The 57,671-nt window shown below is 35.7% G+C and carries 48 protein-coding genes, 1 tRNA gene and 1 pseudogene (2 of these 50 running past the window's edge); 15 read left to right on the top strand and 35 right to left on the bottom strand.

All coding sequences use genetic code 11. The features are described from left to right. Nucleotides 1-1,544: the 3' portion of an alpha,alpha-phosphotrehalase gene (gene treC, locus ERK18_RS03060; protein WP_187154223.1), read on the top strand. The gene continues 109 nt to the left of window position 1, outside the view; 1,544 of the gene's 1,653 nt are visible here — the last part of the coding sequence; the start codon falls outside the window, past its left edge; its stop codon occupies nucleotides 1,542-1,544. Nucleotides 1,545-1,815: 271 nt separating this feature from the next. Here the strand turns inward: treC and ERK18_RS03055 are convergent, their stop codons facing one another. Further along, nucleotides 1,816-2,604, bottom strand: a complete 789-nt coding sequence (locus ERK18_RS03055; RefSeq protein WP_261982415.1) for a LysR family transcriptional regulator — start codon at nucleotides 2,602-2,604, stop codon at nucleotides 1,816-1,818. A 121-nt stretch (nucleotides 2,605-2,725) separates the two neighbouring features. On the opposite strand from ERK18_RS03055, the gene ERK18_RS03050 reads away from it, so the two are divergent. The 8 genes from ERK18_RS03050 to ERK18_RS03015 all read left to right on the top strand — a co-directional run bounded on the left by ERK18_RS03050 (nucleotide 2,726) and on the right by ERK18_RS03015 (nucleotide 12,126). After that, nucleotides 2,726-4,531 (top strand): FAD-dependent oxidoreductase, encoded by a 1,806-nt coding sequence (locus tag ERK18_RS03050; RefSeq protein ID WP_187154222.1) that lies wholly within the window; start codon nucleotides 2,726-2,728, stop codon nucleotides 4,529-4,531. A 13-nt stretch (nucleotides 4,532-4,544) separates the two neighbouring features. After that, nucleotides 4,545-6,356: an FAD-binding protein gene (locus ERK18_RS03045; protein ID WP_187154221.1), complete on the top strand. Its 1,812-nt coding sequence runs from the start codon at nucleotides 4,545-4,547 to the stop codon at nucleotides 6,354-6,356. A 467-nt stretch (nucleotides 6,357-6,823) separates the two neighbouring features. Next, complete coding sequence (locus ERK18_RS03040; protein ID WP_315984343.1) at nucleotides 6,824-7,840, top strand: LacI family DNA-binding transcriptional regulator; 1,017 nt, start codon at nucleotides 6,824-6,826, stop codon at nucleotides 7,838-7,840. A gap of 52 nt (nucleotides 7,841-7,892) precedes the next feature. Next, on the top strand, nucleotides 7,893-8,369 hold the full coding sequence (locus tag ERK18_RS03035) for a PTS sugar transporter subunit IIB (RefSeq protein ID WP_187154220.1): 477 nt from the start codon (nucleotides 7,893-7,895) through the stop codon (nucleotides 8,367-8,369). A gap of 9 nt (nucleotides 8,370-8,378) precedes the next feature. Beyond that, the gene (locus ERK18_RS03030; protein ID WP_187154219.1) at nucleotides 8,379-9,182 is read left to right on the top strand and encodes a PTS mannose/fructose/sorbose/N-acetylgalactosamine transporter subunit IIC; all 804 of its coding nucleotides are present in this window, start codon (nucleotides 8,379-8,381) and stop codon (nucleotides 9,180-9,182) included. Then, nucleotides 9,175-9,999 (top strand): PTS system mannose/fructose/sorbose family transporter subunit IID, encoded by an 825-nt coding sequence (locus tag ERK18_RS03025; protein ID WP_187154218.1) that lies wholly within the window; start codon nucleotides 9,175-9,177, stop codon nucleotides 9,997-9,999. Before ERK18_RS03030 ends, ERK18_RS03025 begins: the two co-directional genes overlap by 8 nt. An 8-nt stretch (nucleotides 10,000-10,007) precedes the next feature. Beyond that, nucleotides 10,008-10,439, top strand: coding sequence for a PTS sugar transporter subunit IIA (locus ERK18_RS03020; RefSeq protein ID WP_187154217.1), 432 nt, complete (start codon nucleotides 10,008-10,010; stop codon nucleotides 10,437-10,439). Then, nucleotides 10,432-12,126: a glycoside hydrolase family 13 protein gene (locus ERK18_RS03015; RefSeq protein WP_187154216.1), complete on the top strand. Its 1,695-nt coding sequence runs from the start codon at nucleotides 10,432-10,434 to the stop codon at nucleotides 12,124-12,126. Before ERK18_RS03020 ends, ERK18_RS03015 begins: the two co-directional genes overlap by 8 nt. 436 nt (nucleotides 12,127-12,562) lie before the next feature. On the opposite strand, the gene ERK18_RS03010 is transcribed toward ERK18_RS03015, so the two are convergent. The 3 genes from ERK18_RS03010 to ERK18_RS03000 form a co-directional block, all read right to left on the bottom strand. Then, nucleotides 12,563-12,700 carry a hypothetical protein gene (locus ERK18_RS03010; RefSeq protein WP_187154215.1) on the bottom strand — a complete coding sequence of 46 codons (138 nt, stop codon included), beginning with the start codon at nucleotides 12,698-12,700 and terminating at the stop codon, nucleotides 12,563-12,565. Between the two features lie 148 nt (nucleotides 12,701-12,848). Continuing rightward, nucleotides 12,849-13,106 (bottom strand): DUF2087 domain-containing protein, encoded by a 258-nt coding sequence (locus tag ERK18_RS03005; protein ID WP_187154214.1) that lies wholly within the window; start codon nucleotides 13,104-13,106, stop codon nucleotides 12,849-12,851. Beyond that, complete coding sequence (locus ERK18_RS03000; protein ID WP_187154213.1) at nucleotides 13,096-14,694, bottom strand: ABC transporter ATP-binding protein; 1,599 nt, start codon at nucleotides 14,692-14,694, stop codon at nucleotides 13,096-13,098. Before ERK18_RS03000 ends, ERK18_RS03005 begins: the two co-directional genes overlap by 11 nt. 141 nt (nucleotides 14,695-14,835) lie before the next feature. Here ERK18_RS03000 and ERK18_RS02995 point away from each other — a divergent pair, with 141 nt between their 5' ends. Then, a complete protein-coding gene (locus ERK18_RS02995; RefSeq protein ID WP_187154212.1) occupies nucleotides 14,836-15,681 on the top strand; it encodes a helix-turn-helix domain-containing protein in 846 nt (281 codons plus the stop codon). Here the strand turns inward: ERK18_RS02995 and ERK18_RS02990 are convergent. Genes ERK18_RS02990 through ERK18_RS02980 form a run of 3 tightly spaced genes read right to left on the bottom strand, consistent with a single transcriptional unit; the run spans nucleotide 15,678 to nucleotide 18,926 of the window. Beyond that, on the bottom strand, nucleotides 15,678-16,547 hold the full coding sequence (locus tag ERK18_RS02990) for an ABC transporter ATP-binding protein (protein ID WP_187154211.1): 870 nt from the start codon (nucleotides 16,545-16,547) through the stop codon (nucleotides 15,678-15,680). The genes ERK18_RS02995 and ERK18_RS02990 overlap by 4 nt on opposite strands. Before the next feature lies 1 nt (nucleotide 16,548). After that, complete coding sequence (locus ERK18_RS02985) at nucleotides 16,549-17,811, bottom strand: tellurium resistance protein TerC (protein WP_187154210.1); 1,263 nt, start codon at nucleotides 17,809-17,811, stop codon at nucleotides 16,549-16,551. Then, a complete protein-coding gene (locus ERK18_RS02980) occupies nucleotides 17,808-18,926 on the bottom strand; it encodes an ABC transporter permease (protein ID WP_187154209.1) in 1,119 nt (372 codons plus the stop codon). The genes ERK18_RS02985 and ERK18_RS02980 overlap by 4 nt, the downstream gene beginning before the upstream one ends. A gap of 652 nt (nucleotides 18,927-19,578) precedes the next feature. Between ERK18_RS02980 and ERK18_RS02975 the strand changes: the two genes are divergently transcribed. Beyond that, entirely contained in the window at nucleotides 19,579-21,813 is a 2,235-nt protein-coding gene (locus tag ERK18_RS02975) for a BspA family leucine-rich repeat surface protein (RefSeq protein ID WP_187154208.1), read from the top strand. Between the two features lie 148 nt (nucleotides 21,814-21,961). Here the strand turns inward: ERK18_RS02975 and ERK18_RS02970 are convergent, their stop codons facing one another. From ERK18_RS02970 to ERK18_RS02950, 5 genes are all read right to left on the bottom strand, one after another. Beyond that, nucleotides 21,962-23,533, bottom strand: coding sequence for an ATP-binding cassette domain-containing protein (locus tag ERK18_RS02970; RefSeq protein ID WP_187154207.1), 1,572 nt, complete (start codon nucleotides 23,531-23,533; stop codon nucleotides 21,962-21,964). Nucleotides 23,534-23,720: 187 nt separating this feature from the next. Beyond that, nucleotides 23,721-24,179, bottom strand: coding sequence for a hypothetical protein (locus ERK18_RS02965; protein ID WP_187154206.1), 459 nt, complete (start codon nucleotides 24,177-24,179; stop codon nucleotides 23,721-23,723). After that, nucleotides 24,166-24,381: a helix-turn-helix transcriptional regulator gene (locus tag ERK18_RS02960; RefSeq protein WP_187154270.1), complete on the bottom strand. Its 216-nt coding sequence runs from the start codon at nucleotides 24,379-24,381 to the stop codon at nucleotides 24,166-24,168. The genes ERK18_RS02965 and ERK18_RS02960 overlap by 14 nt, the downstream gene beginning before the upstream one ends. A gap of 125 nt (nucleotides 24,382-24,506) precedes the next feature. Further along, complete coding sequence (locus tag ERK18_RS02955; protein ID WP_187154205.1) at nucleotides 24,507-25,463, bottom strand: NAD(P)-dependent oxidoreductase; 957 nt, start codon at nucleotides 25,461-25,463, stop codon at nucleotides 24,507-24,509. Between the two features lie 519 nt (nucleotides 25,464-25,982). Beyond that, nucleotides 25,983-31,736 (bottom strand): S8 family serine peptidase, encoded by a 5,754-nt coding sequence (locus ERK18_RS02950; RefSeq protein WP_187154204.1) that lies wholly within the window; start codon nucleotides 31,734-31,736, stop codon nucleotides 25,983-25,985. 294 nt (nucleotides 31,737-32,030) lie between these two features. On the opposite strand from ERK18_RS02950, the gene ERK18_RS02945 reads away from it, so the two are divergent. Continuing rightward, entirely contained in the window at nucleotides 32,031-32,936 is a 906-nt protein-coding gene (locus ERK18_RS02945) for a peptidylprolyl isomerase PrsA (protein WP_187154203.1), read from the top strand. A gap of 557 nt (nucleotides 32,937-33,493) precedes the next feature. Here the strand turns inward: ERK18_RS02945 and ERK18_RS02940 are convergent. Both ERK18_RS02940 and ERK18_RS02935 read right to left on the bottom strand, forming a co-directional pair. After that, nucleotides 33,494-33,703, bottom strand: coding sequence for a hypothetical protein (locus tag ERK18_RS02940; protein ID WP_187154202.1), 210 nt, complete (start codon nucleotides 33,701-33,703; stop codon nucleotides 33,494-33,496). Between the two features lie 383 nt (nucleotides 33,704-34,086). Next, nucleotides 34,087-34,719, bottom strand: coding sequence for a hypothetical protein (locus tag ERK18_RS02935; protein WP_187154201.1), 633 nt, complete (start codon nucleotides 34,717-34,719; stop codon nucleotides 34,087-34,089). 607 nt (nucleotides 34,720-35,326) lie between these two features. Here ERK18_RS02935 and ERK18_RS02930 point away from each other — a divergent pair. After that, a complete protein-coding gene (locus tag ERK18_RS02930) occupies nucleotides 35,327-35,884 on the top strand; it encodes a hypothetical protein (protein ID WP_222710080.1) in 558 nt (185 codons plus the stop codon). Between the two features lie 95 nt (nucleotides 35,885-35,979). Here the strand turns inward: ERK18_RS02930 and ERK18_RS09670 are convergent. The 8 genes and pseudogenes from ERK18_RS09670 to ERK18_RS02895 all read right to left on the bottom strand — a co-directional run. After that, a pseudogene (locus ERK18_RS09670) lies at nucleotides 35,980-36,959 on the bottom strand (ATP-binding cassette domain-containing protein); the annotation flags it as partial. Next, on the bottom strand, nucleotides 36,878-37,360 hold the full coding sequence (locus ERK18_RS02920) for a hypothetical protein (protein WP_187154200.1): 483 nt from the start codon (nucleotides 37,358-37,360) through the stop codon (nucleotides 36,878-36,880). The pseudogene ERK18_RS09670 and the gene ERK18_RS02920, both read right to left, overlap by 82 nt. 675 nt (nucleotides 37,361-38,035) lie before the next feature. After that, nucleotides 38,036-38,689, bottom strand: coding sequence for a hypothetical protein (locus tag ERK18_RS02915; RefSeq protein ID WP_187154199.1), 654 nt, complete (start codon nucleotides 38,687-38,689; stop codon nucleotides 38,036-38,038). A gap of 18 nt (nucleotides 38,690-38,707) precedes the next feature. Next, nucleotides 38,708-38,947, bottom strand: coding sequence for a matrixin family metalloprotease (locus ERK18_RS09620; RefSeq protein ID WP_187154268.1), 240 nt, complete (start codon nucleotides 38,945-38,947; stop codon nucleotides 38,708-38,710). Nucleotides 38,948-39,969: 1,022 nt separating this feature from the next. Then, entirely contained in the window at nucleotides 39,970-40,149 is a 180-nt protein-coding gene (locus ERK18_RS09470; RefSeq protein ID WP_261982412.1) for a hypothetical protein, read from the bottom strand. 30 nt (nucleotides 40,150-40,179) lie between these two features. Then, entirely contained in the window at nucleotides 40,180-40,305 is a 126-nt protein-coding gene (locus tag ERK18_RS09465) for a hypothetical protein (RefSeq protein ID WP_261982411.1), read from the bottom strand. After that, nucleotides 40,305-40,559, bottom strand: a complete 255-nt coding sequence (locus tag ERK18_RS02900; protein WP_261982410.1) for a replication initiation factor domain-containing protein — start codon at nucleotides 40,557-40,559, stop codon at nucleotides 40,305-40,307. The genes ERK18_RS09465 and ERK18_RS02900 overlap by 1 nt, the downstream gene beginning before the upstream one ends. Nucleotides 40,560-41,160: 601 nt before the next feature. Continuing rightward, a tRNA-Thr gene (locus tag ERK18_RS02895) sits at nucleotides 41,161-41,233 on the bottom strand. A 154-nt stretch (nucleotides 41,234-41,387) separates the two neighbouring features. On the opposite strand from ERK18_RS02895, the gene ERK18_RS02890 reads away from it, so the two are divergent. Both ERK18_RS02890 and ERK18_RS02885 read left to right on the top strand, forming a co-directional pair. Beyond that, nucleotides 41,388-42,089, top strand: coding sequence for an MgtC/SapB family protein (locus ERK18_RS02890; RefSeq protein ID WP_045927259.1), 702 nt, complete (start codon nucleotides 41,388-41,390; stop codon nucleotides 42,087-42,089). A 116-nt stretch (nucleotides 42,090-42,205) separates the two neighbouring features. Continuing rightward, nucleotides 42,206-43,405 (top strand): DUF2974 domain-containing protein, encoded by a 1,200-nt coding sequence (locus ERK18_RS02885; RefSeq protein WP_187154198.1) that lies wholly within the window; start codon nucleotides 42,206-42,208, stop codon nucleotides 43,403-43,405. 76 nt (nucleotides 43,406-43,481) lie between these two features. On the opposite strand, the gene ERK18_RS02880 is transcribed toward ERK18_RS02885, so the two are convergent. The 13 genes from ERK18_RS02880 to dnaA form a co-directional block, all read right to left on the bottom strand. Next, the gene (locus ERK18_RS02880) at nucleotides 43,482-43,640 is read right to left on the bottom strand and encodes a CsbD family protein (protein ID WP_109585634.1); all 159 of its coding nucleotides are present in this window, start codon (nucleotides 43,638-43,640) and stop codon (nucleotides 43,482-43,484) included. Between the two features lie 168 nt (nucleotides 43,641-43,808). Next, entirely contained in the window at nucleotides 43,809-45,188 is a 1,380-nt protein-coding gene (gene dnaB / locus ERK18_RS02875) for a replicative DNA helicase (protein WP_034978646.1), read from the bottom strand. Nucleotides 45,189-45,224: 36 nt separating this feature from the next. After that, entirely contained in the window at nucleotides 45,225-45,680 is a 456-nt protein-coding gene (gene rplI, locus ERK18_RS02870) for a 50S ribosomal protein L9 (protein ID WP_187154197.1), read from the bottom strand. A gap of 12 nt (nucleotides 45,681-45,692) precedes the next feature. Continuing rightward, a complete protein-coding gene (locus ERK18_RS02865; RefSeq protein ID WP_187154196.1) occupies nucleotides 45,693-47,714 on the bottom strand; it encodes a DHH family phosphoesterase in 2,022 nt (673 codons plus the stop codon). Nucleotides 47,715-47,965: 251 nt separating this feature from the next. After that, a complete protein-coding gene (gene rpsR, locus ERK18_RS02860) occupies nucleotides 47,966-48,208 on the bottom strand; it encodes a 30S ribosomal protein S18 (protein ID WP_034978630.1) in 243 nt (80 codons plus the stop codon). 22 nt (nucleotides 48,209-48,230) lie between these two features. Continuing rightward, entirely contained in the window at nucleotides 48,231-48,752 is a 522-nt protein-coding gene (gene ssb / locus ERK18_RS02855; RefSeq protein ID WP_187154195.1) for a single-stranded DNA-binding protein, read from the bottom strand. Between the two features lie 54 nt (nucleotides 48,753-48,806). After that, nucleotides 48,807-49,100: a 30S ribosomal protein S6 gene (gene rpsF / locus ERK18_RS02850; RefSeq protein WP_034978626.1), complete on the bottom strand. Its 294-nt coding sequence runs from the start codon at nucleotides 49,098-49,100 to the stop codon at nucleotides 48,807-48,809. A gap of 201 nt (nucleotides 49,101-49,301) precedes the next feature. Beyond that, nucleotides 49,302-51,788, bottom strand: coding sequence for a DNA gyrase subunit A (gene gyrA, locus ERK18_RS02845; RefSeq protein ID WP_187154194.1), 2,487 nt, complete (start codon nucleotides 51,786-51,788; stop codon nucleotides 49,302-49,304). Between the two features lie 9 nt (nucleotides 51,789-51,797). Then, nucleotides 51,798-53,762, bottom strand: coding sequence for a DNA topoisomerase (ATP-hydrolyzing) subunit B (gene gyrB / locus ERK18_RS02840; protein WP_187154193.1), 1,965 nt, complete (start codon nucleotides 53,760-53,762; stop codon nucleotides 51,798-51,800). Continuing rightward, complete coding sequence (gene recF / locus ERK18_RS02835) at nucleotides 53,752-54,891, bottom strand: DNA replication/repair protein RecF (protein WP_187154192.1); 1,140 nt, start codon at nucleotides 54,889-54,891, stop codon at nucleotides 53,752-53,754. The genes gyrB and recF overlap by 11 nt, the downstream gene beginning before the upstream one ends. A 3-nt stretch (nucleotides 54,892-54,894) precedes the next feature. Beyond that, the gene (gene yaaA, locus ERK18_RS02830) at nucleotides 54,895-55,104 is read right to left on the bottom strand and encodes a S4 domain-containing protein YaaA (RefSeq protein WP_046331322.1); all 210 of its coding nucleotides are present in this window, start codon (nucleotides 55,102-55,104) and stop codon (nucleotides 54,895-54,897) included. Between the two features lie 226 nt (nucleotides 55,105-55,330). Further along, nucleotides 55,331-56,461 (bottom strand): DNA polymerase III subunit beta, encoded by a 1,131-nt coding sequence (dnaN, locus tag ERK18_RS02825; protein ID WP_046331321.1) that lies wholly within the window; start codon nucleotides 56,459-56,461, stop codon nucleotides 55,331-55,333. A 172-nt stretch (nucleotides 56,462-56,633) separates the two neighbouring features. Further along, a protein-coding gene (gene dnaA, locus ERK18_RS02820; RefSeq protein WP_187154191.1) for a chromosomal replication initiator protein DnaA crosses the window boundary here: on the bottom strand, nucleotides 56,634-57,671 show its 3' portion. 330 nt of this gene lie beyond the right edge of the window; the window shows 1,038 of its 1,368 coding nt (coding positions 331-1,368); its start codon lies beyond the right edge, outside the window — the gene reads right to left on this strand; the stop codon is at nucleotides 56,634-56,636.

Below are 57,671 nucleotides of genomic sequence, written 5' to 3'. Positions count from 1 at the left end.
TAAAAAAACTAAATATCGATATGATCTGGTTTAATCCCTTTTTTGTGTCTCCTCAAAACGATAATGGCTATGACATCGCAAATTATTACAAAATTGATCCATTATTTGGCACAATGGCCGATTTCGAAGAGTTAGTCGCAAAGCTGGCTCAAAACCATATTGGTGTGATGCTCGACATGGTTTTAAATCATTGTTCCACCGATCACATTTGGTTTAAAAAGGCGTTGGCTGGAGACGAATATTATCAAAAATTTTTCTACATCAGAGAACCTAAGCCAGATGGCAGCTTACCTAACAATTGGACATCTAAGTTTGGTGGGCCAGCCTGGGCCCCATTTGGCAAGACCGGCAAGTATTACCTTCATTTATATGACAAAACTCAAGCTGATCTCGACTGGCATAATCCTGCAGTTAGAAAAGAATTATTTAAGGTTGTTAATTTTTGGCGTGACAAAGGAGTTAAAGGTTTTCGCTTTGACGTGATTAATGTTATTGGCAAAGATGAAAAACTCACTGATGCGCCTAAAAACACTGCTAGCAAGTTAATGTATACAGACCAGCCGATAGTGCACCAATATCTAAAAGAATTAAATCAAAAAACTTTTGGTCAGGAGCCAGATGCGATTACTGTGGGAGAAATGTCCTCAACAACTGTTGCCAATTCCGTTGCTTACACTAGAAAAGATAATCACGAATTATCAATGGTTTTCACATTTCATCATCTAAAAGTTGATTATCAAAATGGTCAGAAATGGACCAAAATACCTTTTGACTTTTCCGCTTTAAAAAATGCTCTTAATAACTGGCAGATTGGAATGAGTCAAGGTGGTGGCTGGAATGCCCTGTTTTGGAATAATCATGACCAGCCCTGGGCACTGAGCCGTTTTGGTGATCCCATTCATTTTCGGGAAAAATCCGCTGAAATGTTGGCTACCGTAATGCACCTATTACGCGGGACCCCTTATATTTATCAGGGCGAAGAAATTGGTATGATCAATCCCAATTACCAAAAGATTAAGGATTATGTCGATATCGAAACACTCAATGCCTATGATGAACTTAAAAAGCAAGGCTTAAGTGACGCCAAAGCGCTGGCAATTATTCAGGCAAAGTCGCGCGATAATAGCAGAACGCCAATGCATTGGGATAACACCGTCAACGCCGGCTTTACTGCTGGAACCCCCTGGCTAAAGCCAAAAGATCAAGAACAAATTAACGTGGCGGCTGAACTTGATCATGGTGAAATTTTCCCCTATTATCAAAAGTTGATTTACTTGAGAAAACATTATCCCATTATCGCTAAGGGGAGCTATGAACCCATCGACTTGAACCACCCACAAATTTTTGCTTATTGCAGGCTTTACCGAGGACAAACCTTACTTGTAATTAACAACTTTTATGGGCAAAAAGTAACTTACGGTTTACCCGTTTCTTATCAAGGGCAAAAAGCACAAACTTTAATTAGCAACTACGATAAAAATTTTCAAGAGGTGCCTAAAACTTTAGCTTTACAGCCCTATGAATCACTGGCTTTATTAATATAGCTTAATGCAAAAAGAAGTGTGTGGGAAAAAAGTGCTCTTTGAAGTTAAATTAAAAAATTTCACAATTTAAAAAGACTGACAAATCAACGTTTTATTGACGTGATTTGTCAGCCTTTTTAGTTAAGTTAGAGTTTTTTCCCAGACTCTTCTTTTTATATTTTCTGTACTAGTTAAAGTCAAATTCGAATTCTTGAATAAACTTGATAAACTGATAAACAACTCTTTTTTCATTATTTTTCTGCGTAATGGCTACTAAATCGACTTGTGGCTCTCAATCAAGCGGAACATAAACAGAATTTTCATTCAAATGTGGAAAAAGGCAGTACAGTCCAAAAGCAATGCCCTGTTCAGCTTTAATTAAAATGTTAAGAGCAGATAAATCATTTACGTATGTAATATGCATTTGATTATTTATATGCATTACTTTATTTTGTAAATTAATTAGATCCTCTGCTGCCCAATTGTTATCAAGAAAAAGCATTTTTTCATTTTGGAAATCCTCTAATTCAAGTTTATTCTTCTGACATAAAGGATTCTTTTCAGGAACAATTGCCTTAAATGCCTCAGTCTCAATATGATAACTTTTTATATTATTTAAATCTGCTGCATCCCGTCCCGTAGTAATAATAACATCTATTTCTCCCGATAAGACTTGTTGCTTCAATTCGTTGTGATTCAAACTAATAATTGAAAACTTAGCTTTGGGATACATTTGCTGAAAATTTTTAATCCAGATTGGAATGTACATATCATTAAAAGGTGTATATGAGTAGCCTATTATTATTTTATAATTATCAGCCAAGTCTTTCTTTTGAATATCTTGTACAGCTGAATAGTAGTTATTAATTAGAGGTCTGATTTTTTGGTAAAAAGCTTTGCCGTCTTGAGTAACATTTACATAACGTTTATTACGATTAAATAGTTTTACACCAATTTCATTTTCAATTGCCTTAATATCATGAGAAACCGTCGGTTGAGTCACATGAAGTGCTTTTGCTGTTCTAGTATAATTGCGAGTTTCAACTAAATTAATAAAAGTTTCTAATTTTTTTATATCCATTTTTTTCTTATAAATAATTTCTATTATTAATAACTGATATTGATTTCACTTATAAGTATAAATAAAATATACTAATTCCGAAAGCGATAACAATAAAATTTAATATTTTAGAGGTAAAACTATGAGTCAATATAGCGCAGAAGAAAAAGGCTTTCACGGCATAATTAAAGCTGTGATTGACGTTGATGAAAATAAAAACAAAATTAAGCAGATTTGGGCTGAAAATGTTACGCCGAATACGGTAGGTGCAGCGGGAATTGCAACTTGGCTGGAAAAAGCCAATGAAGAAAATTCCGTTGAAGTTGACGCAATTTCAGGTGCTTCAATTTCAACCGGTGCTTTAAGAAAGGCTGCTATCAAGGCTGCTAATGAAGCAGGAATAAAGACAAAAGCCGATGTAGATGCTGTATCGGGTGCCTCGCAACCTGATTCTCACACAAAAGAAAACGGTATTCCTGAGATTGCAAATTATCCGTTACTTAAAGAAACAGTTACCGATTATGATGTAGACGAATATGACGGTGAATATGATTTAATTGTCGTAGGCTCCGGTGGTGCCGGTCTAGCCGCTGCTGCTACGGCCGCAGAAAATCACGCTTCTGTGATGGTAATTGAAAAACAAGGCATCGCTGGTGGTACAACTAACTATTCCGGAGGTGTAATTCAAGCAGCGGGTACGGAATTACAAAAAGAATCTACTAAATATCAAAACGATACCCCTGAAAATCATGAGCAGGAATATTTAAAAGCAGGTGAAGGTCGTGTTTACCAAGATTTAGTACATGATTTTACTCAAAATTCTCCAAAAAATATTGAGTGGCTGGCCAATATGGGTATTAAATGGACGAATGTCTACGGACACACTGAGATTCCTTATGCTAAAGATCATTTTGCGGATCGGATTCATGTTTATGAAAATGGCGGTGCCAGTGGCAACGGTATTATTTTAACCCAACATCTCCTCAAATATGCTTTAAAACAAGGAGCAGAAATTACTTATAATACTGCTGTAATAGGATTAATTACGGCTGGAGATGGCAGTGAGCGCAAGGTTATTGGTGTTGTGAGTGAAGGAAAAGACCATCAACTTAAATATTTAAAAGCACGCCGTGGAGTCATTCTGGCCACAGCCTCGATTGATCAAAATGTAGCATTAGCTAAGGACTTGAGTCCTCAACATTATGAAGATGTTAAAGCTCATCATTGCTGGTCTGTCTTAACAGATCAAGGTGACGGCATTGTGATGGGCATGGCAATTGGCGCAGCCGTTACCGGCTTTGGTGGAACAATTGATTTTGATGCCAGAACTGGCAATGGTACTGATGACCGTGTTCCTACAATCCCTTCAATTTTTGTTAATGGCAATGGCTTAAGATTTGTTAACGAAGATGCAACTTATGCTTATGAATTCCTGGCAATTTTCAACCAGGAAAAGCAACTAGACAAACCAACTTATCAGATTTTTGGTGCAGATTCTATTAATGAAAAAACTAGTCCATGGAACCCAGAATCATTAGAGAGCGATGTCAAAAGCGGTTTGGTAGTTAAAGCCGATTCACTCGAAGAATTAGCAGACAAAATTAATGTTCCTAAAGCAAACCTTGTTAACAGCGTTAATACTTGGAATAAAAATGCCGCTAATGGCGCGGATCCAGAATACAATAGAACAAATGGTGTAAGACCATTTTCCGGACCTTATTATGCATACCGCAATACACCAGGCAATTTAGGCGCTTTAGGTGGACTAAAGATTAATAAGAAATGCAACGTACTTGATGTTTATAATCAGCCTATTACGGGTTTGTACGCAGCAGGACTCAATGCCGGTGGCTGGCTTGGCTCATACTACCCTGGTTCTGGGACAGCCATCGGTGGCATCGTTCATCAAGGCCGGCGTGCAGCAAAGTCAGTTTTAGGTTTAGAATAAAGGATTTTAAAAAATGCTAACAACACAAATTAACAATTTTAAATGGCAGGCTGATTTTGATGTTATAGTTATTGGTTTTGGAGGAGCAGGCGCTACTGCCGCAAGGTTTGCTGCTGACAATAATTGCAAAGTACTTTTAACAGATGTTGCACCAGTTGGCCACGAAGGTGGTAATACTCGTTATTGTGGACAAATGATTGCAGGTACTAAAAGCAAATCTTCTTATCAAAAATACTATTCCAAAATGACAGCACCCTTTGATCTTAATCAAAAAATCATAGATACTTTTGTTGATGGCGTAGCTGATATGCCTAATTACTTAAAAAAATACCTTCATGTTGAGCCTTTCAGCTTTTTAGCACATCCAGACAGACCAGCAGTTCAATCGGTCAAAGGAGATTTCCCTGATTATCCTGACTATCCGGGAGCTTCCGACTATGACTTATACACTGTACATGATGGGCAGCAAATTGAAGACGGAGCTTTGTGGAAAGTACTCAGAAATGAGGTCATGAAACGGCTTGATCATATTACTATTTGGTATGAATCTCCGGCTATTCACTTAATGCAAGACTCAACCGGCAAAGTCATAGGAGCAGTAATCAACAGACATGGACAAGAAGTATACGTCCACGCCAAAAAAGGTGTTGTTCTCACAGCCGGCGGCTTTGAAAACGATCCTGAACGAATTCAGGATTACCTAGGCGTTCCTAAAATGGTACCAATGGGTACTCTATATAATAAGGGAGATTCTATCAATTTAAGTATTGAAGCTGGTGCTGATCAGTGGCACACAAGTGTTTACAATGGCGGTGGCTTATATCACGGTTTGACTTATGCAGTTGCAGATGGCCAGCGCGGCATTTTATCATACACTTGGCCAGAACTATACACAGGCAGCATTTTCGTTGTAGGTAATGATGGCACACGTTACTTTGCAGAAGACCAGCATTCTAAAGCCGGCTATCTGTTTATTCATGGCTTTGGTAGACACCCATATCTGACTACACAATCTTGGATTATTTTTGACCAAAAGCAAAAAGCCAAATTGGAACAAATACAGGATAGTGCATTACAATCTGCTTTAAATAAAGCAATTGCAGCATCCTCTGCTAGTGAACTTGCCGCAAAACTTAATTTTGATTCAACCATTTTTAGTAACACAGTTAAGGACTTTAACGAACTTGCTAAATTAGGCAAGGATTATTCATTTAGCAGAAATGGCCAAACAATGACCCCACTTGCTGATGGACAAATATACGCAATTAAGTTGCAGCCTGCAGCTTTAAACACTCAGGGAGGTCCACGCAGAAACGAAAAAGCTGAGGTTTTAAAGCCAGATGGCTCGGCAATTAAGGGCTTATATAGTGCTGGCGAAGCCGGTAGCATAACCACTAATCAATATCAAGCTGGTCAAGATGTTGCAGAGTTGTTGATATTCGGTAAAATTGCTGGAGAAAATGTCGCCCAAGAACCAGTAGAAAAAGCGGATAGTGTTGCTCCACTTGACCCTAAAATTATAGCTAGTGATGAACAAACAGAAAACTACCAGCTTGGTGCCAATCAGTTTCTGGGTAAAAGTGATCAAGGCATGGGAAATGAGTTCGTAGTCAAAGTAACCATGGATAAAAATAACCAAAATATCCAAGATATCAATGTCATCAAACAAAGTGAAACTAAGGAAATTGGTCAAAAAATCATTAAACCTTTGCTTCACAACATTATTGAATCTAATTCAACCAATGTTGACGCAGTTTCTGGTGCTTCGCTGACCTCGAAAGCTGTTAAAAGCGCTGTAGATGACGCATTAGCAAAAATTAAATAATATAATTTCTTTATTAGAATAAAAATATTTTTACTTTGATATCAACTCTATAATTAGGATATTTATTAATTTTAATTGAGGACTAACTTTCTCTATTCGATCGGAGTTAGTCCTTTTAGTTTAGTCTTGATTATTTCTGAGTGAATCTAACAATTATACTCTCTATAGTGACTTGCAATTTACTTTATGTTTTAGTCTACTTCTCAAATCCTTAAAGTAACAGTTTTTGTATACTAGCCAAATTTATTTTGAAAAACTGATAAGTGAGATTGATTATAATTTATATAATAGTTACAGCTGAGAATTTAATCATATGAGTATAGTTAAAATAAGGGTTGATTTACTTATCATATATAGTTTATTCGTAAAATAGCGCTTGCAAAACAAATTCAGCTGTATTATGATAACGATACCATAAAAATTAAATTGTGGTTTAAACTTTAAACAAGGAGGATTGGAAAATAGCAGTGAAGAAAAATGTGACAATTTCAGATGTTGCAAAGCTTTCAAATATATCTGTTTCGACTGTTTCTCGAGTGATCAACAACAGCCCACACGTATCACCACAAAAAAGACAATTAGTTTTAGATGCGATGAAGCAATTGGGATATAAACCATTGGCATCAGCAAGAAGGCTGAGAGGAAGCAAAGCTAATACATTAGTTGTTACTGTTCCTCGAATTACTAATCCATTTTTTGCAAGCTTAGTGAACATAATTGAATTGAACTTAGATGTTAATAATTACAGTACTATTCTTGTTCAAACATTTGGCCGCAAGGATAAAGAACTAGCAGCACTAGAAATGTTAAGAACTCAAGAAGTAGACGGAATAATTCTATGTTCTTTAGAAAATTCATGGTCGACAATTTCATCATATTTAGACTTTGGGGCGATTGTCTTAGTAAATGAATATCTTAAAAGCGATCGAATCCCTATAATTCGAGCAAATCAATATGAAGGATTTAAGTCTACAACAGAAAGTTTAATTAATTCCGGATATCGTAAAATTGCCTACGTAACTGGACATAAAGAGATCATTTTAACTAAAACGATCAATAATGATTTAAATACTGATCGCTTTCTGGGCTTTAGAGATGCTTTAAATAAAGCAAACTTGTCGTTTAATCCAGACTGGTTTTTTCCTCATTGCCAAACTATCAAGGATGGTAGAAAAATCATTGATAAAATAGTAGATCTTAAAAATCGACCTGACGTAATAATAGCTGGTAGCGATGAAGTAGCTATTGGAATGCTTGAGGAAGCAAGAAATTTAGGTATATCAATACCAAAAGAAGTAGCTATTCTGGGTGTCGATGATCAGCCTACCAGCGCTGACTTGTTCATTCCACTTTCAACCATTCGGCAACCTATTGAAGAAATGGGCCAAAAAGCCGCACAAGCAATTTTAGAGTCAATCGCGGATCCCAATTATAATTCAAAGCAAGTTTTTAACTTAGAATTTATTAAAAGAAAATCAACATAATTTTTTATTTTAATTTGGTATCGATACCAAGCAAAAAGAAAGGAAATACAAAATGAGTGTAGTTTTAGCAAGAGTTGATCAAAGATTAATTCATGGAATCGTTGTTACCCAGTGGGCAGGCTTTCTTAAAGCGAAAAGACTGATGGTAATAGATGATGTAATAAGTAAAGATGAGGTACAAAAAGCTGCCATGCGAATGAGTAAGCCTGCAGGTACTGGAATGTCTATAATTGATACTGCTACAGCAATAAAGAATTTTCATGAAGGTAAATATGATAACCACAATGTTTTCTTAATAGTTAAAGAGCCATCAACCATTTTGACCTTGATTAAAAATGATATCAAGATTCCTAAAGTTAATATCGGTATTATGTTTGACGGCCCAGATAAAAAAGAAGTACATAAAATGGTTGCAGTAAATAAGCAGGAAATAGCTGATTTTAAGGCTATTGAAAAATTAGGGGTACCGGTAACTTTTAGGTATGTTCCGTCAGATACAGATCAATCATTGAATATGTATATTAAATAAGGAGGAAATATGTTAGTTCTTCAAGGTTTTTTAACAATTTTACTATCTTTTTGGGCAGTTATTGATCAGCAAGGATTTGTAATTACGACCTGGTTTCCTATAATGATGGCTTTATTTATGGGTCTGATTACTGGGGATATGCAAACAGCGATGATCATTGGCGGAACGTTTCAGTTAATGGCTTTGGGCGTTGCGAATATTGGCGGATCTTCAGTACCTAATTGGGGTTTAGCGACAATAGTTGGAATTTATATTGCTACTAAAACCACGCATAATATTGCTGACGCAAAAGCTATAGCGCTGGCAGTTGGAGTTCCAGTTGGAATGATTGGTATTCAATTGGACGTATTAGCCAAAGTTATTAATACTTACGTTGCTCATGCAGCTCAAAAGGCAATGAATGCAGGTAAATTCAAAAAAATGAACCGTATTTTATGGATTGGACCCTTAGTTTTTGGTTTATCCACTGCCCTTCCCACCGCATTAGTTGTTTGCTTTGGCAGCACATTGGTAAAAAGTGTGTTGCACTTCATTCCTGCTTGGGTAACTAACGGGCTATCAATTGCGGGTTCAATGCTCCCTGTAGTTGGTATTGCAATGCTACTGCAGGTTATGCCAGCAAAAAAATATCTTTCAATGCTTTTAATTGGTTTCTTCTTGTCAGGTTATCTGAATATACCCATGATGGGAGTATCGATTGTTGGACTGGCAATGGCATACTACTTCTATGTAACTACCGTCAAAACAAATACAACAACTAGTACATCAAGCGCACTCTCAGCAGATGAAGAAGGAGACGATTTTGATGAATAATTCAAATAATGAGGCTGAAAAAATGACTTTAACCAAAAAAGATAGAAGAATAGCTGCAACTCGTTATATGTTTATGGCATGTAATGATTTTAACTACGAAACTCAACAAGCACCAGCAGTAGTATATGGCCTAGAGAAAGCTCTGCGGAAAATTTATCCTAATGATGAAGACTATAAAAAGTCTCTCAATAACCACTTCAATTATTTCAATACTACTACATGGATGGCAAATATTTTATTAGGTGCTAGTCTCGCTATGGAAGAAAAAGATGGTGTCAAAGCTATTGACACTGTTCAAAGTTTCAAGACAGGAATGATGGGACCATTAGCTGGAATAGGTGATACTTTAATTTGGGTTTTATACCCAACAATTATTGGCTCAATTTCTGCATACATGGGACTACAAGGGAATCCAGCAGGTGCAATTATTTGGTTATGCTTGAACTGTATGTTTCTCTTCTTTAGATATAAACTTTTTGATTTAGGTTACGATTCCGGCATTAAATTAGTTACAACTTTAGGTGATAAGATTTCAACATTTACTGAAGCCGCTTCGATCATGGGACTAACTGTTATTGGTGCACTGATTCCCTCAGTAGTAAAGATTAACTTGGCACTTAATTTTAAAGTTGGAAAAGTTAATCTAAATATTCAAGAGGGTATTTTGGACAAAATTATGCCTGCGTTATTACCAGCAATATTAACATATTTTGTTTATAAGGCATTGATGAGTAAAAAGGTAACTGTCATTCAAATCATATTCCTAGTAATCATATTCTCATTAGCAATGTCCTTTTTTGGAATTTTAAAAGTGTAGAGGTTATTATGAATCGAAAAATTCTTATCGCTAGTCATCATAGAATGGCATTTGGACTGCTAGATACTTTGAAATATATTAATCCAAATATTGAATCTATTGCTACTTTAAACGCCTATCTATCAAATTTACCTATAGAACAAGAAATTGAAAAAAGCTTAGAAGATGTTAATTTAGGCCACGATGAATTGATAATATTTACGGATTTACCAGGCGGCTCGGTTAATCAAGCTTTTGTTCCTTATCTAAAATATGAGCACGTTCAATTAATTTCTGGAATGAACTTACCTTTAGTTTTAGGAGTTGTTCTTTCGTTGCCATCAGATGATAATTATTTAAAACCTGAAGAATTAAGAAAATTGATCATTGAAGCAAAAGAACAAATTGTCTATGTAAATGATCAATTTAGTAATATGGAGCTTGATGAGGAAGATGAATAAGTTGGAAAAGCAATGGTGGAAAAATAGTGTTGTTTACCAAGTATATCCTAAAAGTTTTAAAGATAGTAATGGGGATGGCATCGGAGACATTCAAGGAATAGTATCTGAGTTACCTTATTTATCTAAATTAGGTGTAGATGTTATTTGGCTAAATCCTATATATAAGTCTCCTATGGTTGATAATGGCTATGATATATCAGACTATTATCAAATTAATCCTCAATTTGGTAATTTAGAAGATTTCAAGCAATTATTACATGCTGCCCATCAATTAAATTTGAAAATAATTTTAGATTTGGTTGTTAATCATACTAGTGATCAGCATAAGTGGTTCAAAGAAAGCAGAAAATCTAAGAATAATCCGTATTCTGATTATTATATCTGGAAAGATCCTAATCCAGACGGTACACCTCCTAATAACTGGGGGTCTAGTTTTGGTGGCCCTGCATGGGAATATGCACCGGAGAGAGGGCAATATTATCTGCATTTGTTTGCCAAGGAACAACCTGACTTAAACTGGGAAAATAAAAATGTTCGTCAGGACGTTTATAGAATAATGAAATATTGGCTAGAACTAGGAATTGATGGCTTTCGGATGGATGTTATCAGCTTGATATCTAAAGATCCAACTTTTCCAGATGGTCCCTTGATTCAAAATAAATCATATGGAAACTACTATATCGGCGCTTCCAATGGTCCTAAGGTTCATCAATATCTTCAAGAAATGTATCGTGAAACTTTAGCTCATTATAATGTTATGACTGTTGGAGAAACAGCCCATACTAACAGTCAACAAGCTGTATTATATACAGCTTCGCAAAGACATGAACTAAATATGGTGTTCCAATTTGACCACATGCATTTGTCATATGGTGTAGACGGAAAATTTTCCAATAAAAGATTTAATTTGGTTGATTTAAAAAGAGTTTTAAGCGAGTGGCAGGAAGTGATGATTAAAAATGATGGTTGGAACAGCTTATATTGGAGTAACCATGATCAACCCCGAGCAGTAACTCGGTTTGGTAATGATCAACCTGAATGGAGTGATAAGTCAGCCAAAATGCTTGGCACTATTTTACATATGCAATGTGGCACACCTTTTATTTATCAAGGTGAGGAGTTAGGCATGACTAATGCTAAATTTAAAGATATTAATGATTATAGAGATATTGAAACTCATAATATCTATGAAGACTTCATTAATAATAAGCATTATTCAAAAGAATATACTTTAAAAACCATTTATTTGAATTCCCGTGATAATGGTAGAACCCCTATTCCGTGGAATGAAAATGGCGGCTTTAGTACAGGAAAGCCTTGGATAGACTATAATCCCAATTATTCACACATTAATGCTGAAGATAATTTAAAAGATCCTGATTCTGTTTTTTATTACTATCAGAAATTAATTCGCTTACGGCATGAAATTCCAATCATTACTGAAGGTGATTATCAATTATTGGATCCCGACAATCCATCTACGTACACGTATTTAAGAGAAACTTCAACACAATACTTATTTGTGACCGGAAACTTTACGGCAGATAAACAAGAAATCAAGGTACCAAGTAAGCTTCATTTTAAAAATAGTCGTTTATTGATCAATAATTATCAATTTGATCAACAATTAGGAAAACAGATTGAACTACCGCCATATGGAGCTGCTGTCTATATTTTAGATAAATAAAATTATGATTGTTCCTACTTAACGTAAAGAAGAAATATATAGATAAAAGGCACTAAGCAATGATGTGAACCCCAAAATTAGGACACTTTATATTAGCTATTAACTGAGGACTAGCTTCCGATATTCAAGCGGAGTTAGTCCTTTTAGTTTGATTTTTATTTGTTTACTTATAAGCTTTTTGACTGCAGTGTCCCGACTAAGTATAAGTTTTGATCCATTATCAAACTTGAACTGTATTTTATATCGGGATTGTCCTTTAGTAATAACAATAATTTCTTTGTTTAAACAAAGCGTGAATGATCGAAAAATTCATAGCCATTTTTTGAAAATTACCTGAACGATATTTACCTACCAAATCGTATATACCGCTAGATATAAATTCACTTATTTTTCATTACACCACGGTCATATAGTGTATCTTTAATTCGGTCACTCATTATTGTTTCCCCCAAATTTCCATAATCTCTTTAACTCCTCTTAGATTATGATACATAGCCTTATCAGAACCGTAAACACCCTGGATAGTTTGTTTTTCACCGTTAATATCAAGTTTATATTCTTTGGATTGTAACATATTTAATAGATCACCTGCTCTTTCATTTAAATAGATTGCAAAAGCATTAAGCACTCTTACTGACTAACTTTCAGGTGGTTTAGCTACAATAATATCCCAAAATTTATCCTTCAATTGCTGACATACATTATTTGCTTTTTAATTTTCTTCATTTTAGCCAGTAAAATCTACCGTCATCCGTTCTCTTTAAAAGATGATTTTCAATTAAATCTCGCCTTCTGGTAACATAATCAGCCACATAACGCATTAAAATTAAATTTACTTCCTGCTCAGAATATTTTTTAGCTGGTTCAAATTTAGTTGCCAAATATTGTAAAATCAACAGCCGGTTTTTAGCCTTACCAGGCCAAACTTTAACAACTCCATCATTATCAACATAGCGCATTAATACTTCTTTATTCTTCATTTTCTCCATTTAAATTAATTATCCGATCAAATAATGATTTTTCAGCGGCAGAAATTTTATGAGCCACTTCAATTACTGCCAAATTAGGCTTTTTTAATAACGTTTTATGAATTGCAAGTGACAGTTCCGGATCGAGGGCACTAGTAGCTTCATCAGCGAGCAATACTGGCCGTTCAGAGAGAAAAGCACGTGCAATTTCAATTCTTTGGATTTGTCCTCCGGATAAATTTGCCCCCTTTTCACCAACCTGATAATCCCAGCCTTTTTCATCCACGAGTTCAGTTAGTCCCGCCGATTCAACTGCTTTAGCCAAACTTTCTGGAGAAGCCTTCCGCCCCAGTAAAATATTAAACTTGATTGTATCATCAAAGATAAACGGCTTTTGGTTAACGTAACTGAAATTATCATGGGCTTTGGTCCAGTTGCCAGTGACATCTTCACCATCAATATAAACATGACCTTCACTAGGTTTAATTTTACCCAACATTAAATTCAACAACGTAGTCTTTCCCCAACCACTTGGTGCCATGAGCAAGATTTTTTCATTAGGTGCTACAGCAAGATTAAGATGAGTGAAAATTTCTCTGCCACCTTGACTGTATGTTGCATCTTCAACTTTCAAACCAGTAAATTTACCAGTTTTTGCATTTTTAGTACTGTCAGCTGAAAAAGACAGAGCCTGCTCTACTTTATCCCACATCGGCTTAGTAGACTTGATGGCATTCAATTGTTCAAAAATATTAACTATCGGATTAATAAATTCATTAGATAGTTGCACTATCATAATTAAAGTACCAACACCAATTTGACCTTGCAGCATTAAGATGGCACCTACTAGAAACGGTAAAATAAAGCTAAAAATATCTGCAAAAGCCATAATGACTTCTCCCGCTGCAGCTTGTGTGAAGTTTAAGTTCTTTAATGCTTCTTCCATTCTTTTGGCACTATTAACCACTTTACTAATAGTCGAACTTTGGGCATCGTATAAGCCGACAGTCTGCGCTCCGTTTAACCCGTCATTTACACTCTGAGTGTATGCGACGTTATTTGTCTCCCAAACTTTTGCTTTTGCTTGAATTGTTTTGGTAAAAGCCCTTTGCACTAGTCCAGGAATTAAAGTAGTCACCATAAAAATTAATGTTAAAATCCAGGAATTGATTAAACCAACTACTACTGATAGCAAAAAAGATACTAATTCTGCAATGATCATTAATTCATTTGTAGTCTTAGACGTCTCAATCTGTTTAAGATCGTTCGTCATCAGACTTAAACCATCCTTTTGTGAGTCACTGCGTTGTTCAATCAGGTAGCTCATCGTTTTGTCTTTAAGATAAACATTGACATCCTGAATAATAGCGTACTTGATATAACGGTACACAAAATTAGACAGCATAATAATTAAGATTGTTGCAGCACCAATGCTGGCAATTCTAATTAAATTGCCACTATCGCCTTGACGATATTGCGCTGCATTTAACATGATCTTAGTGACATATGCAATTACCACATTGCTAAATGCCATTACTATTGCTAAAAGTGTGTAGGCAACGAGTTTCCATTTAGGTGCAAATTTTAATGAAGATTGCATTTTTCTACTCCATCTTTATTATTAAAACGGTTAAGATATTTTTTGATTAAACATATTAAAGCATGAATTATTTTTTAGATTTTTTTACTTCTCATATATGAGAAAAAAGTGCCATAATATCTTAAAAAGGACAAAAACAGCATGCAATCAGGGAATGAATTTAAACAGTTGCGAAAAATGCAGCATATTACTCTTAAAGAAGCTGCCGCAGGCATTTGTTCCATTCAAATGCTTTCTCGCTGGGAAAATAATCAAGGACACATGGATTTTAACCGGGTATTAAAATTGTGTGAAAAACTTAGTTTATCCGCAACTGAATATATTGCACTTGCTAAAGTCGACCCAAAGGATCACATTGCCCAAATTTTAGAAGAGTCTTGGAGTAACCACGACAGAGATTATTTGGAAAAACTGGCTCAAGCGGCATTAAATAAATATCAGTCAAGTCAAGATCCTTTTGACCTTGACTATGCAGCAATAGCCTTTAGTTTGTATTATAAAACTTCACAGCATAATATTTTTCCTGTAGCCCAGCAAAATGAATTAAACCAGCAATTAAGTAAGATAACTGTTTGGGGTCATGAATTTCTCTCACTTTTTGCCAATGTTATCCCTATTATTAGTCCCAGAATCATTTACCAAATCTCTGTTCAGGTTATCAGTAATATTTCTTTTATTAAAAAAGCAGGAGAAGGTACATTTCATTTTGGTATAGCAGCTCTATTTGAAGCTGTAATTGGCTTAATTACAAAAAGTCAGTTTAAATTTGCAGACCAACTACTTACACGAATAAACCAGATTGACTTACCAGATAACGAAATGTTGTTAATTGTTGGGCGCAAATTTTTAAATGCAATTCTTACATTCCACAATACTGCCAATGATGAAGCAGCTGTCTCAATCATTCATTTTTTAACTAATATGGACATGCAAACTACGGCTACTTATTTTCTGCAAATATTAAATCAGGTTAAAGCTTTAAACTAATCATAAAATTTATTAAATAAGTCTTCGATATCAATTCTTTCAACTGCGTATTGAATATCAGCTCTAACTAAGCTGGCTATAAGTTGCGTCAGCTTATCCTGCTCAATTTTTTCTAGAGGAACTAATATCAGGTTATTAGGCAAGGTTTCGTAGTCATAACCGGCTAGCAACTTAGTCGTTTCAGGGGTACTCTGCATCTTTAGATACCGTTTATTTTGCTTTTTATTGTCTAGATCTTCAATAATGTGTCCTTTACCCATAAACAAGACCCTGTCAGCATACTGCTGCAAGTTAGACAAAAGGTGTGAAGCCATAATTATCAACTTGTTTTCATCCTTTAGTTTAAGAAGCATCTGTGAAATTAAAACTACGTTCTGTGGATCAAGTCCATTCATTACTTCATCTAACAACATTACAGGAGAATCAGCTGCTACTACCATTGCAAAACAAAGTCGCTGTTTCATCCCCAAAGAATAAGTCTGCACCTTCTTATCCACATAATTTCCCATTTGCAAGTCATTAATGACCTGCCCGACTGATTTGACAGAATTGTGCCAAAGATCAGCGTATAAATTAAGATGATCTCGTCCAGTCATAAAGGGAAACAGGTCGCTTTGTTCAGGAAACGAGCAAATTTCCTGGTGTAATTTAATCGTGTCTTTTTGTGTTTGATAACGTGTATTTTCATATTCAACAAACCCTTTTTGCGGCGTCAGATTATGCAAAATAACGTTGATCAAGGTCGACTTACCAGTACCATTAGGCGCTACGAGACCAACGATCTCGCCCTGCTTAAATTCCAAGTTAACATCGTCTAAAACAACGTTTTTTCCAAATGCCAATGTGACATCTTTTATTTTTAACATTTTAATCACCTCGTCTAACTAAAGGGATGCTTTTAATTTGCGTGAACAAAAACAGTAAAATTTCAATGACAAGTGCCAGACAAATGAGTGGTCCTAAGCCAGCAGTAAAGCCCCATCCGGGTGCATCCATCAAATAAGCCAAGTTGCCGGTAATACTGTCACCGATAGAAAAGTAAGTCATAGGCCATTTTTCCAAAAACGGGTAAACAAAGCCCATGCCCAACGAGAAGTAAAGCATCTTCGCACTGATAGCAAACAAACTGCTAAGCATGCCGGCAACATATTCGTTACGCAAAACGATTGATAGCAGAATTGTCAACCTGATAAAGATAAACGAAATAATGATTGCAAAAATGATAAACTGCAAATAATACATACCTAGTGTTTCAGTCCTAAAGGTTGCTTTGAAGTTTATTTTGCCTAAATAATCAACAGTATTTAGTCTTAATGATCCCAAACCATATCTAGGTGCTATACAAAGAAGAGCAATTATCCCAGCTACTACAAAGTCAAGCAAAACCCCTACTTCAACAACTCCAGTTTTCAACCATAAAATGGTACGTTTACTTAAAGGAATATTTTCCAAGACCGTATAATATTTCCTGTCATTAGTCTCAATGTCTGCAGCAAAGAAACAAACTATCACTACCATGATTAAGACTGTCCAGCCAGAAAGTGAGTTTTGAATTACTTGTAAGGCTGTGCGTTCTTCCAAAATATTTTTATTCAGCTCTGTTTGCTTATCCTTTTTACCGGCTAAAAGTGCGTTATACAAGTGATACGTCCGTTGATAGCCAAAATGACCATCCTGCTTAAAATTATCATTTTGATTGTACGCAGCTGGATACAAAAAGTTTTGGTTACCTTCTACAAAGATTAACTCGTCAATATATTGATAACGAGCACTGGCGTTTTTAGCATAAGCATCCCAGTCTTTTTTCTTTATAGCAAGCAATATTTTTTTATCATAAGATAAGACCTGTGGGTAAGTACTGACAGCGTCCACTGCCCCTTTGCTAGGAATAGAATAATAACCTGGCTTCTTGGAATAAGCAATCTCTTGCATAGCCACTTTTAAAAAGGCCGTGTCATCAATATATTCCTTTCTGATAGGCTTGGCATCGACCTGTTCAATTACTTGACGGTTAGGCACACTGACCAGACTAAAATATAAAGACATAATCACAGTAGCAATAAACAATCCAATATTTTTGGGATTAACCAAAAAAGCCTTCAACTGAAAGAGGAAATAACGCCATTTCATCGTGCAATACCTCCTTTATTAACCAAGTGTCTGAACCAGATGATCAAAATAAATGACCAAACTAATAGGATACAGCCGCTGGTGACTAAGTTTAGCCCTGCAAATCCTGTTTTACTTGCCACAGTGCCATTAAGCACATCATTAACATTTAAATATGCAGATGGCAGCCAAGCAATAAATTTAAGCATTTTGGCAGGCAAATACGTTAATACATATAGAGCAATACCAATAAAGGTAGTGAGATATACATTTTTAGTCAACTGGTTAAGAAGTAAAGTTAAACTGGTCACAAATACTACCAATACTGCGGTATAAAGTAAAAAGAGCAAACAATCCAACCAGACTGGGATTGCTATTATTTTATTAAAGTAAAAAACATTAGGATAATTTAAACTGCGAAAGCCATTTCGTAAGCCAGCAAAAAGATATGCACCAACTAATCCAATAAGTAAAGGGCCCAAGGTTAAAGCCAAATTGATCATGGTTTTACCTTTAACCTCATCTTCTACACGATAAGGGATATTGCGTAAAACCGTCTTATGATCCAACTTAACCATCCACACATCATTAGAAATAAGCAAAATATAAAAGAAAATAAAAATAGCCACAAAATTGAGAATATAGATTAAATACGTTGCTGATGCCTTTGAATTCATAACTGCAGGTATATGATGACGATAAAGATATTTATACGTAACTAATCTTTGATGCAATTGATATTTGGGTGGAACGTTCAATGTGCTGGCTCCCAGATAATTATTGCGGTAGCCGTCTAACATGGTTTGAAATAACATGATCGACCCGTCTAGATAAGTTTGTGGATCACTTAAAACTTCCCCATTTTGCAAACTGAAAATACAACCTTCCTGGGCGTTTAAATTGTCATAAGTCTCTTTATATTCTTGTTTGAGTAATAGACTGCTGTCAAAATAACTAATATTAACCTCAAGAGAATCATAGTATGACCGCCACTGACGGTAGTTATCTCCCAAGTTTTGAGCTTCAACCACTAATACAAAGAGAACCATGAATAAAACCAAAGCGCCCATTAACAGAATATTTTTCTTTGATTTGCGTGCAATAGTAAAATTTGCCTTAAAATAAGTTCTCTTCATGGAAATGCCTACCTGATTTACTAAAAATGAAAAGTAATTAACAATGATTTTATCATATTTTATTTAGCTCTATTATAGCTAAAAGCAAAGTTAGTTTCTTAAGCACCATTTATAATAAATTCGGCACAATTGCATCAACGGTAATTGGGGTTAAAAAAGTGGTTAGCAACTTCACTTGGTTCAAGAGACAGCAATCCTCAATAGTAAAAGTAAATCATATTGTAAGTCAATACCTGGCTGACCATAAGGCTGCAATTAAAACTCCGGTTTTAAAAAAATTGCTAAAAATACCAATGCTGCTACTGTATTTGTCTAAAACTGTAGAAAAGCAAAAAGAAAGTCTATTTGTTATATTTGCTAGACTATTACTAACAGCTATAGCAATTTTAACTAGTTAGCTTAACCATATGTGCAACGAAAAATGACGAAAAAGTGTTTCATTCAATACTTAAAAATTAAAATAATTGTATTAATATATAATATATATAAATAGTTAGTAATTAAAACCACTCTAACTATTTTGCTTTACTTTAAGCATTCTTACACCTGTTAAAACATATTAGTGCGTTTAATTATTAATTAATATAATAAATATGATAAACTCCATTTAGGTACACGATATACTGTTTTTAATACATGAAGGTTAAGTATAATGAATAAGAACAAGGAAAAATTGCTGCTGGGTGGCCTTGTGGTCAGTCTCGGCTTACTAGGTAACAGTCCACAAATAGTTAAGGCAGACCATCTTGCTGCTTCTCATCTTGTATCTGGAAATGATACAAAATCTAATGTAGATTCACAAAGTCCTATTGCTACAAATGAGGGTAATGACCAAACAAATGCTGCTGATAGTGATTCGAAAGATCAGACAACTTCATTAATTAGTGTGCCGGTAATCTCTACGAAAAATAATGAGAATTCTGATGCAGATGCTAAAGCAGCCAATCAAAAAGACGTGCCTCCTGCAGTTACACATGGTGAAAATGAACAGCAAAAGATTGCTACAAAAGCCAACTTAATATCATCTGATAGTAATGGTGCTCATCTTACATATGATCCTGATCAAGAAGTTGCCACTATTTCTGGTAATATAACAGCTGATAGTAATGATGTACCTAGAACAATTAGCCAATTCTTTCTCACTAATAAACCCAAAAAGATTGTTATCGACGGACCTCTAGCTATCAAGGGATCTGCGGCTGGTCTCTTCAGTGATTTAAACGACTTAGAAGAGTTTGAGGGCTTATCTAACTTTGACACAAGCCAAGTTACGAATATGGCCTCTATGTTCTCTAATGATAAAAATTTAAAAAGTCTAGATTTGAGTGGCTTTAATACGAGTAATGTAACTGATATGAACAAGCTTTTTAAGTCTTGTTCTGCCTTAACAAATCTTGATGTTAGTTCGTTTAATACAGCAAAAGTTAAAGACATGAGTACTATGTTTAATCTTTGCACAAGCTTAACCAACTTAAATCTGAATAATTTTGACACTAAAAATGTTGAAAACATGAATTCTATGTTTTATGCCTGTCGAAACTTGACGGCATTAAACATTAGTAGCTTCAATACAGCAAAAGTAACGGATATGTCTGCTATGTTTGGCATGTGCCTTAAGTTATCAAATTTAAATGTTGCTAGCTTTGATACCAGCAGCGCTGAACAAACTGTAGGCATGTTTTTATACTGTATGAGTCTGAATCAATTAGATGTCAGCCACTTCAACACTAGTAATGTTACTAGCACGAACGGAATGTTTGCCTTTTGCACCAATTTGACAAAGATAGACGTTAGTCACTTTAACACGGACAAGGTAACTGACATGATGGAAATGTTTTCAGGAGATAGTGGCTTAACCAGCCTTGATATCAGTAATTTCAATATGGACTCTGTTACTAGCAGCGATAATATGCTAAACGGACTGGCAGGTTTAAACTACTTAAAACTAGGTGCTAAAAATTCTCTATCAAATACTGGCTTAGATACGCCCGGAGTCTGGGTTAACGTCGGTGATGGGACAACAGAGCATCCTCAAGCGCTTAAAGATAAGCGTTGGACATCTCCACAACTTTTAACTAACTATAATCCTGCTAAAGACGCCGATGCCTATGTTAGATACAATGCGGCTGTTATTACACATTATCAAGACCAAGTGGGCAACCAACTAGCACCTAATGATGTACAAACTGGTGGATTAAACACTCCATATACCACAAAGCCGAAAGATATTACTGGCTACGCTTTAGCAGAAACTCCTGCCAATGCCAGTGGTAGCTTTGCTGATAATACTATAACTGATGTTGTTTATCTCTACAAAAAAGCTCCTACCAAGCTGCCAGTAAATCCTAATGTCCCAAGTAAAGCTGCTGATGTGATTGTTCACTACCAAGATGAAAATGGTAACAAACTTACTTCCGAAATTGTTTTAAGCGGTAACGTTGGTGACGGGTATACTACTGGAGCCAAAGATCTTGCAGGCTATACTTTAAAGTCCAGACCGACGAATGCGACTGGATTCTTTAGTACACAGACTCAAGATGTCACCTATATTTACACCAAAAAAAATAATAATCCGAGTGTTAATAACCCGACTAATTCTTCTACCAAACCAGAAAAACCAAATAAACAGAAAAAGCCAACCAGGCCAAAGCCACAAAAAGCAGTTTCAAAACAGCATCATGTAAAGAAAACGGGTCGGCGATCCCAGATTATTCAGCATTCTACTATTAAAAGCCATAACTTAAGTAGTACTTCTAAGCGCACCAATGTATTGGCCAAGACTGGTGAAAGTAAAGAAAGCAATTTCATGATAATGTTCACTGGCATAATTGTCACAGGAACAGTTGCTGTAATTGGCTGGTTTACACGTAAACGGAAAGAAAAATAAATATATTTAGTCAGTGGCTGTACTACTAAAGCCACTGTATTAAAAATAGCTGGAAATAATTTAGATATATACTTGGTGTCATAAAAAAGCTTACTCCCTTTTTACAAAAAGTAAGCTTTTTATTTACTATATTATTTGAAACCATGTTTTAAATATAATTATTAAAGTCAATTACAGCATCATAACGCTTTAACTCTGCTGGCTCATAGTGGTGAATAACCTCAATGAAAGTAAAGTCTGAGTCAAACAAGTAGTCATGAATTGCTTGAGAAGTAGCCTTATCTAATGAGGCGTTAACTTCGTCCAGTAATAAAATTGGTCGTTTGGCCAAAATTGCCCTTGCTAATTCAATTCGTGCTAACTGACCACCGGATAATTGATCCGCATTATCACCTAATTGGTAGTCAAAACCTTTTTCTTTAACCAGCAGTCCCAGTTCTAAATGATCACAAACTTCCGTAACTTCTTCTAAGGGGAGGTCTGCACCCAAAGTAAGATTAAACCACAATGAGTCGGCAAAGATGACCGCGCTTTGGCTTGAATATGCAAACAAATTAGTAAAAGTACCAGGTTTAACGGCCTTTTGATTAAGCAACTCTTCTTGTGCCTGACCATAATCACCATACATTAAATATTGGAGCATGGTGGATTTACCAGAGCCAGATGGTCCAATTACCGCAACCTTTTGTCCTTTTGCAACTGCAAAATTAATTTGACTAGCTAATTCTTTATCCTGCCGTTTTAAAGTCAGATTTTTCACTTCTAATTGTTTAAAGTCGTCAGTAGCAACACCGTTTTGCGGTTTTTGCTCACCTTTAGCAATAAACTGCTTGATCTTGTTAACAATACCCTTAGTGGTAGATAAATTGTTTCGTTCATTTAAAATTTGCAAGATAGGATTAACAAAAGAATTAGAAAGCTGAGTGATGGCAAATAATGCTCCTAATGTTATTTGACCATTGACTACCAATAATGTCCCAAAAGCAAATGGTAGTAAAAATGCACTGGCAATCGCAATAATATTAAGGTAGGTATTAGTATTATTATTCAGCACATTCATTTTGGCCAGTTTTTCTTCCAGACTTTCAACCGCACGCTTATTTTGTTTAACAGCATTGTCTTGCTTGCCGTATAAATTAAAAGTTCCAGTGCCAGCTAAAATATTTTTGGTTTGGCTGACATACTTGTCGTTAGCCTTAGTCCAATCACCTGAAGCCTTTTGAATTGGTTTTTGGAAAAAGTTGGACACAACTGTAGGGATTGCTGAGCCCACGAAATAAATCAAGGTAACAAACCAGTTTAAATATAAAGCATAACCCAGCGCCAAAATAACGGTATAAGTATAGATCAGAATTTCAATTTCAGCTTCATAACGATTAGTTTCTAATAACTTAAAGTCGTTAGTTAAAAAACCTAAATTAGCACTATCTTCTTCTTTATTTAGCAGCATTCCCTTTAACACTTTAGATCTCAACTTAGTGTTAATTTGCTTAACGGCATCGGTTTTTAAGTAATTAAATAGTAAGCCTGAAATTAAGATTATAGTTAGCGCTACTATGATCTGCGTCACTAAAGAAGGTAAGACTGAAAATTGTCTCTTAGTTGCCATATTAATCAAATTACTAAGCATATAAGCAGCAAAGATATTTAAAGTACTGTATATCAAACCGAAAACATTGAGCCAAAAGAATTTTAAATGTGAATAGTTATGGTAAATCATTATTTTTCTCCCTCAGTTTTGTTAATAATTTTTTCATTCATTAAAGATGATAAATTAATTAAACTTGAGAAGAACCGTGATTACAATACTATTTAACTAAGAGGTCACTATCAGGAAAGCAAGTGGAAAAAATTTTGTACTAAAATGCAAAGTTGCTTGGATATTATTTAGCAATATTTATGTCTCATCAGTTTCTAAGTTCATTGGTAATACCTAAAATCATTTCAATTAATAATAATAAGTTCCATAAGACGCTTAAAGTAGCGGCAATGGTTGTCAATATTATGACCGGTGTCGTAAAGCCTTGAGCTTCATACATGAACGCTGCGCTAGTTATAAAGACCAGGCTCAGAATATAAATTAACCAGTTAGCTATTTTATACATTTGGTGATCGGTTTTCACTACAATAAACTCATCACGCTCGTCTTCATCATCTTTATCTGTACCCACAGTTTTGGCTTTATAATAAAGATAAAAAGCAAAACTAATAGCAAAAACTGCATAAATAATATTTTTCGGTATATCGGTTTGCCTGCGGTGCCGCAGAACCTCTAAACTGATCAGCACCAACTCAAGAAGCGCTAAAAATGTAAAAAAGCATGCTGCGAAATAATATTTGATCTTTCTTTTCTTATTCTTCTTCATTTTCTATATATTCCTGTAAACAAAATAAGGTTTCAATATCGGTCCTAAAAACTTGCGCTAGTTTATACGCCAAGATGAGTGAGGGCTTGTATTTACCCTTTTCTACTGTGATAATCGTTCGTTCGGTGACACCCACTTTGACAGCAAGTTCACGTTGCGTTAAGTGCAGCTTTTTTCTATTTTCCTTAACTAAATTTTTGATAATCTCACCTTCTTAGTAATGTGAAGTATACTTCATGTAGTTAGCTTCATATTATATTTCTGTAAAAGAAAAAAGCCAAGTAAAAACTTGGTTTTTATTCATGATTATTTTTACTAATTAAAAGATCACTTATTAACTTGATTTAATGGCTTATGATCCCGTAAATATGAAATGAGATTTTGTGAAGCCTCAGCAGCAATATTCGTGCGGGCAGACAGTGTTCCTGAGCCTGCATGAGGTGATAAAATTACATTATCTAGTTCACATAAAGCTTGTGGTACTTCAGGTTCAGTTTCATATACGTCTAAACCTGCTCCAGCAATGTCACCGTTTTGCAATGCGGCAATTAAATCATTTTGTTTAATCAGCTTACCTCGAGCAACATTGATAATATAAGCTGTCTTTTTCATCTGCTTAAATATTTGAGCATCGAAAACGCCTGTTGTAGAAGGAGTTGCCGGGGCGTGCAAGGTAATCACATCTGCTGTTTTAACAAAAGTATCAAAATCTACATAATGAACATTCTTTTTTGCTTCTTTTTGAGAACTTAGCTGATGTCTGTTATGGTAGATGACTTTCATGCCAAAGACTTGGGCGTACTTGGCTACTTCAGAACCAATGCGACCCATACCGTAAATACCAAGTGTTTTTCCCTGGAGCCCTGTTCCCATATTTTCCGGTTGAGAAACATCAACCCATTTGTCAGTGCGAATAGTTTTATCATAAAAATGCAAACGTCTCATAGTTGCTAAAATTAAGGCAAATGTCATTTCTGCGGTAGGAATAAGAACGCTTTTAGGACAATTGGCAACAACAATTCCTTTTTGTTTCGCATAGTCAATGTCAATTTTGTCATAGCCAACGCCACTAGCAGAAATAATTTTCAAATTAGTGCCGGCATCAATTAATTCACGGTCAGCCTGTGTCCCCATGAGTATCAAACCTTCATATTCAGATAGGTGTGCTAAAACCCAAGCCCTACCTTCTTTTTCTGGTTTACGGGTCACAGCAAAGTTTTTTCTTAACTCCGTTAAACCAGCTTCTGGCATTCTTCCTGTTACTAAAACTTTTATGTTACTCATATTCAAACCCTCCCTTAGTTTGTAAGCTTTTTTCTCTAGATTGATCATTATCTAAAAAGCTTTAAATTGAATTTTCACGTTAATGTTAATTATACTTTAGTATTTGTCTTTCATCAAAAAAGCCTGACAATATTTAAATCTTGTCAGGTATTTTCTCTTGTATATTTTCTGTTAGATTTATTAATTGCAGTGGCACTTTTTGGGAAATGCGCAAGATTTCTAAAAAAGACTACCAGTTGATTTATTATGCTAATTCAATATTCAATCTGACCTGATATGAATCCCGAAATTAAGACAAAATTTTTTTGGGGGGTTAGTATTATTAGCTTAGTTAAGTCGCCTTTCTCAATACAGTCTGTTATCGAACGCCCAAAAATTATGAGATACATAGCAGATTTTCACGACAAAGAACAAGCAAAAAACGATCAAAATACTCAATTGAGAATTTTGATCGTCTTTTAAAATCTGGAAACTATTTTCTTATATAAGTTTTATATGATAAGACTAGTTATGGATCAACTATTTTACAAGATCAACTTTATAAAAGTTTACGCTCTTGATGTATTTACCTTCGCCAATTCTATAAGCTGTCTTCTTATATTTCTTTAAAGCCTTATATTGATCACCGTAGACAGTCACAGTAGTACCCTTCTTGAGAAGAATACGTGATGTCTTCTTACCATTAGACTTGTAAACGTAAGAGTTTCTCTTCAACTTAGCCTTGGTACCAGTAACATTTCTTACACGAACATATTCATCCTCATCTACTACCTTGTAGAAATGTTGACCATTAAATGTATAAACTTTTAGTTTATCATTTTCAACTACAAAGTTAAGGAAGCTATATGCCTTGGCAGTCTTAGAGGTCTTCTTAAGGTCCTTAGTGTAAAGAACAGACTTGAACATTACCTTAGTTGATTTACCCTCTTCTTTGGCATCCTTCTTTTCCTCATTAGCCTTATTCTTATCTGAAGCAGTTGTATTTGCACTTGCTTGTGAACTAGAATTATTAGAGCTTGGAGTGGCATTAGTTGATGGAGTTGATTCAGTACTCTTAGCAGTTAAACCTTTTTCTGCTTTAGCTAATGCATCAGTTGCAGCTTGGACATCTTCCAGTGTAGCGTCTTTGTTTGCTAAAATATTTTTCGCTTTGTCTAAAGCTTCTTCATAAGCCTTCTTAGAATCATCAGTATAGCCACTCAAATCTTTCTTTTCGCCAGCATCAACATTAGTTTGAAGTTTCTTCTTTGCTTTTAGCAGATTATCATCTGAAGTATCTTTTTCTTTATCAGTCAATGCCTTTTCTGCTTTAGCTAATGCATCGCTAGCAGCTTGTACATCTTTTAATGTAGCATTCTTATCTGCTAAAACATCTTTAGCCTTGTCTAAAGCTTCTTCATAGGCCTTCTTAGAATCATCAGTGTAGCCACTCAAGTCTTTCTTTTCGCCAGCATCAACATTGTCCTGAAGCTTTTCTTTAGCATCGGATAACTTCTCATCATCTGCACTAGGTTTAGTTTTATCATTAAGATCCTTGACCTCTACAGATTTAACATCAGATTCATTGCCATATTTATCAACAGACTTGAATTCAATAGTTCCATTTTCAGTGACTTTGAGTCCGTCATCTGGCACATTCTTGAATGTTTTGCCATCGTCAACACTGTAAACTACCGTTGCATCAGGTTCCTTGGTAGTAGCTTCAATGAGAGCAGACTTGCCATCTTTTGCTACAGTTTGCTTTATATCAGGCTCATCTAAGACCTTTTCTGGTTTATAGTAAACAATTAAAGTTTGAGTAGTTTCATTGCCTTGAGAATCAGTTACTTTAATATTAAAAGTATTCTTACCTTGCTTCAATTCAACTTCATGCTTAAAGTCCTTCTTGAAGCCTTCCTCGCTGTGGAAGTCTACATCACCCCAAGCAGATTCAATGTGGTTATCATTGATTGATAGTTCATAGTAGTTGTAGTCATCAGTGACAGTACCAGAAATTGTATATTTATCTTTGTTAGTGTAGACAGGACCATTATTATCCAAAGCTAAATCAGGTGATTCTGCATCTACATAGAAACTCAGTCTCTCTTGAGTAGTTTCTCTAACAGTTGAGTCACCAATCAAAGCAGATACAATCTTAGCACCGTGAGTACCAACATTTAGAGTTACTTCAAATGTCTGATCAGAATTGATCTTGACGTTTTTACCATCGATTTGCAAAGTAGTAGTTGGTCTCTTTACCTTACCAGTAATAGTCAACTCGCCAGTTTTAGGATCATAATTTTTGGTATCAGCACTAACGTTGTTGGTACCCCACTTGATGCCGCCATCGAATGTAACGTCATTGCTCTCTACAGTTGTTTTACCACGATCACTAGACTTAACCTTTTGCTCAACACTGGATGAATTACCATCTTCATCAGTTGCTACAATATTAAAGTCATTTTCACCAAAGTGTACTGGTAATTCAATAGAGAAGGTATGATCAGCACTCAGATCAACTGATACGTCATCTTTGCCATCTTGCTTAATTACTAATGACTTAGTATCATCACTGACCTTTCCTGAAAGTTTAACAGTATCTTCAGAGGTTTGTGCCAATTCAGCTGTTGAATCCTTGTTTACATCGTAAGTAGCAATATTATCAACAGTTAAGCTTTCAACGTTAGCTGGTACAAGACTAACTGTAATTTCTTTTTCTTTAAGGACGGTCTTATGGTCAACATCAGCATAGAGAGTAACCGTTGTCTTGTAATCATCCTTAGTAAGTGGAAGATTAGCAACAAATGACTTGTCATCTTCACTTTCGATATCTAGGTCGTGAGTCTTGTCATACTTATCAGTATAAGTACCATATACCCTACTTGGATAAGTACCTGTGAATACAAAGAATTTAGTGTCAGGTTCGTATCTGTCAGTTGTTGAAGAGATCTTATCTGGTAACCCACCGCCTTTAAGAACCAAGCCATAGCCGGTTTCACCTGGCTTATTGCTTTCACCTGAAGCAGTTCCTGCATTTGAAGCATTATCAAATAATGCTACAACAAAGTCATTACTACCTGCTTGTAAAGCCTTTACCTGTTCAGGAGATAAGTCGATCTCAACCTTTTGGAAGCCATCCTTATCTGCTTTAGCAGTTGGATCGTATGTTAATTGACTTGAGACACCATTTACAGAAACATTTGCGTCACCACTCAAGCCACTAAGATCATCCTTGGCTTCAGCATACAAGTAGTATCGAGTCTTTTCTTGGTCATTGCTATCCTTTTCTGTACTTGATTCTAACTTAAGGTTCTTTAATACAGGTTTAACACTATCTACCTTAACGGGGATATCATAATGCTGTTCTGTATTTGTGCCATCAACGGTAGCAGAAATTCTGTAAGTATATGTTCCATCAGGCACTTTAACTGTCTTGTTAGCTTGTTGGTCAAAGTATGTACCATCCCACTCAGGGGCTTCATCAAAGTAAGTGTATCTTTGAGCTTGTGCGTAATAGTATGTCTTAGTAGCATTACTCAACGAAGCTAAAGTATTAATTACTTTGCCATCTTTATCCAAAATTTGAGCCTTAACGTTATTAGCATTTCTGTATAAGTAATAAGTTGGTTTAAACCATTGGAATTGAGCATAATCCGCTGTAGAAATTGCAAATTTTGAAGAATCAAATACATAATTACCGTTTTCATCAATGCTTAGACCTGGGTTACCATTAAAAGAGTCATTACCAACAGTTACAATAGTACCCAAGATATTATTGTAAGGTTGGAATACGTCTGGATCATTTAAGCTAGCAAAGATAGGTAGATCTGAACTTGCCCAGTCGCCAAAGAATCCCATGTATGGTAAACGTAATTGTGAACCGTCTGATCCATTAAAGTTCAAGAATCCTTCAACATACTGATTTTCCTTAAAATCAGTCGGCAGTGCTAATGTAATAGTAAGTTCCTTAGTCGAATTTGCAGGTACAACTACGTAATCATCAGTTTGAACTGAAGCATCATCAATTTTCTTGTCATACAAAACTGAACTACTATCAGTAGCAGAAGTATAAACATCTGATTCTTTACCATTATTGTTTAACTTATAAGTTAAATCCTTATTTGTTCTATTGGTAAACTTAACTTGGAATTTAAGATTTTTATCTGTGAAACTCTTAAGCTCAACACCTGGATAGCCGTTGCTACCAACAACGGTTGAAGGATTTTTAGCCAATGCCTGAATAGCAGCTTGTGCATTGATGAATCCAGCACCTTGTCTACGAGGTGAAACAATCACATTATCATGACTAACATCAGGTTGAATACTTGCAGTATTCATTTCCAAAGTTTTGATAAATGCTGTTCTTTCATCTGGACTCATTTTTTGATAAATTTCATAGAAAGAACCCTTTTTATCATTCATTGCTTGACTTACAAGTGCTTGTGTACCAGCAATAAATGGAGAAGCCATAGAAGTACCTGACATGTTAGTATAGCCATTATTATTTTGAGTTGACCAAAGATTTCCACCTGGTGCTGAGATATCTGGCTTAAATGCCAAATTAGAAACAGGACCATAGGAAGTAAAGTTAGACATTAAGTCCGTCTTAAGGGCTGAATTATCTAATGGCTGCACAGCAATGCTTACCTTTAATGCTTCATCAGGATGATTATCAACATATTCTACTAACTTGCTTCCAGCATCCCCTGATAATCCAACAGTAGGGAATCCAGCATTAAGCTGCATGTTAGTTAATGCACCAGCTTGATTATTAACAATGACTAAACCCGCAGCCCCTGCTTCCTGTGCAAATTTTTGTTTATCAGTAAAAGTAAGAGTCCCACGCTTAACGATAGCAATTTTACCCTTAACATCTGATGTATATTGATTTGCAGAGCCTATACCTAATTGTCCATTGTTATCTTTAACAACGTAGAACTGCTTGTCATTAAAGAATGAACGATCAGTACCTCCTGAAAGTTGAGTAGTTTCTGGGCCTAATATTACAGTTTTACCATCCGCTGAAGTAAAAGTTATACCATCAGTGGTAACTTTATTATTCTCTGCTGATGCAACCGTTGTGGCAGTTCTGGCAGTACCCGGACTACCTAAAGTTCCCATATCTGGATTGCCATAATATGCCTTGTTGTTTCCATCAGCTTTTGAGTTTGAGGTCCCGGAGTTACCAGCAGAAATTACAGCGGCAGTACCTGTCTTAGTAGCCCGGTCAACAGCTACAATTTCTGGATCATCATCAGTTTGCTGACCAGAAGTAGAACCTAGGGACATATTCAAAACATCAGCACCAAGTTTAGCTGAATCATCAATTGCTCCAATGATGTTAGTAGAATCAGTAGTAGCAGAACTAGCTGAATTAGAAAAGGCTTTCATTGCTAATAATTGCGCTTCTGGAGCAACACCTACAACCGAGTTAACAGAATCTGAAGTACCATTGGCAGCTACGATACCTGCAACGTGCATACCGTGTTGCTCGCTAGGATTATTATCAGTAATATTGTCATTGTTATCTGAATAGTTATGACCATATGGGACCTTTTCAGTAAAGTAGCGCCCATAACCAGCTTGTTTTGTGAAGTTAGCAACCTTTTCTCTAGTTAATTTCGCTTTAGATTCATCACTCAACCGTAAATCCTTATGATTAGGATCAATACCTGTATCGATGATAGAAACTACAGTACCTTCACCTTTGTATTTATAATTATTCCAAACTGCTGAAACATTAGCCATATCATCAGCTGAAGAGTCATTAGCATAGTAGACTTTTGCCAAAGTTACTGATTTAACGCCTGGAATGGCTCTTAATTTTTGAATATCTTTAACCTTTGCTTTAGTAGCAAAACCGTTAACTACATAACCATAGCTTTTGCCAATTGCTTGGTTGGTAATTGCCTTTACCTTTGCTTTAACTGAACCTTGTTGTGCAATTACTTGTTTTGTAGCCTGTTCAATTTCTGCACTACTTGAATTTGTGCTTACTGAACCATTTGTAGCTGCAGGTGAAGCAGACAATTGAACAATTACATCAACATATACAGTTTGCTTTTCGTCAGAAGTTAAATGCTTAAGATTAACCCCTTTTGCAGCTAATTGTGCTTCAATTGCTTTGTTTGTTATGCCCACTGTAGCTGATTCTGCTGCTTTAGAGCTGTTTGCAACAGTTTTTGTTTGACTGTCAACAGTAGCTTTAACGTGCTGTTCAGCATTAGAGAATACAGATACGACAGATAGTGCAGCAGCACAAACTAGCACTCCCACATACTTATTTCTTTTCATAGCTAGTCCCCCAACTTAATTAACAATAGTGTGTTTGCCTGTTTAAATTAATAACATTATCAATTAATTAAATATTATATAGGATAAAATTAAAAATAACAATTGTTTTAGTAAAAAATATTATTTTTAATTATTTTAATTTCTTATTTTTGTAATTTATGGACTGCTTTGCCCGCTATTCTGGTAATCTCTTGTTTATTGCTTGTTATTTTTTGTGATTTTATTGAATTAAAAGTTGCAATCTGTTTTAATATTTTTAATAATTAGATGAAAATCTTCATTGGAGGAGATAAAATGAACAAATTATTAAAAGGTGTAATAACTGCTGTAACTGGCATTTCCTTACTGAGTTTAGCAGGTTGTTCAAAATCAAATAATACAGAAGTTGCTCAATATGGAAAAGATAAAAAAATTACGCAACAAGAGTTTTATAAGGAACTTAAGTCAGCTCCTTCAAGTAAAAACGTTTTAGCTAATTTGTTGATTTATGACGCTCTAAAGACCCAATATGGGGAAAAATTGAATTCTAAAGAAGTTACTCAAGAATACAATAATTATAAGGAACGCTATGGCTCACAATTTAATGAATTTTTAGCACAAAATTCATACACTAAGTCATCTTTTAAGAGAATGATTCAGATTAACCTACTTAGTGAAATTGCATTGAGGTCTCAAATCAAACCTACAAATAAACAATTAAAAGTAGAATGGAAAACATATCATCCGAAGATTACTGTGCAGCATATTTTAGTAACTAGTCGATCAACAGCTGAAGAAATTATCGAGCAATTAGACCATGGGAAAAAGTTTTCAAATTTAGCAAAAACATATTCTGTAGATAGTTCTACCAGTACTAATAGTGGAAAATTAGCGCCTTTTAATCAAGAAAATAAAAATTGGGATTCCACTTTCAAAAATGCTGCATATAAGCTTAAAAATGGTGAATATACCAGCACTCCAGTGAAAGTTACTAATGGCTATGAGATAATAAAAATGATTAATCATCCAGCTAAAGGGAGTTTTGAAAACAGTAAAGCAGAATTAACAAATAACCTTTATGCCAAATGGGCTGCAAATTCTACTGTTATGAGAAATGTAATCAGCCAAGTTTTGAAAGATCAAAACGTCAAAATTACAGACAGAGATTTAAAATCTGCTTTGGATCAATACAAAGGATCTACAAAATCAGGGTTAAATTAGAGCTTAGTTGCTTATAAAATCTAGTTGAACACATACAAACAATTCAAAGTTTTTAAAATATCTAATTAATCAGTTCACGTAACAGTTAACTGATTTTTCTTTTCTTCAAATAACGGTCTTATTATTAGTCATGTAGCATCTGTAAGTGACAGCAATATCAATCTCAGCCCATTTAACATGTATAATTATAAATATCATTATATTTACAACTATATTTATCGTTTAAATGTAATCTGCAAGAACTAATTAAAGCAATTACAGAATACATTCACTACTATAACGAAGAAAGTTAAAGAGAGCCTAAAAGACTTGACCCCGAAAGAATATCGGGCTCAAGCCTTAAAGAAATGATATTAACTTTTTGTCCAAGCTTTTGGGAGTAGTACACAATACTTAAATCATGGCAGGTATTTTCTCATATTTGTTTTCTGCTATATTTATTTCTGCAGAAGTCTTTCTTAGAAAGTGCGCAAGGTTTTTAAAAAACAAACATGTAGATTATATATTTAATTTGATCAATTTTAGCGGTGCAGTATTCTTTTTTAATTTTATTTATCTTACGTTAACTTAAGAATTGCACTGAAGGCTGATGCTGCAATAGCTGCTACAATCAACCAGCCAAGGGCATTTCGCGGTCTGTTATATGTAATAATCGATCCCATACTCCACAACTGATTTTTAGCGAAGGCAATCGCAAAAATACCAATCACAGTAAGCCACAAGAATAAAATTAACATACCAATAACTTTTAAAATAGTCTTGTACATCAGTTAAATTTTAAATTCCAATGCAGTTCCAGGAAACGTAATTTTATGTGTCTTGCCAGAATAACTATAGTTAAGTTTCCTTATACCATTGATAACAGCAACCTTATCATTTTGTAAATTACTTTTTGATGCTATAACTGGATAATGTCACTAATCAACAATAAAATCGTTGCTCCCAAGTTTGCACTAGACCTCATAAGCTTATTCATATTATTCTACTCTTTTTTATATTTAGAACTTATCATATAATCCCTAAGCCAGGTCTTTATGCTTACCTACATTATGAACTCTTGCTTTTAATTGAAGTTTTGGTGACACAAACCTACCTTAATCGGTGTAATTAATACAATCCAATTAGATATTTTCGATTTTTACCAGATCATTTATTTTATTCTACGATAAACTTCACCTATTTTAAGCTTTGGTAAAGTTAACATTTTGCTTGTCTTCTGACCCCTCTTATGCTGAGTTATTCTTAAATTATCATAATTATGAAAATTTTTGCTTTCCAGAAATATATTGTCCTTAGAAATATCACTTGTCGTGGAATATACAGGTTTCCCATTTTCCCAAATTTTTATAATATTCCCCGGCCTGGTATAGAATTCAATATAGACTGAACTATTATTCCTCTTTACCTTACTCAAAATTGGCTTATTTGTAACATATTTCTTAGGAGAAACAGTTTTAAGTAATTTTTTATCACCATAAATTTTGAATGTCTCATAACCTTTGAAAGGAATAGTAACTTTGAACTTTGCGACATTCTGATTTACTTTCAAATTTTTGACCACTTGATTATCATATTTAATTTTCAAATTAAATACATCATTAGTCCTACCACTAAAAGTTATTTTATGCATTTTGCCGGAATAGTTACTATGAAAATTGCTGACTCTAGGATTGAGTTTTATCGGAGTCGTAGATTTTGTTTTAGCTGATACATTAATTTGTAAACAGCTCATTAATAATGTTAAAAATAAAGTTAACATAAAATAAAGTTTTATTTTTTTCAAAATACTTTCCTTTCAATAAATAATTATTAAAAACAAATAAAGCGCGGGTGCACAACACGTAGCACTAATTTTTCCGCACGAATTCTCTGCTTATTATATAATTGTATATTATATGTGTCAATGTTTTTATATATAAATTATATTACATGATATCCTGAATATACTTTAGTTAGCTATGCTTAAAATACATGAAATTAAAAAATTAATTTTTATCAAAAAATAACATTTAAAATACGGTTTATTATTATAATTATCAAAATATAGTTTATACTTAATATGTTACTTAAATAAATTTATGTTGAACGCTGAAACAGCAACTGAAGTTATGTTATTACCAGAAAGTCCTAGAATTGTAACATTAAAATTTTTGATTGGACTGACAGGCTTTAAAAATAACCATACTCCTTGCAATTTATACTCCCACTTTTTTATTATTTTAATCACCCCCTTTCGGGGAACCGACAACAGCAATTTAAGTAAAAATGCTATAAAAATTGCCTAGAATGCCTCTAGAGCACTGTTAATAACGGCTTTAATGTGCTATAGTAATTTATAAAAATTTCTTAAGGCTTTAAGACATTTTTATAATTAATTTAGGAGGAAAAATATGCCAGAAGTAATCAAAGAAACAGGAGAAAAGAAAGTAGAAATGAATAAGTCACGTAATAAGACGTGGTTTAAAAAAGAATTTTCTGCCAGTACATTACTTTTTTGGATTAAGGGATCAGTGGCAGTTGACTATAGATTTGTAAGAATAGTTGAGCAAAATACAGTACTGGGCCTACTTCCAGCTGGTAAGCATAAACAAAATATTCCTTTAAAAAATATATCTGATGCTTCAATTGATACATCTTACTCCGTTAAAGACTTCATTTTTGGTGTGATTATAGCAACGACTGGATTGGGAATGTTTAACTCTGATACAGCAATCGGTGTTATTATCTTATTAATTGGTATCGGAATCTTTTTAAATGGTATCATGACTAAATTATCAATTGAAAAGGGTGGCACAGCATACGAAATATCCGTTCCATTTTATAATAAACAAAACATGATTGAAATTCAGCAAGCTATTGAAGAAGCATTGACAACAGACATTGATAAAACAGATCAAAGCTTATACCATCATCGTTTAGCTGAAGATGACATAGATGAAGTAAAATAACAATTAAAAAGTTTCGGAATATAAAATAGATAAAATCTACATTTAACACTAAAATAAACATAGGTTTTATCTATTTTTGTTATATCTATTTATACTTATATATAAGCCTCTTTTTGTAAATTATACATATTGCGATAATCAGCATTACTCCTGATTAATTTTTCGTGTGTATCAAAGCCCAGAACTCTGCCATTTTGTAAAAAGAGAATTTTATCCGCATATTTCATGGCCGACAAGTGATGTGTTACAAAAATAATTGTTTTGCCCTCGTTTTCTGCCAAAAAATGCTGGTAAATTTCATTTTCACTTTTAGCGTCTAAAGCCACAGTAGGCTCATCTAAGAACTCTACTTGAGCATTAGTATACATGTCACGTGCAAGTGCTATTTTTGCCACTGTCCTCCTGAAAGTTCAGTGCCATTCGCAAATTCCTTACTTAAAATTGTATTTAAGTCGATATTTTTATCTTTAAGCAATGTTTCTAAACCTGCCTTCTTCAACGCAGATTTAATTTTCGCGTTACCGCCTGGACGAAAAACTGCTACATTGTCGGCCAAACTCAACTTAAATTTAGAATAGTCCTGAAAAGTGACGGATAAATTTTGCCGATAATTTGCAAGAGCAAATTCACGTAAATCATTACCGTTAAGCTCGATCTTTCCCTTACTCGGATCATAAAAACGCAACAATAATTTAATTAAAGTTGACTTGCCTGAACCATTTTCACCCACTACAGCAATTTTTTCACCTTGATTAATTTGAAAATTCAAATCATGCAAAACTTCATTTTTAGAAAAGGGATAAACAAACGAAACATGCCCTAATTTAATTTGCTCAATCGGTGCGGCTATTTCTTTAGTACCACTTTGAAAGTCATCATGGTAATTTTCAAAGCGCTGATATTTTTCTACCCATAAAAGTGAATCATAAAGCAGACTGCTGTATTCTACTAACGTAGCCAAAGAAGAAACAGCTGCAATGACAGAAATAAACATCAATAAAGCGCCAGCGCCAAGGACTGTATGAGCAACTGTAGAAGCGAACCAATAAAAGCCATAACCTGAAAGTGTGACCACATATATGATAATTTTTCGCCGATAGCTTTTGCCCCACCTGCGTTTTGATCACCACTACCACAGCCACCACCACCGTCAGTACTAATAGTATCGTCGTCAATTTGTCCGCCTTCACTGTCTGGCGTAGTACCGGCTAATTTAGCGTACCATTTTCTAGCATTAGCCTCATGGGGATCGTTGTGTGCCATATGACTGATAGCACCACGACCAAAACAGTCAGTATAAATACCAGCTATATCTGATACGTTATCCATTTTCCACCATTCTTTGATAGAAATTCCATGATTGTATATGTCTATCCAATCTGGACCACCATTAGTAATTGATCCGTCTTTTGCTACTGCATGGTGCAACTCTGTCCAAGCATATTCTAGTTGTACTTTAACGCCTTTCCTACTCAACCCCTTGCGTTTTGCAAAATTTTTTAATCTAGTTATTGGTGTTACAGCTTTCTTAGCTAATACGGAGGATTACTATTACTCCAATAGTATACAGCAATGCTATACAAACTAATAAATATTTCTTACTTTTTTCATTGTTGTAATACTCTACCTGTCAATAACGGTTACATTTTATTATGTATTAATATATAAGTTAATATGTTTTTATATCCTATGCATATGTCAATAATTACTTCCAACATTCCAATATCTTTATTCAGCTAGCTATCTGGGACTAGCTAATACAGGAGATTGTCTAATTTAATTACTACTTTTATACAGATAAGTATACATGCTGACATATAAAGCCCACTATTTAATTTCAACTTTGTCACATATTTGCTTCAATATATCACATACTTTTGGTGTAATTGGTTAGCCTAGGGCACACCAAGCATAATATTTAATACAATTAAATCATCTTCAAGGAGAACTTATTTTGCCAACGCCAAAATGACTACAACAAAAAAGCCTATCATTCTAAGTTCTTCTAAACCTGAATAACAGACTTAAAAATCTTTCGATTGTTTTCTTAGTGCGACTAGAAGCATCTAGTCTTACACTTAATTTTATTGCTACATCAATAATTACATCCATTAACAATAAAACTGTGTGGCAAAAATTGTGGCATTAAGCTTAATTCATAATAGCATGCTCACCAATATCCAATTTAGATAATTGAATACCCTTACTGGTCTTTTTACCTAATTTACGTTCCGTAATTACTACTTTGGCATTATCATCGAATGCACTATTTTCCACCGTTAGAGTTGTTAATTCAGATGAAACAACTTTTTGTCTATTAATTGGCTGTCCATTCTTCCAAACAATAATGATATCGCCCTTTTTACCATATAATTTAACCTTCAAATTATCTTCTGATTGATCATATGAATAAATATTCGGCTTTTTGGTTGCATACTTGGACGAAGTTACCGTCTTTAATATTTTTTTATCGCCATAAATTTTAAAGGTGTTATATCCCTTAAAAGAAACATTTACTTTAAACTTCTCACCATTTTTCTTAACCTTAACTGATTTAACGACTTTATTACCATATTTTATAGTTAAAGTTTTAAAGCCTGAAGCAGTACCTGTAAAAGTAATTCTATGTGTCTTCCCAGAATATACCGTATGAAAATTAGCTATACCATATGCAGGACAAACAGTTTTTCCAACTTTTACAATACTTAACCCATTTTTAGCAGAAACTGATGTAGTTAATCCACTAGCAAACAGTATCATAGAAGTTGCAGCTATACTTACATTTAAAATTTTTCGCTTATTCATAATCTTTACCTCGCTTTATCAACTAGCTCTATTTTTATGTTGTGAGTCTATTTTCAATCGAAAAACAGTCTTTACCAATTTAGGTTTCTTATCAATCATATCATTATTAACAACCTTAGAATAAATTTTATTCATTCCCTTTATATCAGGTTTTTTAATAGAATAATATCTATTGGCTGGATTCATAACAGATTTACTATTTTTTAAATTATGATTTAAACCTAAAGCATGTCCTAATTCATGTTCAGCAACATTTATCTTTCTTTTTGGGTAAAAAGATTCTTTTTTAAAGTATCTTTATTTAACTTAACGTCTGCCTTTGCTATTATATCGGTTCCTTTATACGACCATATAATATATGTTCTGCAATATTCTTTGTCATTCTATCAGATTTATTGTCAACTTTACGCTTATCTTGCTTCATAGTAAGTGACATCAAATGAATTTTCGAGCTACTGGATTTTTTCCAACTAAAACCCACTTTATTCCAAGCCGATATTGCTTTTTTCCAAACAGTTTTATAGTATTTAGATTGTTTGTCGATTACGTAAGTTGATTCTTTTGAATTAAATCTATGAATTACTTGTAGGAGTGATACTTTCAGTCTTTGCCAACACAGGTAGGGTTTGCACTCCTAATAAAAGTACAGATAAAACTGTTACTAAATAAACTTTTATCTTTTTCATTTAATTTACCACCTTTACATAACATAAAATACAAAGTTATTATATAAAAAAAAACAATTATAAACGTCAATGATAAATTTATTCATTATTTCAAGCTAATATTATCTATCACTAACTCCGACATTTCCACGTTCCGATCCTCATCTACATGGACATACGTTTTCATAAACATTTTTACTGTATGCCCCATACGACTTGCTGCCCATGGATAACTCATACCCGGAGTATTACCTAATTTAGTTACTACCGTATGCCGACACGTATACATACTAATACTTAACTTACCGTTATTTATCCAACTTTATTACACAATTTTTTCAACATATCATTCATACTATGTTGCACAACTGGATAGCCAAAAGCACATAGCCGATAATCTTTAATATTCAAAGTGATCTATTCATTTTTATTAGTCAAATCATGTTCATAGATAAACTTATTCTGACAGTGATGAAACTTATTTTAGCACCTTAAAAAAATACGTATAACTGATTCCTAACTTTTGCGCTATTTGCTGCGCATTCAAAAATTGTGTCCCGAACATTACTTTCTACCCCATTTTCCCGAATCTAATTTAGTCGTTTCTTGTTTTAGCTACTCCAAATATTTTTTTAATTCACTTTCTTGAACAGCGCTCTTGACCGTTTTAATATCACTTTTTATCTTATCTGAATACTGATAATGTCCTGGTTTATCAACATCTTTCATAAAATAATCAAGAAACATATAAAATTCTTTTAAGTCAGTTGAACCATATATTTCCTTAATTAGCATTAATACGCCAGTTGCTCCATTGAATAGAAACTAGTTAACTTTTTTATTCAACAAGGCATCAGTTTGAATACGTTCAAGATCGCTTAATCCTTTTCTCTTAGCTAATTCATGCAAAACTACCCATTCTGAAGAATAAAGCAATTCCTTATCTATCATTATTTCCCCCTATTCTTTACTAACGACCACCAGTCTAATACACAGCTTAATAGCCTTGGGTAAATATCATCTGTTTCCATCAAAGCAATTAATTTACCTATTTCCTTAGCCAGACGATGTTTAAATTCTGCTTCAATTCTTATCCAGTCTTTACATTCAATTGAAACAGCTAGATATAGCCCGTCTGATCGTGCTTGTTCAATCTTCTTATTACAAATTCGTAAGAAAGCCTCACTTCTCCTACTACCCAACATAAATTGTCTGTGCTTCTTCAGTGCTACCCAATAATCTTATAATGCTCTGAACCTATTATGTTTCCTTGTTTATTCAAAAAAATCAGTTCTTTTTTTGCTAGACCATCACTTATTCCATTAACTGAAAAACCATAATCAATTAAATCTATCGCAATATCTATTCTTGCAGTGAATTAACCAACAGCATTGTTACTAAAAATGGTTTAGAATTATTAGATCCTTTAGAAAAAATTTTAGACATTAAAAATGTAAAAATTTAAGATATGGAAGGAAATGACATAACAAATACATTTAGTAACTAAGTATTTTTAAACTTGTAGTTACTTATGCATGAACGATATTTATGCTTTTTACTTTACTTTGCCACATAGATCTACCTCAAGAAAAGCAGTCATATCAACCTTTATGACGTTTGTATTCAGAGATTTCCACACAAAATTTCAAATTTTCATCTTGTGTGGCAAATCTTGTGGCTGACCTAAATATTCATAAGTGTTTTTAAAAGTTAACAAACTATGCAAAAATAACAAAAAAGCCTGCTCTCTCAAGTTCTTTTGAACCTGGATAACAGACTTAGAAATCTTTCGCTTGTTTTACTGAATGCTGACTAGAGGATTCGAACCTCCGACCTCATCATTACTAATGACGTGCTCTGCCAACTGAGCTAAGTCAGCATTGTCATATCTCGACAACGATATTAATTAAAACATATTCTAAAAGTTTACGCAAGCATTTTTTGACTTTTTACCAGTTTTTGTTATAACTGTCATTTGACGCGCTTTTTTAAGAGTATAATATAAGAATAGATTTAGAAATGGAGTGGATGTAATGGCAAATTTAGCATCGATTAACGCAGAACTCCCATGGCTATTAAGAATTGTAGTAGCTTCTTTGTGCGGAGCGTTGATCGGTTATGAACGTGCGATTCAAAGAAAAAGTGCCGGAGTGCGGACACATATTGTAGTTGCCTTTTCTTCCGCGCTATTTATGATAGTTTCAAAGTATGGTTTTGGCGATTTATTAAAAATGTCAGACGTTGCTTTGGACCCTTCTAGAATTGCTGCGCAAATAGTTTCAGGTATTTCATTTATTGGCGCCGGAACGATTTTAATTAAAAAGCAACAGATTTCCGGTTTGACAACTGCTGCTGGTATCTGGGCAACAGCTGCTATCGGGATGGCAATTGGTTCTGGTTTATACTTTATTGGCATTTTAGCAACTGCCTTGCTCTTTGTTATCCAGATGATGTTTCATGATGATACCATAATTGATAAAATCATCATGCATATCAGGTTCAACATTCAGATAGAAGCCGTTAATAAGCCTGACATTCTGCACATAATCGAGCAGGAACTGGAAACAAATCATGTTGAAAATGTTTCCGTAAAAATACTTTTTGTCAGCGATGAAAGAATTATCTTTTTTGTAGACGGCATTATTAACAATAATATTGATGAAAACGATATTATTATGGCCCTGCGCAAGTATCCTGACATCAAGCGCATCAGTTATGCCAGTATAGATAAATAGAGCAAATTACTTTTTAAGCAATAGTTAATTCTATTGTTTTTTTTGCATAATTTTTATCTTAGCTGAGCAAACTCACTACAATATTAATATAAACTTTTTGTGAAAGGAGAATTAATATGGCTGGACCACTTGATTATTTACGCTGGCGTGGTGACTTAAGCTTCTCAGAAAAACCATTCAACAGTGTAGATGCTTCGCTATTGTCATCCATAGCTTATTTGCCAGCTGATAGTTCTGCCACTGGTCATACTTTAGGAGAAGTAGCTGAAAAACTGTATAAGCTGCCCTCTTTTCAACATCAAATGTATGCCGAAACTGCAACCGAGGTTATGTTATTACCAGAAAGTCCTAGAATTGGCAACATTAAAATTTTGGATTGGACTGATAGGCTGGAAAAAGAACCGCATCCCTTGCAATTTACTGCTGTCACCTTTTTTATTGATTCAAACACCATAGCTATTGCCTTTCGGGGAACCGACGGCACCATGATCGGTCTAAATGAAGATATGGGTATGAATTATTTGCCGGAAATTTATGGTCAAGAAGTGGCTGCTAAATATCTTACTGAAATTGCACATAAATTTAGTGACCAACAGATTTACCTCTTAGGTCATTCAAAAGGAGGCAACTTTGCTCAATTTGCTTTAAGTGCAGTTAGTCCTGAAATTCAAAAGCGGGTAATAAAAGCGATTAGTTTTGACGGGCCGGGCTTTTTCCATGAAGTGTACACGAGTCCCGGCTTCACTGCTTCTATGCCTAAAATGAAAACCTACATCCCTCAAGGCTCAATCTTTGGTGCAATGCTGGACCATCCTGAACAAGTACTGGTTGTTAAAAGTACGGTGCCTATGCGCAACCAACATGATCCGCGCCGCTGGTCAGTAGGGCGCGACAGTTTTACCCTGGCTGACGGGTTATCGTCAGGCAGTCGTGTTATCAGACACGCTCTTATTAATTTTAATAATTCAATCCCTGATCAAGAAAGAAGCGATGCTTTTTCTGATCTTTTCGAGGCATTTGAAAATTACGATATTGATGAATTACACCAGCTAACCAGTAATAAAATAGTAGGAACTTATCGCTTTGGCCGCGCCTTTTTATCCTTGGAATCCGAAGAAAGAAAATTGCTGACGCAGGTACTAAGCAACATCTGGAATTCATATAAAAAGAATATGACTCTGCCTTTGATGAACAGCAACTATGAACTTTATCCTAAAAGTAATGATTCTAATAAAGCTCCAGTCTTTTATGAATTTTACGATCCGGAACGTCCCAATATCAAGTTGCCAAAAAGCATCCAGCGTAAATTACGGTAAATTGTTTCATGTGTAACCCAAAAAAGAGGCTGGAAAACATTTAGTTTTCCAGCCTCTTTTTTTGTTAATTAAACAATTATTTTTTCATTTTATCCTTAACGTCATCAACTTTGTCTTTGACGTTTTCAGTAGCTTCTTGAGCTTTGTCTTTGACATCACCGGCAGCTTGTTGAACTTTGCCTTTGACTTCTTTAGCTTTACCAGCTACCTTGTCTTTAAAACCTTTATCAGCCATTTTAATCGGTCCTTTCCCAAAAAATTAGCGAAATTTTGCTATTCACACCTTAATAGTACAATTTAGTAGAAATATTGTCATTAAAAACGCCTTATTTTTTGTTAAAATATAGTATAAATCAAAAAGTCACAGTGTTTTCCTTTAAAACACCGTGGCTTTTATTAATTTCTATTCGTTAGGCTGATCATGACTATAATCGAGGTTCGAAAAGCGATTATAGGGTTTAGAAAACATTAATTTCACTGTGCCCCTGCTACCAGAACGGTTCTTTTCAATGATAACTTCCACTTCACCGTTATCATCTTCAGCTGATACCTCTTTATTTTCTTCGCCCTCTTCTTCATCACGGTAATAATCATCACGATAAAGAAAGGAGACAATATCGGCATCCTGCTCAATTGAACCTGACTCACGAATATCGGACAAAACTGGTCTTTTATCCTGTCTCTGTTCAACTGAACGCGATAATTGCGATAAGGCAATAACCGGCACATGAAGTTCTTTAGCCAATTTCTTCAATTGCCGTGAAATAGCGGAAACCTCCTGCTGGCGTGATTCACTGTGCGGACCTTCAATCAACTGCAAGTAGTCAATGACAATTAAGCCTAAATTGCCTTTTTCTTTAGCTAAGCGGCGAGATTGAGCCCTGATTTCACTCATCTTAATACCTGGAGTGTCATCAATATAAATATTAGCTGTTGCTAAAGAACCCGATGCCGCAACCAGCTTAGGCCACTCATCTTCGTCCAGTTGGCCAGTCCGCAAGTGCTGCGAATTAATTAATCCTTCTGAAGCCAGCATTCTTTGCACTAACTGTTCTCCACTCATTTCCAAGGAAAACATTGCCACAGTTTTATCAGTATGCAAACCAACATACTGGGCAACATTAAGCGCAAAGGAAGTCTTTCCCACTCCGGGACGAGCAGCCACAATTACCAGTTCATCATCATGAAAACCCGTAGTCATTTTATCCAGCTCGACAAAACCAGTAGGCAAACCGGTAACCATATTGCCATCTTCAGGAATATTGTTAATTTCATCAATCGTGGAATTAACAATATCCTTGATGTTACGAAAGCCATTGGCGTTATTTTCCGATGAGACATTCATAATCTCGCTTTCGGCGTTATCTAAAATGTCAGTAACATCATCGGAGTCCTGCATTGCAGTCGTAATAATTTTTTGACTGGCAGAAATAAGCCGCCGCAATAATGCTTTGCGGTGTACAATTTTAGCATAATAAGTGACATGAGCAGCCGTTGGAGTCGCCATGGCCAGCTCAGAAACATAAGCAATGCCGCCAATATCATCAAGCTGATTTTTCTTAGTCAGTTCATCCTGCAGCGTTAACGGATCAATTGCATCCTCACGGTCAGATAAATCAAGCATAGCCTGGAAAACCAACTGATTTGCTCTCTTATAAAAATCATCCGGCTGAACCTCAGCACTGGCATCAGCTATTGCAGCAGGATCTATAAAAATTGCGCCCAGAACCGCTTTTTCAGCTTCATCGTCATGCGGTATCTGCTGTGAGACAATATTATCCATTAATCACGCCCACTTTTTTCAGAATTCAACTAAAGGCTAATCCTGTTCAGTAACATGGACGCGGATTTTGCCTTCTACGCCCTTAAACAACTTAACTGGTACATTGGTGTAGCCCAACGATTTAATTGGTTCAGGCAGGTTTAATTTGCGTTTATCAATCTTAATACCAAATTGCTTTTCTAAGCCCTCGACAATTTTTTTACCAGAAATCGAGCCAAATAATCTAGAATCTGAACCGGCCTTAGACTTAAAGTTAACTACTGTTTCATCCTTATCTAGTTCGGTCTTAATTTTTTCAGCTTCAGCTTTTTCAGCTTCATAAGTTGCCTTTTCGTTAGCAGCAACTCTTTCCAAAGTATGCATATTTGCTTTAGTAGCAGCTTTGGCTAATCCCCTCTTAAATAAAAAGTTTTGGGCATAACCATCAGGAACATTTTTAACTTCACCGCGTTTGCCCCGGCTTTTAACATCTTTAGTAAAAATAACTTTCATTGTGCTCTCCTTTTATTCATTTTCTTGTTCATAAGTATCTACCGCATCCATCAATTTGGCAAGTGCCTCCTTAACAGATATCCCTTTAATTTGGGTAGCTGCATTAGACAAATGGCCACCGCCGCCAAGTTTCTCCATAATTACCTGGACATTAATATCACCCATTGAACGGGCAGATATACCAATTGTATCCTTATTCCGCCTGGTGATTGCAAAGCTGGCTTCAACATTTTCTAAATCAAGAGCCGTATCTGCTGCTTGAGCCGTGATGATAGGATCAATTTCCTTGTCATCTGGACCGCATAAAACAGCCATTTTGGGCTTGATCATTTTTAAGCTGCTGACCAAACGAGTACGCTGCAAGAAACTGTCTATATCTTCTTTCAGCAGTTCACTGACACCCATCGTGCTTGCACCGATCGACCGCAAGTAACTGGCAGCATCAAACGTCCGAGTACCAGTACGCAAAGAAAATTCTTTCGAATCAACCGTAATTCCCGCCAGCATTGCCGTAGCATCAAGGTCAGTTAACACGCGCTTGCCGGAACTTGGCTGCTGGTATTCAACCATTTCAGTCACCAGTTCACAGGCTGATGAGGCATAAGGCTCAACATACGTCAGCATTGGATTTTCAGGAAATTCTTCACCGCGACGGTGGTGATCAATGACAATAATTCTATCCCTTAACCGATCATATAATTCTTTCGCATAAGTAATAGAGTATTTCGAGTGATCAACCATAACCAACATGGACTTGTCAGTCACTGCTTCCAAGGCATCCCCAGGAGCAATAAAAATATCATTATCTCCCTTTACCTTTTCCATTTTAGCAACTAAACGGCTGACATCATAATTGGTTTTATTAACATCTAAGACAAAATTTGCCTTCACATGCTGCAGACGAGCGATTTTAACAACGCCAATGCCACTGCCGATTGAGTCCATGTCAGGGCTGGCATGGCCAACTACAAAAACGCGGTCTGCCTCTTTAAACAGCTCACTAATCGCCTGTGAAACCATTCTGGCTCTAACTCTGGTTCTTTTCTCCATCGGATTCGATTTACCACCAAAGAAACGAGCAGCCTTGCCTGGTTGACTGAGAACAACTTGATCGCCGCCCCTGCCAAGCGCAAGGTCAAGGTTTGACTGTGCTTGATCAGCTAACTCGGTAATCAAGCTGCTGCCAAAAGCAATACCAATTGATAAAGTTAAAGGCGTATTATTACGACTGGTTTCCAAACGCATTTTATCCAAAACAGAAAACTTGTCTTTTTCCATTTTAACCAAATCTTGCATGTGCAGTAACAACAAAAAGTGATCTTCATCAATACGCTTAAGATAGGCATTAAAATTTTTAGCATAATCACTCAAAGTATTCTGAACATATGCACTAGTAGTCGTTAGCTCCTGATCATGCATTGTTTCGCTTAATTCATCGTAGTTATCAATAAAAATCTGGCCAATGGCCAATAATTCATTATTGTATCTTTCTTCGATTTTGGCATAACGCGTAATATCAAGTAAATAAACAACACCGAGATTGTCCTGAATAACCATCTCAAATTGATGACCATCCCAATTTACTACATGATTCTCAGCTGTTTTGGCCTTCAATGATTCATCAATCAATTTATCTAGTTCAGGATCAACAGAAGCAATTGTATGTCCAATCAAATCTTCATTTTTTAAATAAAGCTGCAGGTAAGGATTGGCCCACTGAATTTGCCGATCCTCATCATAAAGCAAAATGCCGAGTGGCATTTTAATCATTGCCTCTTGTTCGCTGCGCTTAATTCGGTAAGACAAACTAACAGCAAAATTATTCGCATTGCCAGCTAAGATATATGCACCATAAGCAACGCATGCTACAGTCAAAATAAAGATCAAAACCATGGCCAAGCCAAATAATGGGTTCATGATCATTGCCACGATACTACCCAAAAGCGATAACGCTAAAATAATAATGACTGAGGCCGTGAGCCTGGAATCTTTAATAAAAGCAGGAAATTCAAGCTTACGTAAAAAATCTTTCATGTAAGGTCCTTCCTAAAATAATGTATAATACATCATTATTATTATACATTGTATTCTCTGGATAAGAAACTAGGCAATATTCAGGTTTTAACTATCCTCTTACCTGCAAAAATTACACTCTTTATACTGTTGCTATGATATTTCATTTTAAATCTTACGAAGCAAAAAGCACCAAGCCATTATCAGCTTGATGCTTTTATCTTTTTCACTTTACAACCAATATTAGTGCAAAGCTATTTTTTATTTAGTTACTAGTCTTCAGTAACAAATGGCAACAAGCCCATAATGCGAGCTCTTTCAATTGCCTTAGCTACCTTACGTTGATTCTTAGCGCTAGTGCCAGTGACACGACGTGGTAAGATTTTACCTCTTTCAGAGATAAAACGTTTCAACAAATCAACGTCCTTGTAGTCAACGTAATCAATATGGTTGGCAGCAATGTAGTCAACCTTACGACGACGATGAGCGCCGCCGCTTCTTCTTTGTTGAGCCATATCCTAGGTCCTTTCTGTTAATTTAGAATGGTAAATCATCATCAGAAATATCAATGGTATCACCAGAACCTGCAAATGGATCCTGAGTATTATCTGGTCCATTATTAGCGGAGTTATTCTGGTTAGATGCTCCCATGTTAGGGGTATTATTAGTATTCTGATTACCAAAATTGCCATTATTATTTGGTGTATAACCACCATTTTGACCACGGGCTTCACGATCTTTACGTGATTCAAGCAATGCAAAGTTGTCAACGACAACTTCTGTTACATATACTCTTTGCCCATCTTTATTATCGTAACTTCTGGTTTGAATTCGGCCATCAATACCAACAAGTGAACCTTTAGACGTAAAATTACAGAAATTTTCCGCAGCTTTGCGCCAAATGACACAACTGATAAAATCTGCACCTCTCTCGCCTTGTGCGTTTGTATATTGACGATCTACAGCAAGAGTAAACGTAGCAACCGAGATTCCGCTCCCAGTAGTACGCAATTCAGGATCACGTGTTAAACGGCCAACAAGTACAACTCGATTAATCATACTTTAGGTCCTTCCTTTCCTAAATCACGAAAACGATAAAGTTTTTGTTATTAATTATCCAACTTTAACGGTCATTGAACGTAAAACGGCAGTATCAATTTTGGATAAACGGTCAAATTCGTTAACTGCATCAGCGTTATCAGCAGTGAAAGTCATAACGTGATATAATCCCTCACGATATTTATTAATTTCATATGCGAAATGACGCTTTTCCCAGTCTTTTGACTCAACCATCGTACCACCGTTATCGGTAATAACCTTATCATAGTTTTCAACTAATGCCTTTTTTGATTCTTCATCAATGTCAGGCTTGATAATATAAGTTATTTCGTACTTAGTAGTTGTCATACTAGTGCACCTCCTTCTGGACTAAATGGTTCTTGCTAAAAATCAAGAACAAGGAGTAATTTTATTACTCGCAATCTCTAATTCTAGCACATAAACAAAAAATTACCAAACTATCTTCACGTGATCCAATAAGAAATTTTTATTTCTTACTAGTAAGTACGTAAAATAATCTGATAATTTTTAAAAGTTTTGATTTAGTAATTAATCTTGCTCTTTGTCAGTTTCTTCTGAAGCTGCTACTTCCTGGTCTTCTTCAGCAGGAACAATTGCAAGACTGGCAACTTTATTGTTGTCATTAACTTTAATCAAGCGTACACCGAGAGTGCTGCGACCTGTTTGAGAGACGTCATTTGTTTTGAAGCGAATCATGATGCCATCATCAGTGATAACCATAATATCCTGACTGCCATCAATCACTGTTACTCCTGATAATGGACCATTTTTCTCGGTAATGTTTGCGGTTTTAATACCTTTACCGCCACGACCCTTTGTTGGATATTCAGAAGCCGCTGTTCTCTTGCCATAGCCTTTTTCAGAAATGACCAAGACTTCATCACTATTCTTAACGACCCCAGAACCAACAACATAATCATTTTCACGCAAATTAATTCCGCGAACACCGGCAGCAGTTCGACCCATAGATCTAACAGTTTTTTCATTAAAGCGTACTGCATAACCTAAGTGAGTGCCGATTAAAATATCCTGCTTGCCATCTGTAGCCAAAACGTTATTCAACTCGTCACCATCGCGCAATGTCAATGCAATTAGGCCGCTATTGCGGATGTTACCAAATTCACTGACATGTGTACGTTTGACCGTTCCCATCTTCGTAATAAAGAACAGGTACTGGTCATCAGCATCTTCAGGAATATTGACAATCGTTTGGATCTTTTCGCCTTTTTCCAGTTGCAACAAGTTAACTATTGGCAATCCTTTGGCAGTACGACCAAATTCTGGAATTTCATAGGCTTTCTTTGAATAAACCTTGCCCTTGTTGGTAAAAAATAGCAACATATCGTGGGTACTGGAGTAAATGAGGTTCTCAATAAAGTCTCCGTCCTTAACGCCCATGCCTTTGATGCCTTTGCCACCACGATTTTGGGTCTTGAATTCAGTAATTGGCATCCGCTTAATGTAGCCACTATGGGTTAAAGTCAGTAAAACATCTTGTTTTTCAATTAAATCTTCATCTTCAATTGAAACAACCTCACTGGCGCCAATTTTAGTCCGCCGCTCATCGCCAAAGCGCTTTTGAGTATCCAGCAATTCATTATAAATGATTTCATTGATGCGCTCTGGTTTTGCCAAAATATCTTTATAATCGGCAATCTTAGCTTGCAGATCTTTGTATTCAGCCTCAACCTTATCACGTTCCAGTCCGGTTAACCGTACCAGCCGCATGTCTAAGATCGCTTGTGACTGTTTGTCATCAAGACCAAAACGACTGATTAAGGCAGCTTTTGCAATATCGCTTGATTGACTCTGACGAATGATATGGACAATTTCATCAATGTGATCAAGAGCAATTTGCAGGCCTTCAAGAATGTGAGCCCTGGCTTCAGCCTTTTCCAACTCAAATTTAGTTCTGCGAGTAACAACATCTTCTTGGTGTTCCAAGTAATACTGGAGCATTTGCTTGAGGCTGAGAAAGTGCGGTGCGCCATCGACGATTGCTACCATATTCATGCCAAAATTAGCCTGCATTTGGGTCAGCTTAAACAAATTATTTAAAACCACACTGGCACTGGCATCACGGCGGATATCAATAGTAATTCTCATCCCCGTCTGGTCTGATTCATCACGCACACCGGTAATACCATCAATTGTTTTTGCCCGCGCTAAGTCGGCGATTTTCTTAACCAGTTCAGCCTTATTAACTAAGTAAGGTATTTCAGAAACAACTATTCTTTCGCGACCACTTTTTTCAGTTTCAATACTAGTGTTGGCACGAACGACAATGTTGCCACGACCAGTTTCATAAGCACGGTAAATACCGCCGCGACCCATGATGGTACCGCCTGTGGGAAAATCTGGACCTGGAATTGCCTTCATTAGTTCTTTAGTAGTGACATCAGGATTGTTCATTAGCATGTGCAGTCCCTTAATCACTTCTGATAAATTGTGCGGCGGAATGTTGGTAGTCATACCAACCGCAATACCACTAGTACCGTTAACTAATAAGTTTGGTATTCTAGCCGGCAGAACTACTGGTTCATTTTCAGAATCATCATAATTACGTTGCCAATCAACAGTGTTTTTATTGATATCGCGCAACATTTCAACCGCAATTTTGCTCATGCGCGCCTCAGTATAACGCATTGCGGCCGGCTCATCGCCATCAACTGAACCAAAGTTGCCGTGACCGTCGACGAGCATATAGCGGTAGCTGAAATCTTGTGCCATATGAGCCATCGCTAAATAAATTGAAGAGTCGCCATGGGGGTGAAACTTACCCATGACTTCTCCAACGATTCTGGCTGACTTTTTGTATGGTTTATCTGGTGTAACTCCTAGTTCACTCATACCATAAAGAATCCGACGCTGAACCGGCTTCAAGCCATCACGCACATCGGGTAAAGCCCGAGCGACGATAACGGACATGGCATAATCCAAGAACGAACTATTCATTACGCTGGTCAAATCAACGTTTCTTATTCTGTGATCCTGACCTTGATTGTCGTTATCCATTTAAACCTCCTATGCATCCAAGTTTTCAACGTATTTAGCGTTAGTTTCAATAAAATTGCGCCGTGGTCCAACTTCGTTACCCATCAGCAATTCAAACACCTCATCAGCATTTTTAGCATATTCTGGGCTGACACGGTCGAGTCTTCTATTTTCAGGATTCATGGTTGTATCCCACAGTTGTTCCGGATCCATTTCACCTAGTCCCTTATAACGCTGTACCAGTGGCTTAGGACTTGGTTGTAAACTACCTAAATAGTCATGCAATTCTTCATCGGTATCTAAATATTTGACGACTTTGCCTTGACGCACCTGATATAGAGGCGGACGTGCAATATAAACGTAGCCTTTTTCAATCATCGGACGCATGTAATTATAAAAGAGGGTTAAGAGCAAGGTCCGAATATGGGCCCCATCGACATCGGCATCTGTCATAATGATTAACTTATGATAGCGAGCCTTAGAAACATCAAAGTCTGCACCAAAACCGGTACCTAAAGCTGTAAAAAGTGAACGAATTTCTTGGTTAGCCAAAATACGATCCATTGAAGCTTTTTCAACGTTCAGAATTTTACCTCTAATTGGCAAAATTGCCTGAGTTAATCTTGAACGTCCTTGTTTAGCTGAACCACCGGCAGAATTACCCTCAACTATGAATAATTCAGAAATGCTGGGGTCATTACTTGTGTTGTCAGCTAACTTACCAGGCAGATTGGCAATTTCCAGTCCTGATTTTTTACGTGTAACCTCACGAGCGCGTTTAGCAGCTGTCCGAGCACGTTCAGCTAACTGGGCCTTTTCAACAATTTTGCGACCAACCTGCGGATTTTCCATTAAGAAACGGTTGAAGGTTTCCGAAAACGCGTGATCAACAGCTGTTCGAGCGTCTGAATTTCCTAATTTAGTCTTGGTCTGACCTTCAAATTGGGGGTTAGGGTGTTTAACAGAAACTACAGCGGTCATTCCTTCCCGAATATCCTCTCCGGAAAGATTATCATCACTATCCTTTAATAGCTTAGTCTTATGAGCATAATCATTAACTACCCTAGTTAATGCTGTCTTAAATCCTGCCTCGTGCATTCCGCCTTCATAAGTATGAATGTTGTTGGCAAAGGTCATTAACGTTGTTTTATAGCCTTTTGTATATTGCAAAGATACTTCAACGTTAATATCGTTGTCGTTACCTTCGACATAGATTGGTTCATCGAATAATACTTCTGTATCACGGTTTAAGAATGACACATATTCCTGAATACCACCTTCATAGTGGTAAACATCGGTTTCTGCGCTATCTTTTCTTTTGTCAGTAAAGGTTAACTTCAACCCTTTGTTTAAAAAAGCCAATTCACGAATGCGATTTTTGAGAATTTTATCATCAAAAGAAGTGGTTTCAGTAAAAATATCTGGATCTGGGAAAAAGTGTACTATAGTACCATGTTCAGATAAGGGCACGCTTCCAATCATTTTCATTTCATCAACTACGCGACCACGACTGAAGTCAATAAAATACTTTTTCCCGTCACGCATTGTTGTAACGTCTAGTTTAGTTGATAAAGCATTGACAACAGAAGCACCAACTCCGTGCAAACCGCCAGATACTTTGTAGCCGCCACCACCAAATTTACCGCCTGCATGCAAGACAGTAAAAACAGTTTCAAGAGCTGGCCGCCCAGTTTTCTTTTCAATATCTACCGGAATACCACGCCCATCATCTTGAACAGTAACACTGCCATCCTCATTGATAGTAACCTCAATCTTGCTGGCAAAGCCTGCTAAGCTTTCATCGATACCATTATCTATTATTTCCCAGACTAAATGGTGTAATCCCTGAGAACTGGTTGAGCCAATATACATTCCTGGACGTTTACGAACTGCTTCAAGTCCGCCTAAGACTTGAATCTGACTGGCATTATATTTATCAGCTTCTTTTTCATATTGCTTAATTTGATTAAGATTTTCTTTGTTATTATCTGCCATGCAATTTCCCCTCTTCTAAATAAATTTGTCCAGATTTTATGCGGTATATTTTCGGCTTTTTAATTATTTCCCAGGAAATACCCTCAAGATCTGTTGTTGTAATAAATGTTTGCGTTTTGCCGTGGATGTAGTTAAGTAGAGCACTTTGACGGTTATGATCAAGCTCACTCATTACATCATCGAGTAGTAATAATGGATACTCGTCAGTTATCTGTTGCACAAGTTGTATTTCTGCTAGTTTGATGCTAAGTGCTATAGTTCTTTGTTGTCCTTGGGAACCATACAAATGTGCATTTTTTCCATCAAGTTCAAATTCAATGTCATCCCTGTGGGGACCACTCAAAGTAGTACCCTTAAGAATCTCAAGCTTCTGATTGTTTTGAAAATTATTTAATACTTTATGATAAACTTCTTCTACGCTGTCTTTTACCGAAATTTCTTTTACCGATGGCCGATAGATAACCTCAAGTTTTTCAGCACTGGTACTAATGTGAGCGTAGGCATCACGAGCGTATTGATCTAAGTAATTTAAGAATTGAAAGCGACGAACAATTACTTCTGCAGCCACACCTGCCAGCTGATCTGATAAGACTTCTAAAAACATAGTGTCATGAGCTTCGCCTTTGGCTAACTGCTTTAAATAATTGTTTTTTTGCTGCAAAACCTGCTTATACTTGCCCGCAAAATAGAGGTATTCCGCACTAATTTGACCAAATTCCTGATCCATAAAACGTCGTCTTAAATTAGGTGCACCTTTAATCAGGTCTAAATCTTCAGGAGAAAATAAAATAGCGTTCAATTGTCCCACATACTTGGATAATTTCGCTTGTTCGACTCGATTTACCCAAACTTTTTTACCCTTAGTGGTAATTAAAACCCGCAAGGATAAATCAATTTGACTTTTATAGATGTGCCCCGAAACATTGGCATAATCTTTACCAAAAGCAATTAGTTCTTTGTCGTTGCTGGTCCGGTGGGATCGTGTTAAAGCCAAAAAATAAATTGCTTCAAGCAGATTAGTTTTGCCTTGCGCATTTTGTCCTATAAAAATATTGACGTTAGGATCAAAATCTACTTCAAATTGCTGCAAGTTGCGGTAATTTTGAGCGATAAAATGCTTGAGATACATAACCTACCGCAATTCGTAAGATTCGTGGTTAACTTCAAGTTTATCACCGGAGCGTAATTTCTTACCCCGCCTATTTTCTTTGACTCCATTCACTAAGACCGGATTTTCTTGCAGATACCACTTAGCTTGACCACCTGAAGAAATAATGCTTTCTTCTTTTAAAAACTGCCCTAGAGTAATGTATTCACTCGTTACTTTAAATTCTTTGATCATAACCACCTTCACCCTTTAAATACCTATAATAAGTATATTCGTTTCACAAGCAAAAAACAACTAAAAGCCCATATAAAGCCATATAAACGGATTTTTTTCAAATAAACAATTCATAGTGATTGACCTCAAAAATAAACCAGCAAGCTTTTGTGGTCGATTATAAAAATTCTGCCAGAAAAAAAGCCATCAATTGATGACTTTTTATTTTTGTTAAGTTTGACAATGATTAAAATGTTCTAACTGGTGTAATTAATTGAACAAAATTAATATCAGTTTTATCTGGATTCACAGTAAATGGACGCAGAGGCTGGGTGAAATCCATGATGACAGAATCTGTTACTGAAGCTTTTAGTGCATCACGTAGATAATCCGGGTTGAAAGAAATCTTTAAATTGTTGCCCTCAAGTTTCTTAAAACTGACATCTTCTTCAACATTACCAATTTCTGCTGATTCACCCGATAATTTAGCACTTTGTTTTTCAGTATCTAATGTTAAGTCGACCACATTATTGCGTCCCGCATGCGTCAATAAACTTGCTCGATCTAACGCACTGGAAAGTTCCATCAAATCAAATTCTACAGTTGTTGTACTGTCAGTCGGAATCAGGCGCTCAGTATCAGGGTAACTACCTTCAAGTAAACGTGAATAAAACAGAATGTTGCCAATTTCAAAAAGTACTTGATTTTCACCAGGGCAAACTTTAATTTCTGGATCTGTTTCACCGATGATGCGCGCAAGTTCCAATAAACTCTTTCCCGGAATAATCAGATCTGTTTTCGTTTGTGGCCCATTTTCTAAAGTCAAAGCACGGCTAGACAACCTATGCGAGTCTGTGGCCACAGCATGGATTTTGTCAGGACTAAAAGTAAAGTGGACACCTGTCAAAACTAGGCGACTTTCCTGCGTTGCTACCGCAAATTGGGTTTCATTAATAATTTCACGAAAAGTTTTTCCCGAAATAACAAAAGAGGACTCGTCTGGAATTTCCGGTAATCTGGGATAGTTATTGGCATCTAAGCCATTGATAGTAAATTCACTGTTTTCAGAGATAATTTGTGTTTGAAAACTTTCTTTGACTTCTAATGAAAATTCTTTTCCTGGCAAACGCCTAATAATTTCGCTAAAAAACCGAGCCGGTAAAACAATTGAACCTGTTGAGTCAACAGTTAAATCTTCACTTACTGGTATCTTTATCTCAATTGAAATATCAGTATCACTACCAGTTAAAAGCAATTCCGTTTCCGTTAAATTAAGCTTAATTCCGCTAAGAATTGGAATTGTTGCCCTTGAAGAAATAGCATGCATTACATTGTTTAAATTGTCTAAGAAAAGATTTCTATTTACTGTAAATTTCATTTGGTGCCTCCTGTTATTTTGTCTGTTTCCTTTATATTAATTATATATTTAATTAGTAGTATTAGTAGGTCCTGTGATTTCTGTTGAAAAGCTAAATGACTCTTAAAATAACGTAATTATTACGGTTAAGAAAATGTGTACAAGTCTGTTACTTATCCACAGTTAATAACTTTTAGCGATCAAGCATTTTCTTTAAGTCAAAAACTGCAGTTTTAATATCAGAATTCGTTTTAATTTCCCTGCTAATTTTTTCATAAGCATGCATCACGGTTGTATGATCCTTGCCACCAAATTCCTGACCAATTTTAGGCAGGCTGGAGTCAGTCAGTTCACGAGACAAGTACATTGCAATTTGCCTGGGAACCACAATTTGTCTGACCCGCTTTTTTCCTTTCAACTCATAGGTTGAAGTCTGGAAATAGTTAGCAACAACTTCTTGAATTTTTGAAATTTGCAGACCTTGGTTTTTTTGGACTAGTTTAAGGTCTGCCAAAGCTTCTCGAGCCAAATTAACATTGATATCTTCATGCTCAATTGTGGCGTGGGCTTGTACTTTTACCAAAGCCCCTTCTAGTTCACGAATATTAGTGTCAACTTGCGAAGCTATGTAGTCTAAAGTGCTGTCGTCGATTGTTAAATTTTCAGCCTCAGCTTTTTTGCGTAGAATTGCAATCCGCGTCTCCAAATCAGGCGGAGTAATTTCAACTTGCAAACCCCAAGTAAATCTTGATACCAGCCGTTCTGACAGATCAGGAATTTCAGTTGGCAAGCGATCACTCGTCATGACTATTTGCTTTTGATCATTGTAGAGAGTCTCAAAAGTATGGAAAAATTCTTCTTGAATACCCTCTTTTTTAGCAAAAAACTGAATATCATCTACAAGTAATAAGTCGCAAGTGCGATATTTTGCGCGAAATTGATCCTGAGTTTTATTTTTGATTGAGTTAATAAAATCATTGACAAAAGTTTCGCTTTGAATATAAACGACTTTGGCATTGGGCCGCTCGGCCAGCATTTGATGCCCAATAGCTTGCATCAAGTGTGTTTTTCCTAGTCCCACGCCACCAAAAATAAAAAGTGGGTTGTAAAAGCTGCCAGGACTGTCTGCAACGGCCAAGGCTGCACCCGCGGCCAATTTATTGCCTTCACCCTGAACAAAATTGTCAAAAGTGTACTTTTCATTAAGCTTAAGATTCCGCACAAACGCATT

The organism is Lactobacillus kimbladii, from assembly GCF_014323605.1.
In the GTDB taxonomy this organism is placed as follows: Bacteria; Bacillota; Bacilli; order Lactobacillales; family Lactobacillaceae; genus Lactobacillus; species Lactobacillus kimbladii_B.
This window is presented reverse-complemented; position numbering and strand designations above follow the sequence as displayed.

Excerpts from the sequence above, each read along its gene's own strand:
- ERK18_RS03055 (WP_261982415.1), bottom strand. The coding sequence starts at position 2,604 with ATGGATATAAAAAAATTAGAAACTTTTATTAATTTAGTTGAAACTCGC.
- ERK18_RS03050 (WP_187154222.1), top strand. The coding sequence starts at position 2,726 with ATGAGTCAATATAGCGCAGAAGAAAAAGGCTTTCACGGCATAATTAAA.
- ERK18_RS03045 (WP_187154221.1), top strand. The coding sequence starts at position 4,545 with ATGCTAACAACACAAATTAACAATTTTAAATGGCAGGCTGATTTTGAT.
- ERK18_RS03035 (WP_187154220.1), top strand. The coding sequence starts at position 7,893 with ATGAGTGTAGTTTTAGCAAGAGTTGATCAAAGATTAATTCATGGAATC.
- ERK18_RS03030 (WP_187154219.1), top strand. The coding sequence starts at position 8,379 with ATGTTAGTTCTTCAAGGTTTTTTAACAATTTTACTATCTTTTTGGGCA.
- ERK18_RS03025 (WP_187154218.1), top strand. The coding sequence starts at position 9,175 with ATGAATAATTCAAATAATGAGGCTGAAAAAATGACTTTAACCAAAAAA.
- ERK18_RS03020 (WP_187154217.1), top strand. The coding sequence starts at position 10,008 with ATGAATCGAAAAATTCTTATCGCTAGTCATCATAGAATGGCATTTGGA.
- ERK18_RS03015 (WP_187154216.1), top strand. The coding sequence starts at position 10,432 with ATGAATAAGTTGGAAAAGCAATGGTGGAAAAATAGTGTTGTTTACCAA.
- ERK18_RS03010 (WP_187154215.1), bottom strand. The coding sequence starts at position 12,700 with ATGTTACAATCCAAAGAATATAAACTTGATATTAACGGTGAAAAACAA.
- ERK18_RS03005 (WP_187154214.1), bottom strand. The coding sequence starts at position 13,106 with ATGAAGAATAAAGAAGTATTAATGCGCTATGTTGATAATGATGGAGTT.
- ERK18_RS03000 (WP_187154213.1), bottom strand. The coding sequence starts at position 14,694 with ATGCAATCTTCATTAAAATTTGCACCTAAATGGAAACTCGTTGCCTAC.
- ERK18_RS02995 (WP_187154212.1), top strand. The coding sequence starts at position 14,836 with ATGCAATCAGGGAATGAATTTAAACAGTTGCGAAAAATGCAGCATATT.
- ERK18_RS02990 (WP_187154211.1), bottom strand. The coding sequence starts at position 16,547 with ATGTTAAAAATAAAAGATGTCACATTGGCATTTGGAAAAAACGTTGTT.
- ERK18_RS02985 (WP_187154210.1), bottom strand. The coding sequence starts at position 17,811 with ATGAAATGGCGTTATTTCCTCTTTCAGTTGAAGGCTTTTTTGGTTAAT.
- ERK18_RS02980 (WP_187154209.1), bottom strand. The coding sequence starts at position 18,926 with ATGAAGAGAACTTATTTTAAGGCAAATTTTACTATTGCACGCAAATCA.
- ERK18_RS02975 (WP_187154208.1), top strand. The coding sequence starts at position 19,579 with ATGAATAAGAACAAGGAAAAATTGCTGCTGGGTGGCCTTGTGGTCAGT.
- ERK18_RS02970 (WP_187154207.1), bottom strand. The coding sequence starts at position 23,533 with ATGATTTACCATAACTATTCACATTTAAAATTCTTTTGGCTCAATGTT.
- ERK18_RS02965 (WP_187154206.1), bottom strand. The coding sequence starts at position 24,179 with ATGAAGAAGAATAAGAAAAGAAAGATCAAATATTATTTCGCAGCATGC.
- ERK18_RS02955 (WP_187154205.1), bottom strand. The coding sequence starts at position 25,463 with ATGAGTAACATAAAAGTTTTAGTAACAGGAAGAATGCCAGAAGCTGGT.
- ERK18_RS02950 (WP_187154204.1), bottom strand. The coding sequence starts at position 31,736 with ATGAAAAGAAATAAGTATGTGGGAGTGCTAGTTTGTGCTGCTGCACTA.
- ERK18_RS02945 (WP_187154203.1), top strand. The coding sequence starts at position 32,031 with ATGAACAAATTATTAAAAGGTGTAATAACTGCTGTAACTGGCATTTCC.
- ERK18_RS02940 (WP_187154202.1), bottom strand. The coding sequence starts at position 33,703 with ATGTACAAGACTATTTTAAAAGTTATTGGTATGTTAATTTTATTCTTG.
- ERK18_RS02930 (WP_222710080.1), top strand. The coding sequence starts at position 35,327 with ATGCCAGAAGTAATCAAAGAAACAGGAGAAAAGAAAGTAGAAATGAAT.
- ERK18_RS02915 (WP_187154199.1), bottom strand. The coding sequence starts at position 38,689 with ATGAATAAGCGAAAAATTTTAAATGTAAGTATAGCTGCAACTTCTATG.
- ERK18_RS09470 (WP_261982412.1), bottom strand. The coding sequence starts at position 40,149 with ATGCTAATTAAGGAAATATATGGTTCAACTGACTTAAAAGAATTTTAT.
- ERK18_RS09465 (WP_261982411.1), bottom strand. The coding sequence starts at position 40,305 with ATGATAGATAAGGAATTGCTTTATTCTTCAGAATGGGTAGTTTTGCAT.
- ERK18_RS02900 (WP_261982410.1), bottom strand. The coding sequence starts at position 40,559 with ATGTTGGGTAGTAGGAGAAGTGAGGCTTTCTTACGAATTTGTAATAAG.
- ERK18_RS02890 (WP_045927259.1), top strand. The coding sequence starts at position 41,388 with ATGGCAAATTTAGCATCGATTAACGCAGAACTCCCATGGCTATTAAGA.
- ERK18_RS02885 (WP_187154198.1), top strand. The coding sequence starts at position 42,206 with ATGGCTGGACCACTTGATTATTTACGCTGGCGTGGTGACTTAAGCTTC.
- ERK18_RS02880 (WP_109585634.1), bottom strand. The coding sequence starts at position 43,640 with ATGGCTGATAAAGGTTTTAAAGACAAGGTAGCTGGTAAAGCTAAAGAA.
- dnaB (WP_034978646.1), bottom strand. The coding sequence starts at position 45,188 with ATGGATAATATTGTCTCACAGCAGATACCGCATGACGATGAAGCTGAA.
- rplI (WP_187154197.1), bottom strand. The coding sequence starts at position 45,680 with ATGAAAGTTATTTTTACTAAAGATGTTAAAAGCCGGGGCAAACGCGGT.
- ERK18_RS02865 (WP_187154196.1), bottom strand. The coding sequence starts at position 47,714 with ATGAAAGATTTTTTACGTAAGCTTGAATTTCCTGCTTTTATTAAAGAT.
- rpsR (WP_034978630.1), bottom strand. The coding sequence starts at position 48,208 with ATGGCTCAACAAAGAAGAAGCGGCGGCGCTCATCGTCGTCGTAAGGTT.
- ssb (WP_187154195.1), bottom strand. The coding sequence starts at position 48,752 with ATGATTAATCGAGTTGTACTTGTTGGCCGTTTAACACGTGATCCTGAA.
- rpsF (WP_034978626.1), bottom strand. The coding sequence starts at position 49,100 with ATGACAACTACTAAGTACGAAATAACTTATATTATCAAGCCTGACATT.
- gyrA (WP_187154194.1), bottom strand. The coding sequence starts at position 51,788 with ATGGATAACGACAATCAAGGTCAGGATCACAGAATAAGAAACGTTGAT.
- gyrB (WP_187154193.1), bottom strand. The coding sequence starts at position 53,762 with ATGGCAGATAATAACAAAGAAAATCTTAATCAAATTAAGCAATATGAA.
- recF (WP_187154192.1), bottom strand. The coding sequence starts at position 54,891 with ATGTATCTCAAGCATTTTATCGCTCAAAATTACCGCAACTTGCAGCAA.
- yaaA (WP_046331322.1), bottom strand. The coding sequence starts at position 55,104 with ATGATCAAAGAATTTAAAGTAACGAGTGAATACATTACTCTAGGGCAG.
- dnaN (WP_046331321.1), bottom strand. The coding sequence starts at position 56,461 with ATGAAATTTACAGTAAATAGAAATCTTTTCTTAGACAATTTAAACAAT.